Raw genomic sequence first — 57,671 nt, 5'->3', positions numbered from 1 at the left:
GGAATCCGCAGACCATGATCTGCCAGCGCCCGTTTGGCCTCTGCTTCGGTCAAGACATGGTCTGCCTCAGCCTGCGAGGGCAACAGTACCGGATCAGCCGGTGCCGCAACCGGCCGCGCGGCGGCCTCAACCGCAGCCAAGGCTTCATGCAGACCGGCAAAGGGCACCACACCGCCGTCCAGCAGGCGCTGCGCCACATCCTCGGGCATCAGTTCGGGCAATGTCGCGGCAACGGCAAAGGGTCGCCCGGTCCGGGCAGCGCAGTTCAACGCCGCTTGGGTGGCGCACTCCCAATCCGACGCGTCGGTATGAGGATAGTCGACAATCGCAATGGTTATGGCCTGTTCCGGCCCGGTCATCGCCGACCACGCGCGGGTCATCGCTTCGGTATCGCGCCATATATAGGTGTGGTAGTCCAGCGGGTTCGCCAACGCCACCATGGGCCCCAAAGCTGCGCGCAGGTCAGCTTGCTGCACCTTGGTCAATGGCGGGAAATGCAGATCGCGTCCCTCGGACATATCTGCGGCTAGGCTGGCTTCACCGCCCGAGCAGCTGATGGTACCCAACCCGCTGCCGCGCAATCGTCCCGTAACATGCAACAGCTTCAGACATTCCAAAAAGCTGGGAATGTCGTCCAACCGTGCGATTCCCAACCGGTCCAAAAAAGCCTGCGCGCCCGCATCACTACCTGCCAAAGACGCGGTATGCGAAATCGTCGCCGCCTGCGCATGGGACGAGCGGCCCATTTTCAAAGCAACGACCGATACGCCCCGTCTGCGTGCCTTGTCGGCCAAAGCCTCCCATTTTCGCAGATCGCCAAACCCCTCGATATGAACACCGATAGCGGTGATCCGGTCGTCGTCCAGAAGTGTTGAGGCAACGTCAGCCTGATGTGTCTGCGCCTGATTCCCGCAGGTCAGCATGAACGCCAGCGGCAGGGCCCGGCGTTGCATGGTCATGTTGATTGCAATATTCGAACTTTGCGTCAGGATCGCTACGCCTCGTTCCACCGGTTGCATCCCATGCTGATCCGGCCAGACTGCGACTTGATCCAGCCCGTTGACGAAACCATAGCAATTGGGACCCAGAACAGGCATTTCCCCGGCGGCTGCAATCAACTGGTCCTGCAGATCGGCGCCCAGATCATCCTCGGCTCGCGCCTCGGTGAACCCCGACGCGAAACAAACCGCACCCCCTGCCCCGATCGCTGCCAGCGCCTGAACCGCCTCGATTGTTGCATGACGATTGATGCCCACAAAGGCCACATCCGGGGCCGTGGGCAAATCCTCGAGCCGCGCAAAAACGCGCTCTCCGGCGACCTCGGCGGCTTTGGGGTGGACCGGCCAGATATCGCCTTGAAACCCGAACTTGCGCGCCTGTTGAATGACTGACGTGCACCAAGCCCCACCACCGATCACAGCAATGGAGCTGGGGTTCAACGCCCGTGCCAGCGCCGTTGTCATGCGCCAAGTGCCCGCAACAGCTCACGACTGATGATGTGACGCTGAATCTCGCTGGTACCGTCCCAGATGCGTTCGACACGCGCATCGCGCCAGAACCGTTCCAGCGGGTAATCGTCCATCAGCCCCATGCCGCCATGTACCTGAATCGCGGCGTCAGTCACCCGTGCCAGCATTTCGGACGCATAGAGCTTGGCCGAGGCAATCTCGCGGTTTGCAGGCAGCCCTTTGTCCAGCCGGTCGGCCGCTGCCAGCGTCAACAGGTCAGCGGCATCGATTTCGGTGATCATGTCAGCGATCTGGAATGACACGCCCTGGAACTTGCCGATTTTCTGACCGAATTGTTCACGCGTGGCTGCATAGTCCAGCGCATAGTCAAAGGCGCGACGTGCGCGTCCGACCGACATGGTCGCCACGGTGATGCGGGTGGCATATAGCCAGGTATTCATCACCTCGAACCCGCCATCGACCTCGCCCAACACCTGACTGTCGGGCAGGCGACAATCGTCAAAATCCAGGACCATGTTCTTATAGCCCCGGTGGCTGACCGATTTATACCCGTCCCGGATGGTGAATCCCGGCGTGCCGCGATCCACAAGAAAGGCTGTGATCCGTTTCTTTGGACCTTTTGGCGTCTGATCTTCACCCGTCGCGATGAAAACGATGATGAAATCGGCATGCTCCGCGCCCGAGATGAAATGTTTGGTCCCGTTGACGACCCAATCTCCGCCGTCTCGAACTGCGGCACATTTCATACCACGCACATCCGAACCTGCACCTGGTTCGGTCATCGCCAGTGCATCCATCCTTTCGCCCCGAACTGCGGGCATCAGATAGCGTTCGACTTGCTCGCCCTCGCAGGCCATCAGGATGTTTTGCGGACGGCCAAAGAAGTGGTTCAAGGCCATCGATCCCCGGCCCAGTTCGCGCTCGACCAGTGCAAATTCCCGATGGTTCAGCCCGGCACATCCGACGCTTTCGGGAAAATTGCAGGCATAGAAACCCAATTCAATTGTCTTGCGCTTGATCTCATCCGCTATTTCCTGCGGAACCTCGCCGGTACGTTCAACCAGCTCTTCATGTGGATAGATCTCTTTCTCGACGAAACTGCGAACAGTCGCGGCGATCATCTCTTGCTCGTCGGTCAGGCCATATTGCATCTGCGGTCTCCACATCTGGGGCTTGCGATATCGTGGCCCGGGTTGCAAAGTTCATCGTGCAGAAATAGACGTTAACCATGCGAAGATGGACAAAATCGCCTTCCGCGATGCAGCAATTCGGGGTCCTGCTTTTTGATGGGTTTTCAAACCATTGCCTTGCCAACACGGTCGAACCCCTGCGTGCGGCCAATTCGCTGGCTGGACGAAAACTGTATGACTGGGAATTCCTGTCGCTGACAGAAGGGCCGGTCACATCATCCTCGGGGTTGCAGGTTACGCCGCACGCAAGACTGCAATCTGCCCGCGGCGGTACATTGATGGTGATGCCATCATATGGGTTTCGCGCGCATGGCGGCTGGCCGACGCTGACCGGATTGCGATCCGCCGCAAATCGCTATGACGTTCTGGCTGGGCTGGACACCGGAAGCTGGCTGCTGGCGCTGGCCGGACTGCTGGACGGGTATCGCGCCACCATCCATTGGGAAGAGCTGACCAGCTTTACCGAGCGATTCCCCGAGGTCGACGCCCAGCGCGAGCGCTATGTCATCGACCGGAACCGCATCACCTGTTCCGGCGCCATGGCCGCGTTTGACCTTGTGCTGCATCTGATCGGTCAGGACCATGGGCAGGCGCTGGCCCTTGAGGTGGCGCAGCTGTTCATGACCCGCGATTCCGCGCGGTCGCATTCCGGCGGGGCCGGGGCGACCACCGGCTATGTAAACAAGGCCCTGGCGCTGATGCAGGAAAATCTTGAAACCCCGCTGCCCATTACGGATATCGCCAGACAGGTCGGACGCTCACACAAGGCATTGTCGACACGAATGCAGGCCGAACTGGGTGCTGGTCCGGCTCAGGTTTATCGCCGCTTGCGCCTGAATTTGGCGCGGAAGCTGGTGGCAGAAACCGACCTGACTGTCAGCGAGATCGCCCTGCGGGCCGGATACGACGATCCCAGCGCCTTGACCCGCGCCTTCCGGGCCGAATTCGGGATCACCCCCCGTGCCTTACGGGTCGGCTAGGTATACATCTGCTTTTTATAAGCCCGCGTGCGCGTCGTCGCCTCGGCCGAGCCGTCATGATAGGTGCCAAACCACTTGTCGAACGGGATCTCTGAGGTGCCATAGTTGCACTCGAAATACCGGTGATGCAGCTGGTGGAAAAAATCGCCTGCGCGGGCGGCCTCGGTCTCCCCGGCTTTCAGCTTTTCGAACCCGGAATGGGACAGAACCGGGCTGACCTGCTGGAAATAGGCGTGGAATAACAGATGCATCGGGTGCGACGGCACGATCAGGTGGATGAAATAGGTGGTGAAGTACAACAGGTTCTCAAACCAATGGTTTGAAATCCCCGACCACGGCCCGATATTGACGTTGCGGTGATGCACGGCGTGGACATATTTATAGAGCTTCGGGTGATGCTCCAGCCGATGCACCCAATAGAAATGCAGCCCCGACCACATGGGGATGAGCAACATCCAGACCATAAACCAGACCGGCGCGGTGGACCATGTGACCGTGGGCACATAGCCATTGGCCATCGCCCAGTAGATACCCCATTGGTAAATCGTGGCGACACTCATGGCGCTGCCCAGGGTCCACCAGATATTGTCCCAAACCTGATTGCGAAAGGTAAAGGTCCCATTGTCCCGGGTCAGGTCCCGGCGGTCGAATTTCTTGTACATGCCCTGCCCTTTGCGCATGTACAGCCACCAATGCAGCCCGCCCGCGACCAGAGTTTGTGGAATCATGTTCAGCAACCAGATACGGAACATCCAGCCGGGCTGAAAGGCTTTCATAGTCTCTAATACAGGGAAAAACAGCACATAGACCGTTACAGCAAGCCCCATGCACAGCGTCAGAGAAGTAATTTGCAGCCACGCGCCACCATACCACCTCAACACCGCTGATGGGCGGAGTGGCCAGTTGAACAACGGGTTCAAGGCCACCGGCCCCTGAGGGTGATAGTGCCAGCGGGCTGCTTCGGGATTTTGATCAGAATCCGTCATCCGGGTATCTCGTCAGCTTGCGTAATCCGAGCCTTCAGCATCCAACAGCGCTTTGATCTCACGCAGATGTGCCTCGGCCTGATCGGGATAATCTTCCAACTCCTGCGCGGTCTTTTCCGCAATCTCGTCTGACAAAACGCGCAGTGGTTGGCCCGTCTGTAAGGCACGGATATACGTTTCAGCAGCGCGTTCGAAATAATAGAGTCTATTAAAGGCATCTGCCGGGTTACTACCCAAAATCAAAACCCCATGATTACCCATGATCATGACTTTCTTTTTTGGGTCTGCCAGCATGGTTGCGCAACGTTCCCCCTCGCTTTCGAAAGCAAGTCCACCAAATTCGTGATCGACCACATAACGGTTGTAAAACGTAGTGGTGTTCTGATCGATCGGCGGCAATGTGCTGTCGGCCAGCGAGGCCAGAACCGTGGCAAAGATGGAATGCACATGCATTACACAGCGGGCATGAGGACAGTGCCGGTGAATCGAACCATGCAGGCCCCATGCAGTTGGGTCCGGTGCGCCGGGTTGGGTCATGACATCAGCGTCTTTGGCATCCAGAAAAAGCAGGTTCGATGCTTTTACTCGTGCAAAATGCATCTGATTGGCGTTCATCAAGAATTGTGTGCCGTCCTGATTCACCGCCAAGCTAAAATGGTTTGCGACCCCTTCGTGCATATTCAGACGTTCAGCCCATCGAAATGTAGCCGCCAGATCCACACGTTCAGGCCAATGGTCAATATTGGGGCGCAAGCTGGCAACGCTCATTTCCGTCTCCTGTCAGCGGATTGCTTGATTGGAAAATCGTGCCCGCAGTAGAAAAAATTGACCAACGAAAAAATCGCGCCTATTTCATAAGCTGAACTAATGGCCAGGTTATGCCCATGCAAAAACAGCTGCCCCCGTTGGGTTGGCTTCGGACTTTCGAGGCCGCGGCCCGCCACTTGTCCTTTACCGCGGCAGCGCGCGATCTAAACATGACACAAAGTGCAGTCAGCCAGCAAATCAAGTCGCTTGAGGCCTATCTTGGCCAACCGCTTTTCCTGCGCCGTCCCCGCGCACTTGAATTGACCGGGGCCGGGATCAGCTATCTCCCTGTCGTGCGTGAGGCATTTCGCACATTACTGCGCGGAACGCGGGCCGTGACCGGGGCCCAGCAGAACGCGGTGCAGGTACAATGCAACATCACTTTTGCGGTCAACTGGCTGGCCCCTCGCCTTCCAATGTTTCAGGCCGAACACCCGTCTGTACAGCTGAACATATTCACCGAGTTGTGGGAGCCCCGGGAAATGGCGGAGGGGGCTGCGGTAGAAATTCGATTTTCGCTCAGACCTTCGGACACGGTGCGAACCGAACTGCTGCGATCCGATCATTATTATCCGGTTTGCGCGCCGGGCTATGAGGTGTCGCTGGATACACTACAGCGAACCCCCTTGTATGACTGCTCAAACCTGCTGTCGAATTGGCAGAATTGGATCGAAGATCAGGGTCTAATTTGGGAAAATCCTCCGATCACATATTCCACCACCTATCTGGTCAGCCTGTCGGTTGCGATGGCCGGGGGTGGCTTGTGCCTGACGCATGACACAATCGCGCGCGACTTGATTGATGAAGGTCGATTGGTTGCACCATTCGAATATCGCGCAGTTGTACCAGAGGCTTATTACCTGTTGCTGTCGCCTCAGGCAGAAGAGTCACCAGGAGCGATTGCCTTTGCCGAATGGGTCCGGCGCGAGATTGCGAAAACGTTCCCTGGCTAGGCCGTGGCTCTCCTGCCTAGCATAGCGGCTCTTACGGGACCTTCACGGGGCTAGGCACAACACCGCTGACGCGCTGCATGACGGAATCATGATAACTGCCGAGCAGGGGTTGCACCTTTCCGTGCGTTCGGGAAAGTTGGGCCATGGAATTCACACCTTTCCCAAGCTGGCCCGATACCGCCCCCCGTTTGATCGCTGTCGCCGCAGGGCGTCAAGCCGCTGACCTTGTTGTCCGCAGCGGGATCTGGGTTAACGTGCACAGCCGCGAAGCCCTGCCCGATCATGACATCGCGATTGTCGATGGACGTATCGCCTATGTTGGCCCCGATGCTTCGCACTGCGTCGGCCCGAACACCCGGATCATCGAGGCAGAGGGGCGGTATATGCTGCCCGGCCTGTGCGACGGGCATATGCATATCGAATCAGGAATGCTGACCCCGGCCGAATTTGCGGGGGCCGTTATCCCTCATGGCACGACAAGCATGTTCACTGACCCGCACGAAATAGCCAACGTGCTGGGCCTGGACGGCGTTCGAATGATGCATGACGAGGCGCTGATGCAGCCCGTTAACATTTTCACCCAGATGCCTTCTTGCGCGCCGTCGGCGCCAGGGCTTGAGACCACCGGTTATGAGATCACCCCCGAAGACGTGGCCGAGGCGATGAACTGGCCGGGCATCATCGGACTGGGCGAGATGATGAATTTCCCAGGCGTCATTCATGGCGATCCCAAGATGCTGGCCGAGATTGCCGCGACCCAACGGGCAGGGAAAACCGTTGGCGGGCACTATGCTTCGCCTGATTTAGGGCCTGATTTCGCAGCTTATGTCGCAGGCGGCCCTGCCGACGACCACGAAGGCACCTGCGAGGCCGATGCCATCGCGCGGGTGCGTCAAGGGATGCGGTCGATGATGCGATTGGGATCGGCCTGGTATGACGTGGAAACTCAGATTACCGCCATCACCGAGAAAGGGTTGGATTCTCGAAACTTCATCCTGTGCACGGATGATTGCCATTCTGGTACCCTGGTCAATGAAGGGCATATGAACCGCGTGGTGCGCCATGCGATTGCCTGTGGCTGTGACCCTTTGGTGGCGCTGCAGATGGCAACGATCAATACAGCTACGCATTTCGGGTTGGAGCGCGATATCGGCTCGATCACGCCCGGGCGCCGGGCGGATATCATCCTCAGCTCGGACCTGAAGGACCTGCCCATCGAGCTTGTCATAGCGCGCGGCCAAATCGTGGCAGAGGACGGCAAGATCACTGTGGACTGCCCGCATCTGAATTGGCCTGCAGCCGCTCGAAACACCGTGCATCTGGGCCATGCCCTGACCAGCGCGGATTTTCAGATCGAGGCCCCTAAGGGGGCGAACCGCGTTCAGGCCAATGTGATTGGTGTGGTCGAAAACCAGGCCCCGACCAAAGCGCTAAAGGCCGAACTGCCCATCATTGGCGGCCTGGTTGAAGCCGAGGGTGAGGTCTGCCAGATTGCGCTTGTCGAACGCCACCGCGCAACGGGCGGGGTCACAAATGCCTTTGTCTCGGGGTTTGGATATCAGGGGCGCATGGCAATGGCTTCGACCGTTGCCCATGACAGTCACCATATGATTGTTGTTGGGACCGACCGCGAACAGATGGCCCTTGCCGCAAATCGGCTGGCCGAGATCGGCGGTGGCATCACGATTTTCCGAGACGGTGAGGAACTGGCGCTGGTGGAACTGCCCATCGCTGGACTGATGTCTGATAGCCCGGCAGCCGAAGTGGCCGCCAAGGCCGAACAAATGGTTCGGGCCATGCAGGCCTGTGGCTGTAAACTGAACAACGCCTATATGCAGCACTCATTGCTGGCCCTGGTGGTGATCCCGGAATTGCGGATCTCGGATGTCGGGCTGGTGGATGTGCGCAAATTTGAAAAGATCGATCTTTTGGAACCCCTTGCATGACAATAATACGAGCACCTAAGGCCCCCGCGCCCGAGAACTTCACCGATCCCGCAGCCGCGGTCGCAAGGTTGGAAGAATTGTACGAGCAAGCCACCAGCTTCCTGTGCGAGAACTTTGCTAATGTGATCGAGCACGGAGCACCAACTGAACGCTTCAGAGCCTATTACCCGGAAATTCGCATCAAAACCTCCTCCTATGCGCGGGTCGACAGCCGGCTAAGTTTTGGTCACGTCTCGGAACCGGGCATCCACTCGACCACTGTAACGCGGCCAGATCTGTTCCGGTCCTATTTGACCCAACAGATTGCCCTTTTGATCAGAAACCATGACCAGCCGGTCACGATCGGGGCTTCGGACACACCCATTCCGGTTCATTTCGCCGTGGCCAACAATCCTGATCTGATCGTTCCGCATCAGGGCGCCGCCGGATTTACCCTGCGCGATGTATTCGACGTACCGGACCTGACAACCACCCATGACGACATCGTCAATGGCGTCCATGACCACGAGGAAGAAGACGGCCCGCTGTCTTTGTTTACTGCGCAAAGGGTCGACTATTCACTGGCCCGTCTGGCGCATTACACTGCGACTGATCCCAGTCATTTCCAGAACCATGTGCTGTTCACCAACTATCAGTTCTACGTCTCGGAATTCGAAAACTATGCACGCGCGCAGCTGGCCGAACCAGACAGTGGCTATACCAGCTTTGTCTCGACCGGAAATGTCGAGATCACCACCGAAGGCGGAGCGCTGGAACAACCCCTGAAGCTGCCGCAGATGCCGACCTATCACCTAAAGCGGGCGGATGGATCGGGTATCACGCTGGTCAACATCGGCGTCGGCCCGTCGAACGCCAAAACCGCGACCGATCATATCGCCGTGCTACGCCCACATGCCTGGCTGATGGTTGGCCACTGTGCCGGGCTGCGCAACACACAGGCATTGGGCGATTTTGTTCTGGCCCATGCCTATCTGCGCGAAGACAAGGTTCTGGATGATGACCTGCCCGTCTGGGTGCCGATTCCGCCTTTGGCCGAGGTTCAGGTTGCGCTGGAACAGGCTGTAGCCGAGGTCACCGAGTTGGAAGGTTATGAGCTGAAACGGGTCATGCGCACAGGCACCGTCGCTTCGGTCGATAACCGCAACTGGGAACTGCGCGACCAGTCCGGCCCGGTACAGCGGCTCAGCCAATCACGGGCAATCGCGCTGGATATGGAAAGCGCGACCATTGCCGCCAACGGCTATCGGTTCCGTGTTCCCTATGGCACGTTGCTCTGTGTTTCAGACAAGCCGCTGCACGGCGAATTAAAGCTTCCTGGCATGGCCTCTGCCTTCTATACCACGCAGGTCAGCCGCCATCTCGCGATCGGAATTCGTGCAATGGAGCACCTGAGGGGCATGCCGCTGGAGCGCCTGCACAGCCGGAAATTGCGTTCCTTTGATGAAACGGCCTTTCTCTGAAGCAAAAAAGCAACGAATTCCCCCTATTTTTAGGGTTTTCGACGCTACTATTCGTTGTGTTCACCTACAATATCCCGTTACAGTTACGCGGTGAGGCCCTATTTATCGGGCACGTTAAGGAGACCAAGAAATGGCAAAGCCTATGACAAAGACTCAGCTGGTTGCTGCTCTCGCTGAGGAAATGGGAACCGACAAGAAAGCTGCGAACACTGCGCTGGAGGCCATGACCGGCCTGATCACCCGCGAAGTGTCGGCGGGCGGCGCGGTGACCCTGCCTGGTGTCGGCAAAATCTACTGTCGCGAGCGCCCCGAGCGCATGGTGCGTAACCCTGCCACCGGCGAGCAGTTCAAGAAAGAAGCCGACAAAGTGGTCAAAATGACCATTGCGAAGGCGCTGAAGGACAGCGTGAACGGCTGATCCCAGCTTTCACCGCAAAACGATCAAGGGCCGCCGCTTGGGGGCCCTTTTTCTTTTACCCCCCTATTGAAGCCAGTTTTTTATAAGGATTTGGGAGGCCGGCCGTGGTCAGACTGGTGTTATGCAATCTGAGATCAGCGAAGAATAAACGTAGCGCCGCGCTCATTGGCTGGGTGCGCAACAGGACCGGTGGCCTAAGCTGGCGAATGCCACAAATTCGCGAGGCTGGCCCCGTCACAGAGCAAGAACGGACAATATCCGGTCGACTTTCGGACCAGTAATTTGTTTTGCCGCACTCGCCCCAAAAGAAATTCATTCTCGGCGATGGATGTTTTGATTGGCTCATCCGAACCAATTTTTAGTCATGTGTCACCTTTCTAAGCGAGTGAATTGTCTAAAGTTCGGAAAATAAATGATTTCATTAGATATCTTGGCGACCCCGGCAGGATTCGAACCTGCAACCTGCCCCTTAGGAGGGAACCGTTCATAGCGTTATTCCTTCTTTGATTTCTGCTGCTTGGGTGTTTGTACAGGGTCTTCCTGTACATGGTTTGTACGAAAACGGGCCCTAACGTCGGCCTCATCCGTCTCTGCATGGGCATAGATGCGCATGGGCAAATTAGGGTCAGCCCAGCGACCAGCTTTTGCCGCAGTTACGGGATCAACACCCTGCCGGACAATTAATTCAGTGAAGAACCCATGACGCCCTGCTTGGTGCGCGGAAAGATATTGGATGCCTGCACGCTTACAGATTGTCTTCCAGCGTGTGTTGTACCCGGTCGAGCTGCCATAGCCAAAAACGCGCGGCTTCATGAATTTACCGGTCTTGCGGTTCTTGGGTCGCTTTGGTGGCAAGGCCAGCAGTTCGTCCATCATCTCTGGCGATACCGTGATCCAGCTCTCGGGGTGTCCCTTCTGGGCCTTCACTCTGACCTTGTTCTCGGCGGGCCGCAAATCATGAGGCTCTAACGAAACAGCCTGATCGATCCGCGCCGCCGTCTCGAACATGAACCGCACCAAAGCAGCGTTGTACGGATCAGCAGCGCTACAAAACGCCTCGATCCACTCCTTATCCGCTGGGGTGCGCTCCACACGGCTCGGTTTACTACGTCGCTTGTCTTGAGCGATCCGCTCAAAATTGTCGTAAGACTTTATGCGGATCATTGGCGTGTTCTTCAGGTCATGGGCATTGTTGATGACTGCACTGGCAGGCGTGACAATTTCCCGCCACCATGTGTCTGTACAGGCATCTGGTTTTAGGCTTGGTCCCAGTTCCTTGAGCATCCTGCCCGAGATCGCGGACAAAGGCAGATCGCCAATCTCTTCAACGATTGGAATAAGCTGCTTTGCTGCTTTCGGGGATGCTTTGTAGATCAAAATCGCGTCAGAGAAAGTCATGCGCGGTTCATCCCCGAAAACGTATCGGTGAATCTGTGCCTCTGTTTCGCGGGCTACCCAGTCCCGTGCGCCTGCTTCTGTAGATGCCTTAGTGCTTCGCCGGTATGGGCCTGCGATACGCCTGCCGTTGTACTCGACCCAGCCCTTCGCCCAGTAAATCCGACCCCTCTTGTAGATTTCGAGCGGCATGACTGACCTCCTTCAAAAATTGTATCGATCTGCGCGGGTGTGATCAGCATCGTCCGGCCAAGCCGATAGAACGCGCCCGTCTCATTTGCCCGCTCTCGCAGTGTGCGTTCGGAAATTTCAATCCCTCGCTCTGCCATGATCTCAACCCATTGTGCTGGCGTCTTGCCAAGCCCTAGGATTTGCGAGCTGTCTGTTTTGTCGATTTCTGCCATTTCAGTCATCCTTATCCGTTTGGGTTGAATTTTCTGTACGCATGGAATCGCTTGTTCTGCACCTTCTGACGTGGTCAGATGGGTTGAAACGTAAATGTACGTCATTTTGTGCTATGTTTATACAAAAGTGCGCAATGGTCAATTAGGAAACTTGCATGCCGCGAGAAGATGCCGAATTGTTTGCTGAGATAGGCGCACGCCTAGCGATCTGTCGCAGTGAAATAGGCGTATCTCAGGCCGCGATGGCCGAAGCCATTGGCGTCTCGCATAGGGCTTACCACAGCTACGAAAAAGGAAAGCGCGGCGTCCCTGTCGAAGCCCTGATCAAGATGCAGGACAAGTACGAGGTTGACGTCGCTTGGTTGCTGCTCGGCACGGAATCAATCCGCGCAGGTCACGATTTCGATGCTCTGAAAAGAATTGAGACATCTCTCGATCAGCACCTGGAGAGCGCCAACATCAAGATCAAAAGTGAGAAGCGCGGGGCAATCGTTGCGCGCTGGTATGAATCACTCGTCAAGGGTCGGGAAGTATCAAATGATGAAGTCCACACCTGGATTGAATTCGCAAGGGAGTAACCAAATGCAACCACCAAGCGACAACTGGAAGCGTATCCGCCGGGCGGCTTTGGAACGGGCGCAACGAAATGCAATTGAGCCCTTCGCTCCGCTTTACACCGTCTACATGTGTGTCTGTGCTGTGTATCTTGCAGGCTTTGTCCACTTTAAGTTCTTGGCTCATGGCGCGGAGCTCAACTTGCTCACGGCATCATTACTTATCACTGCGGCAATTGCTGGCATGCTTGTGCCGCTCCTGACCGGATCGGTGATTACCCTTCACTTCGCCAGCCGAAGACTCGAACGGCTCGTAGCCGAATAACGCACATTTCAAAATAACGATTACAATCGAAGGACGACCCGCCACATGGCTGAAGGCATTGAAAAGACCCTATTTGCAGCCGCTGACAAAATGCGCGGTGCCATGGACCCCGGCGAATACAAACACGTGGCGCTCGGCCTGTTGTTCCTCCGCTATGTCTCGGCAGCGTTTGAAACCAAACGTTCCGAATTTTCCAAGGATGAATACATCAACCTTGAAGATCCCGAGGAGTACGAAGCCGAAAACATCTTTTGGGTGCCGGAGAAAGGCCGTTGGGACAGGCTCGCCGCCAATGCCAAGGCAAACGACATCGGCGTGCAGGTCGACGACGCAATGCGCGAGATCGAGAAGTCCAACCCATCGCTACAAGACGCGCTGCCCAAGGTCTTTGGCCGCGCCAATCTGGACCGCGCTATCGTCACCGGCCTGATCGAGATGTTCACAAACCTTGAACTGCATGGCACCAAATCTGACTTCGACCTGATCGGGCGTATCTACGAATATTTCATCGGCGAATTCGCCAGCTCCGAAGGCAAACGAGGCGGGGAATTCTACACGCCCAAAACCATCGTCTCGATCATGGTTGAAATGATGGAGCCGACGTCGGGCCGCGTCTATGACCCCTGCTGTGGCACGGGCGGCTTCTTTGTGCAGTCCGAGAAATTTATTGCCGCGCATCAGGGGCGCGTTGACGACATCGCGGTTTATGGGCAGGAACGCAATCACACCACTTTCCGCCTTGCCCGGATGAACCTTGCCATTCGCGGCATCTTTGGTGATCTGCGCTGGAACCAAGAGGGCACGCTTACGCGCAACGCTTTTCCGGATGAGCGGTTCGATTTCATCCTCGCCAACCCTCCTTTCAACATCTCTGACTGGAACGGCGAAGCCCTACGCGAGGATCAGCGCTGGCGCTTTGGCGCGCCGCCTATTGGAAACGCCAACTTTGCTTGGTTGGCGCATATCCACCACCACCTAAGCGCCAATGGCATTGGCGGCGTTGTCTTGGCCAACGGATCCATGTCGTCAATGCAATCGGGCGAGGGTGAGATCCGCCAGGCTATGGTGCAGCAAGACGCAGTGGATTGTATGGTTGCACTACCCAGTCAGCTGTTCTTTGGCACGCAAATTCCAGCTTGTTTGTGGTTTCTGGCCAAGGACAAATCCAATGGAACAGCGGCGGGAGGCAAACTGCGCGATCGTCGCGGCGAGGTGTTGTTCATCGATGCTCGCAAGATGGGCAAGCTCATTGATGGGTCGCGGAAGCAAAAGGAGTTCTCCGAGGGCGAGATCGCCAAGATAGCCCGCACTTATCACGCATGGCGGGGCGAAGCAGCGGCGGGTGATTATTCGGACGAGGCTGGGTACTGTGCGGCGGTCAAGCTCGCGGAAATTGCAAAGCACAATTACGTGCTGACCCCAGGCCGTTATGTGGGATCTGGAGTAGTGGAAGAGGACGACGAGCCATTCGAGGAAAAATTTCTTCGTTTGCGTGGGGAGTTGCAGGAGCAGTTTGCCGAAGGTCGGCGACTGGAATCCGAGATTGGAACGCGATTAGAGGCACTACTTTGATGATCGAAGATAGTATCTCACTCAAAGAAGCTTTGTGTTTTGTCGTCGATAATCGAGGTAAAACTGTTCCGACCGAGGAGACAGGGATCAAGCTAATTGCAACAAATTGCATCAGCAATTCTAACCTTTATCCAAGCTATATTAATCCACGCTACGTTTCTGCAGAAATCTATGAAAACTGGTTTCGTGCACATCCTGAACCAGGGGATATTATCCTGACCAACAAGGGTAGTAAGAATGGTGCAATCTGCTTAGTTCCAGATGAAGTCGATTTTTGCATTGCGCAAGATATGATGGCCCTGCGAGCTGATCCAAGTAAAATTGATCCTCTGTATTTGTTTGCGGCGTTACGGTCGAAGCAGGTTCAAGCTGAAATCAAGAATTTAAATGTCGACGGCGTCATACCCCACTTCAAAAAGACAGATTTCAACAATCTGTTCCTTCCTTTGCCGGGGATGTCAGAACAGGTCCAAATCGGCTTATTGCATTTCGCGTTGTGCAAGAAGATCGAGGTAAACCGCAAGATGGCTGCCAAGCTAGAAGCAATGGCGCGGGCACTGTATCGATCTTGGTTCGTGGATTTCGATCCTGTCCATGCCCGCAGCCAAGGCCTCCCCACCGCCCACATGTCCCCCACCACCGCCACCCTCTTCCCCGACCGCTTCAGCGAAGATGATTTACCGGAGGGGTGGAAGGAAAAGCCGCTGAGTAGCATTGCAGATTTCTTGAATGGTGCCGCACTCCAGAAGTTCCCGCCTATCGAGGGAGAGAAGGGGCTGCCGGTTATTAAAATTGCGCAACTCCGGAATGGTCTGACTGCAAACGGTCCAAAAGCGTCATGGGATCTGCCCGAAAAGTACAAAATCCAGGACGGCGACGTGCTGTTCTCGTGGTCGGGTTCCTTACTTCAGAAAGTATGGGCTGGAGGCGACGGTGCGCTTAACCAACACTTGTTCAAAGTGACTTCTTCCGTGGTACCCAAGTGGTTTCACTATTTTGCCGTCGATCATCATATGACTGACTTCCAGTCAATTGCGGCTTCCAAGGCGACCACAATGGGACACATTCAGCGACATCATCTAGACGAGGCTTTGGTTGTTCTTCCCTCGCCGGATGTGTTGGCCCACGCCGATCAGTTGATCGAGCCATTGTTTGAGAAATCGTTTCAGTGCGAACTGGAGAACCATGCGCTCGCAACTCTGCGCGACACGCTCCTCCCCAAACTCATGTCTGGCGAATTGCGCGTCGGTGCCGCCCGCGAACAGGTGGAGGAGGTGGTTTGATCAGTATCGCAGCCGGTGATTTTCGCGCATATTTACGGATTGTTGCTGACTGGGTGTGGCAACGGCAGGAAGCAGCCTTCTCTAAGGGGCTGAAGCTTCAGGAAGAGACAATCACCGAGATGCTCTTGTTGCGGATTGCTGAGCAAACCGAAGGGCTTGGTATTCACGTCAACATGTTCAACAAGATTGAAGAAGGTGGGCAAGCAGCTAAAGGCACGGCCCCTGCTAAGATTGGGAACGGGGCGGATTGGGAATGGTTTGTCGAAACACCAGACTGCATGGTTGGTTTCAGGGTACAGGCCAAGGTTCTATTTCGTGGAACAAACAAACGCGGCGGCTTCGTTCCAGGCCGCTATGACGGCCACAAGGTCGGGGGACCGCAGACGAGCGACCTCATCGCGATGGCAGGGGACATGAACCCCATCTACATTTTCTATAACCACGCTTCGATCAAAGACGTTCACCTGTTTCAGAAATCGGGGCCTCCGGATCATTTCGGTGAAACATGTTGGGGGTGTTCCGTCGCGACCGCTGACTTCGTTTCATCAAAGAAGAGCAACACACTCGCTACTCTGATCGAAGGGATGGTGCCATGGCATATCTTCTTCGGGATCGGCAAAACCTGCCGAACGAAAGAGGCCATGGCAGCAATGCCCGGTAATCAGAGGTTCCAACTGGCCAAGGAACGCCCAGACTGGGTCGATATGCTTCCAGCTGCAGACGCCGCAATCGATCGTGACGAGAGGTTTGGTTTGGTTGAGTTGATGGCAGAGCGGCGGCTTGCTGGTGTGGCCCACATTAAGATTGATGAATAGTGAGAGACGTTGATGTTCCAGGTTAACCTATCCGAAAATCGCCTGAAGAAACTTGAGCAAAAGCGCTTTGCTGACTTGAACCTTCGCGAGCGGGACCATTTGCAGGAATGGCTGGCCAATCAGCCCGACGCCTTGGGTGAGGAGCTGCTGATCATCCAAAAGGAATTCGACGGGTTCGATGAGACGCGCGAACGGCTCGACCTACTGGCGCTCGACAAGGACGGCAACCTTGTAGTGATCGAGAACAAGCTCGATGACAGCGGGCGCGATGTGACATGGCAGGCGCTGAAATACACTGCCTATGTGTCGGGCCTAACCAAGACGCAGATTGTGGACATCTATCAGCAATACCTCGACCGGTACGAAGGCGGCGGCAATGCTGCCGTGCGAATTTGCGAGTTCATGGAAGTGGAGGAGTTGGAAGAGACGGTCCTCAACCCCGGCAACGACCAACGCATGATTTTCATCGCTGCAAATTTCCGGCGCGAGGTAACAGCGACGGTTCTGTGGCTGCTGAGCCGAGGCATCCGCACACAATGCTTCAAGGTTACACCGTACTCCTTTGGCGACGAGTTGATGATCGACATTCAACAGATCATCCCGACGCCTGAAGCTGCGGATTTCATGATTGGGATGTCGACTAAGGAGAACGAAGAAAAGGCGGTTCAGGACACCCAGAAGAAGCGGCACAAGCTACGATTGGATTTCTGGGAAGCCACTTTGGACCAATTGCGGGCTGATGGTGTGAACTTGTTTGGAAACATTAGCCCAACACGGAGCCATTGGTTGAGCGCAGGATCAGGGATGCGATCCTGCCCGTTCCAATTAGTATTCTTGAGGAATGAAGCGCGCGTTCAGTTGAGTCTAGAAAGAGCAAATGCATCTGAAAACAAGTGGGTGTTCGACCAACTCTTTGAGCAGAAAACGGAAATTGAGGCGGGCTTTGGCGCGCCGCTGATTTGGAGGCGCATGGACGAAAAGAAGCAAAGTCTGATCGTCTTCTCTACGCCGTTCGACGGATATAATCGTGATTCATGGCCAGATATGATTATTTGGCTCTCAACGCATATGCAAAAGTTAGAAGCCACATTGAGTGATCGTTTGGCTCAGTTAGTCATTCCATCGGGCATCCAGGAAGAGGAGGCGAACTGATGGCCTTTGCATCGGAAGACGATCTGGAGCAATGGACTCTGAAAGAGCTTCAGGGGATGGGCTTCGCCTATCTCCATGGCTCGGAGTTATCTCCAGAGGCTGACGATCCTGTGCGTGAGAGTTTCCGCGATGTATTGCTGCTTGGTCGTCTTGATGCGGCGTTGCGCAAGCTCAATCCGCATTTGCCGGAAGAGGCGATCCGTACAGCATTGAACAAAGTACGGGATACTGAATTCGCGGGTGATTTGATCTCAGAAAACCGTCGTATTCACGAAGTGATCACGGCGGGTGTGCCGGTGTCTTGGTTTGAGGGCGGTGAGGAGAAAAACGGCATTGCCCGGTTGGTGGACTGGGCGAACGCGGCCAATGATTGGCTGGTGGTGAACCAATTCGAAGTGGTTGGGCAAACTGCACGGCGGCCAGATTTGATCGTTTTCTTGAACGGCATGCCCTTGATCGTGATTGAGCTAAAAGGGACTGAGACTGGGAGCCTAAAGGGCGCATTCAATCAGATTGATACTTACAAGTCTCAGGTTCCGGACCTTTTCAGGACCAACTTGTTCAACGTGATTTCGGAAGGTGTTACCGCTCGGTTTGGTTCACTATCGGCCGACTACGACCGGTTCATGCGCTGGCGTACTGTCAATGGCGAAAAGCTCATCGAAGAAAGTTCAGCGCTCGCCTTACAGACACTGATCCATGGCCTTTTGAATCAGACGGTAGTCCTTGAAATGATGCGTTACTGTGCTGTCTTCGAGGATGAGGGCAAAGGCCCGATCAAAAAAATCGCAGGATATCACCAGTTTCACGCAGTACGAAAGGGCGTGAATGCGGTGCTTGCGGCACGTGGCAACGACGGACGTGGTGGAGTCATGTGGCACACCCAAGGTTCGGGGAAATCTCTGTTGATGACTTTCCTTGGTGGACGCCTGATGCGCCATGCGCGACTGGAGAACCCTACCTTGGTAGTGATCACGGATCGCAATGACCTAGACAACCAACTCTTCGCTACATTTTCGCGCTGTGCAGCGCTATTCGGCGAAATCCCAGTGCAAGCGGAAGATGTCCCTGACCTCCGCAAGAAGCTTGGTGACAGAAAAGTTGGCGGTGTGATCTTCGCCACTATCCAGAAGTTCCGGCCCGAGAAGGGACAAAGTGATTTCGGTCTGCTGACAGATCGTTCGAATGTGATCGTCTTTGCGGATGAGGCTCACCGGTCACAATATGGTTTTGACGCCAAACTAAACCGTGAAACTGGTGAGACAAAATATGGGTTTGCGCATCACTTGCGCACCGCGCTGCCCAATGCCGTCCACGTTGGGTTCACCGGCACGCCAATCTCGCTTGTGGGTGCCGATACACAAGCTGTCTTTGGTGACTACATCGACGTCTACGATATTGCCCAAGCGGTTGCCGACGGCGCAACCGTGCCAATCTACTACGAAGGCCGCGTGGCAAAAATCGAGATGGCCGAAGATGCGGGCGATCTTCTGGATACCGAGTTTCAAGAGATTATCGAAGACGCTGAAACGGATGGCGTGGAGTTCGATGATGATGCAAAGGGGGCCCTGACCTCAAAGTGGACCCAGATCGAGAAGCTGGTTGGTGCCGACAAGCGGCTGGATGCGGTGGTCTCCGATATTCTTGATCATTTCGACGCGCGACTTGAGGCTATGGATGGGGGCAAGGCAATGATTGTTTGCATGTCACGGCGCATCTGCGTCGAGGTATACAAGCTTATCGCGGCGGCCCATCCAGATTGGCATTCAGGCGAAGATGCAACAGGTACAATCAAGGTCGTCATGACGGGCGCAGCGCAAGACCCCCCTGATTTTCAGCCTCATATTCGATCCAAGGCGCGCTTAGAAACTTTGCGAACACGGTATCGAGATCCATCTGATCCCCTAAAAATCGTAATTGTAAGGGATATGTGGCTGACGGGTTTTGATGCGCCATGCATGCATACACTCTACGTCGACAAGCCCATGAAGGGGCATGGGTTGATGCAAGCCATCACACGGATCAATCGTGTGTTCGGTGCTAAACCGTCGGGTTTGGTCGTCGATTACATTGGGCTTGCTGCAGATCTAAAGAAAGCGCTGAAGCACTATTCTGGTGCTGACCAAAAGCAGACCGGGATTGACCAAAGCGAAGCAGTTCATGCCTTGCAAACTCAGCTCGACGTCATGCGCTCCATGTTCCACGGCGTGCATTACATGGATGCGCTGGAAGGCTCTCCATCAAGTCGCATTAGCATGCTTCCGGCTGCAATCGAGCATGCTCTCACTCTGAAGGTGGAAGGCAAAGAACCTAAGGACCGCCAAGAATCAAAAAAACGGTTCATGAACGCGGTGGCAGGCCTTGTTAAGGCCTTTCGAATTGCCTCCGGTACGGAAGAGGCTTCGGCGGTCAAGGATGAGGTCGGATTTTTCGTTGCAGTTCAGGCCGCAATCCGAAAAATGGATGCATCTTCGCGCACAGGGCGTACAGCAGAAGATGCCGAGCTGGCAATTTCGCAACTCTTGAACCGTGCTGTTGCGTCGACCGAGGTCATCGATATTTTGGAGGCCGCTGGCGTCGATAAACCCGACCTCAGTGTTCTGAGTGAAGATTTCTTGATGGGTCTTCAAAACACCGCACATAAGAACTTGGCTGTTGAGGCTTTGAAAAAGCTTCTAAACGGGGAGATCCGTTCGCGTACACGAACAAATCGGACTCAAAATGAGGCTTTCTCACTACGGCTTCGAGATGCTATGGCTCGTTATCACAATCGCAGCATAGACGCGATCCAGGTCATCAAAGAGATGATCGATATGGCAAGGGACCTTCAAAAACAGCCAGAAGACGGCCTTTCCCCGGAAGAAGTAGCGTTCTATGACGCGCTTGCCCAAAACGATAGTGCAGTGCAACTCTTGGGCAACGAAGAATTGCGGGTAATCGCCCAAGAGCTGGTAAATGCGATTCAAAAGACCTCATCCGTAGATTGGTGGCGGAAGCAAAACGTTCGCACCAAAATGCGCGTAGCCATAAAGCGTATTTTGCGCAGGCATGGCTTTCCACCAGACCTCCAATCTGAGGCTGTGAAGAAGGTCGTGAAGCAAGCTGAGGTTTTGGCAAGAGAAATGCTCCGTGCCGCTTAACCCAATTATCCTAGTGCCAACGTTTACCCTATTGAATAACAGTCACCTACAATTCGGAATATCCGGAAGTGAAGACGATTAGATGCAATTTCTTATATATCGAGCACGCACGACACCGTCCCTCAAGGGTCTAAAATATCCTTACGTAAGCCTCTATCAGGATGCGTGGGACGACTTCGGCTGGAGGTGTCGCTTCATCGCTACTTTGCACTCAAAAAAGGGCCAGAGCACTGATCTCGGCGCAGTCCGAATTGCATTGGCCGACGAAGGTTTCAGGGCGACTGATTTACCAAGCATCATAAAAACATTGCCCAATAAAGCTGCGTCACTCGGTGAATCGGTCGCCTATTACCGACGGATCGGCGAACTTCCAAGCCGATTGCGTAAGGCTTATCTGAATGGCCTGCGTGATATTGTAGCTAGGCCTTCCCGCAGAGATCGAATTTCCAACGAGAACCTTTGGGAGAAGTCGTTCATGCGTGAGGCCTCATCGCGGCACGCTTTGAAGCGAGGGGGTGTATACATCGACGCTCCTCACGCGCAAGTCGAACCGCCGGTTTTTACTTTTGAAATGAAACTCAAAGGCGCTACTGGCCCCCATATAGTTGACTGCGATTTTTCGAAGCACGGAGGGTTACCAAACCGCACTATTCTTCTGGTCGGTCGGAACGGCACAGGTAAGACGCAGGCCCTTTCAAGTTTGGCGGCTTCTGTTATGCCACCTCAGGTCTTCACAAAAGAGACTAGAAAAGGGATGCCAAAGGCTGAAATTACCCCTCCCCCAGATATCAGCAGGGTTATCACGATTTCCTACAACGCCTTCGACGAATTTCCGTTGCCGAGTGAACCAGCGCGACGGCCACGCTTGCTTGGCGTTTCGTATCGCTCTCGCGCCTCCTATAAGTACTGTGGACTAAGGAGTGCCGATGGGACGATTACTGCCGACGAGATTGGTCGCATGCTTGGTGAAGCGCTGGAACCCGTTGTAGAAAGTGAGCGGGAAGACATTCTCCAACGCGTGCTGTCTACCTTGCTCAACCCGGAACGCGCTGAAGCACTAAGCTCGAGTGACGAAGAAGTGAGGGACGAAGCGGTGCGTGCGTTGAGCGCAGGCCAGCGTTTAGTAGCTGCAATATTTAGCAATATCATTGGTTTCATCGAGGAGGGCTCATTGCTCCTAATTGATGAGCCAGAAACCAATCTCCACCCAGGATTGCTCACCACAGTTATCGCAGCACTAAACCAGACTCTGGTCGAGTTCGACTCGTACGCTGTCGTGGCCACGCATTCGCCTATTCTGCTTCAGCAGGTTCCAAGCAGGTACGTTAGGGTCTTCACTAGAGATGGAACTGATCGACCGACAATTAAGCCACCGAGCTTTGAGAGCTTTGGAGAAGACTTGGGAGAGCTGACTCGGCGTGTGCTAGGTTTGGCCGATCCCGAGACCGATTTCACTCACGTTCTAGACGAACTTTTCGAACAACATGGCACAGCTCAAGCAGTTGAGGCGCTCTTTTTTCATCAACTGGGCATTCCGGCGAAGATGCACCTTTACGATCTGGAGGAACAGAAAGAAGATCTCGAGGGCGAACGGTGAGGCGTGTTGGCCCTTACGACCCGCAGGCCGTCCCATCGTTCGCAACGTTGGTGGATGAATCAACGCCTGAACGTAAGAAGTTGTTACAGCCGCTAGTACCACAGGTAACAGCCAAAACCACAGCTTACGACGCGATAGCTCCTAACGTACACACGCTGGCCTCAATGAAACTGGGCAAAACCAAACGAAGTGCACTGATAGACGGCTACGACAGTCGCACTGTTGCCATCAAACGTCGGCTAAGCAAGATGATCGCCTCCTTGCCAGAAGCTGACGCTGATCTTTGCCCATTCTGTTCTCTAGACACGAACCCGGAACTTGATCATTTTTTGCCAAAGGCGGAGTTTCCAGAATTTTCACTCCACGCGCGCAATCTCGTTCCGATTTGCACGCCATGCAATCGCAAGAAGCTAAATGCAATTAAGACTAAAGGGACGGGCGCTAGGCTCTTTTTGCACCCAAGCGCCGAGCCTTCAGGGAATGCTCGCGTTTTGGAGGCGGATCTGCATTTTGATGCAGACCAAATGACTATCATTTACCGCATCGATGACACTGGGGTGCTGTCAGATGACGAGCTCGATCTAGTTAAACGGCATTATACACGCTTAGGCCTAGATAGCCGCTTTAGCCGACGTGCGCGTAGCCACATGGCTTCATTCAAAGTCTCGGTACAAGGTCACTCACTTGGAGCAATAGAGAAGACTTTGGCGTCAAAAATCAGTGACGGCGACGTCGGCGAACCAGTCAATGGCTGGAGGCCAGCATTGTATCGGGCTGTTTCCGCAAGAACACCGGAAACCTTATCCTGGCTAATCCAACCCTGAGGACTGCGGACGCAAAACTCTATTTCAATCAGGACAATAAGACGACTAATCGCTATCAATGCCGTGAAAGGTAAGTACGGCAAAGGCTTTGCCGGTGACTTGGTGCAGCGCACTCGGGCGATGCTTTCGGCGCTGGATGCTGCGGTTGTTGTGGAGGATTTACGCTTCCCGCCCGGCAACCAATTGGAAGAACTGAAAGGTGATCGGGCTGGGCAACACTCTGTGCGGATCAACGGGCAATGGCGCATCTGCTTTGTCTGGACGCCGAACGGCACCGCCGATGTTGAGATTTTCGATTACCATTGAGAGGGTACGCTTATGAATTTGGTAGAAGAACCAATCCACCCCGGCGTAGTCCTCAAAGAGCTGTATCTTGATCCCTTGGACATCCGGGCGATCGCCTTTGCGCGACGTCTGGATGTGCCTCGGACGCGCATCGAACGGCTGATCAGGGGCACGACTGGGATCACGCCTGACACCGCGCTGCGCCTCGCCCGCGTCTTCAACAACACTCCGGCTTACTGGATGAACTTGCAGACGAATTACGACATGGCGGTAGCTACCAAGGAGATCGACGTTTCTCACATTGAGCCTATAGCCCACAATTTTAAGACAGGGGCTGCCGTGACAACTAATACGGTGCTCAGTTAGCTGATTTTATTTTTAACTGTTTAAAATCAAATCACTAATTCAGCTAAGTGCCTGCATACGACGACTGAAAAATTCCTGATCTTTTAACACGCTCTAAAGCTTCACGTCTGGCTAAGCTTGACTTAGCGCTTACGAAAGGAACTATCCGAACTTGCGTACAGCTAACAGTGTGAGTCTGCTCAACCTGGTCTACAGTCAAATCGAGACAAAGCTGCTCACCTTTCGACGGTGTTTCTCTCATGCCAAACCCTCTTTTTTCAGGTACTTTGCTCTTTTTCGGCCAAATCTGCAAGGATCTTATCTTCATAATCGCGCTGCGCGTCCAGTGGGATTCTGAAAATTGGTAAAGCGGTAGCAGGGTTCTGAAGCTTCAATCGGCCATTAGCCTTTCGCTCATCTTTGGGGCGAAACAACTTGAGATAACTTGTCGGTGCCACACCGTCGTACTGCCTGAAAATAACCATGTTCTCAGCCTCTGGGTCTTCAGAGATCGCGTCTTCATGCAATGTAGTCGCTAGACTTTTCAGATAAGGTTCGATGTAGACGACTTTGGTGATACCAGCTGCTACAATGTGGCGTGCGCAGTTATGGCAGGGGTATGTGTTTGTATAAAGTGTCGCACCAACAAGAGAGTGCTTCCCTTCACGAGCGACAGATAGGATCGCCTCCATCTCGGCGTGAATTGATCGCGAAAACTCAGTAAGAGAATCGACCGCAGTTCCGACTAGAAGCTGCTCAATGTCATCTCGCGTCTTCCCTCTCTTCAAGACACCTGCACTTGAAATTTTGGAGACGATGTTTTGGATAATATCTACACGCCTTGTCTCATTGTGGCATATTGAGCCACCCCAATTGTAGCAACGCTTGTCACTATCAATGATCTTTCTTTGGGCCCCATCATAAACAGCACGATCATCTTCTGTGTAAAGACCACCACCAAAGCTCGGAACATCATTCCAGCCAACACTAATCAGCTCGCCCCTCGATGACACAATTGCTGCGCCTACTTGTCGGGACATACAAGCCGAGTTGGCGGCTGCTGAATTTGCCTCATACATCGCAGATTCTTCGCGCGTAGGCGTATGCACGGATATATCGAAAACGATATTCAGAAAGCGCTCGATCCTGTTTCGGAGGTCATCTTGCCTGCGGTCATTGCAAACGAAGAAGTCAGACTTAACAAAAAGCTTCCGAGTCTTCTGCCCAAAGGTCGGCAACTCACCCTGATCTCGTGAAATTATTTTATCGATTTCGCCGGGTTGGCCGCCGGCATCCTTCAATCTTTGCTTTCTTAAACTGTCTGGAGCAAAGACGCCAAATACACACAGAGTCTCCCCGTAGATCGCCCGAAGTAGATTCAGCTCTTCAATATTTTTCAAAGAGTCGATGATGTAAGCTCGTCGGCCCGGTAAAGGAACATCTTCAGCATAACCGCCACGATCTTTACGTTCGATCCGAATTTTTTCTACCAGTTTTTCAGTAAGATAGTTATTCCCAAAACGTTCGCGCAACTTGTTCCCAGCATCCTGCATACTAGTTATATAAGCATCAAAAGGTAATGATGGTGGCAATGAAATACCGACTCTGTAAGCTTCGGCCTTGATAATATCGGAAGCCTTCAGAATTGGAGCAACGTCATACTTGAAGGTACTGTCGAGAATGTCCGCAATATACCCTGCGGCACTTGACACCCCTGACCCCACAGGCCCGACTAAGGCGATGATCAACTCTTGCGACAGGCGGTCTGAAATATCAGTAGCAACAGAATTTACGTGGCTTGAAACATCTAGAAGATCAGAAACAGGATTTTGCAAAATGGCACCTTAGATTGAAAGAAATGAATGCTCGACGGTTTAAACACGACCTATCAATTCAACCTAGGGCTTCAATCAAAACTAGGAAAGACCATAACTGACTGAATGGGAACCAAACTTGCTCCATGTTACCTAGAAGCGTTACATTAGAGCCCATGCGACATCCCCCGGTCCATCTCGACCTCCCGCGTCTCTAGCTCTGTCTCAGCCTCTCCTCGGCGGCTTTCACTAATTTCAAGCTGGTCTCGAGTTGCGTGCGCAGCCTCCCGTAGTTCGAGCCCTCGCTCAACAAGCCGTGCAACGCAGCCACGGACGCCGTTTGCGATTGAATGAGCACCGACACGCAGGCGGCCAATCCATCCATCTGGCTCTTCATCCTGTTCGTCGAACGTTCCTCTAACCCGCTCAATTCCTTTGCTGAGACCTCGCAGGCCGTCACCAACCGCTCGACGCAGGCGAGCAAGTCGCGTTCCAAGGCTGTCAGGGGTGTCGTCATCTAATCCTCCTCGATCTTGATGCAGGTCACTGACCTGCCGCCCAGTGTGCAGGTCCTCAGCCGCGTCTTGGTCGGGTCCAGCACCAGCCATATCCCGTCCTCCCTGTCGATCCGCGTCAGGCCCAAATCCGTCAGTTCCGTGCTGGCTAGCATCAGCGTCCAAAGCAAGCTCGCGGCCATCATCGAGGCGATCCCCGCCAAGAACGTCCCCGTGATCAGCCAGGGCGAAATCGTCAGCCAGCTCTTGTTCTGTCGCAGAAAGGTGCGGGTATCGATCTCGATTGTACGCTGCGCGATGGTCGCAATGTTGCTCAAATCGGTCCTGAAGCTCTCCAATTGCGATGCCATCGAGGCGGCGTAGTCCTGCCGAATCGTGTCCAGTTCCGCGTTCAGCTTCTCGCTCAGCCGGGTCGGCTTGCCAGTCTTCATAGAAAATTTCTCCTTTCAATCGCCAGCGCTCGCCGGTGTCGGGGTCTTGGGCGGTTAGGTAGGCTTTGCTCGCGCGCGGGATGTCGAAGCCAGCGTCGGTAAGTGCGTCGAGCATGCTGGCGCGGTCGGTGATCAGGCCGACGCTGATCTGGTCTTGCAGCCACGCATGCAGCTCGTCGCGGCCTTGGGCGCGTGTCGGGGTCTCGATGGTGTCGCGCACCTCCTGGGTGCGCTCCAGCTCCATCGGATCGGCCCAGCCGTGGCGCTGATTCATCACGTCGCGCAGACTGTCGAAGGCGTTCTGATAGCCGGGCGGCGCGATGTTCAGGCTCCGCCCCGAGGTCAGCTCCAAGCGCGGTGTGCAGAAATGAAGCTCGACGCGGTCTTCGTGGGTATGTCGGACCCAAAGCACCTCATATTGCGTCGGGTCCAGCCCCGCGAAGGCCAGCCGCTCAAAACCGTCCATGACCTCGGCCTGCTGTTCCTCGGTTGGGGCGTCGGCGGTGGCAAAACTGATCACGCCCGCGCGGTAGGTCCACTGGTGGCGGCTGGCGTCGATCAGGGCCTCGGTGCGGTCGGAATTGCCGCGCAGGACCTCAGGCAAAGGCTCCCGCGTGACGGTCATCGGCTGGCCGTCTGCATCGCGGATCAAGTCGCGGTTGTCGTCGTAGGCCAGCACCTTGTCTGCGACGAGGTAGCCAACTGGCCCCGCGCCCGCGCCTTTGCCGTTGCGGAATAACTTGATCAGCATCGGCGGGACGCCGCGATGATCTGGGCAAGCTGGCGCTCGATGGTCAGCAAGCGGCGGGCAACGGTGAGCGCGTCGAGGTCGGTGCGCCGCGCCAGCATCGCACGGTTCAGCCAGCGGGCAATCTGGTTGAGGTTGCCGCCAATGCGCCCAACGGCCAACACCAGCGCCGGATCAACGCGGGGGATGGGCTTGCGGCGACGGGCCTCGGTCAGGCCAAGCGCCTCGCGCAGCAGGGTCGCGGAAGGCAAGCCAGCGGCCTCGGCCTTTGCGCGAAACTGGGCCTTCTCTGCCGCAGTGCACCGAAAGACGAAAGTCTCGGTCAGCGGGCCTTTGGTGCGGGCTTTTCCCGCACCGGTGGGGTTCGAAGGGGAGGCTTGCCGCCCCTCGCAAGGTCCCGTGTCAGCAGCGCCAGCGTATGACATGGGTCGCCTTGCTGTTTGCTCTTCGGTGGGATCGGTAGCGGTCATGATCTGAGGCCTGCGGCTTGGATTTGGGCTTCGGAAACCATCTTCGACGCAAGCAAAGCCGTCACTTGAGTGCCAGTGATATGCTTGCACATCGGGCTGCGATCACTGACCCAACAGGCCAGCCGCGCATGGTGATCGGCTTGCAATGCTGTCGTCTTTTCGCGGTCTTCTGCCTGCTTCTCAACATAGGTCCGCCAGCGCCGCGACTGGAACCAGTTATCGGAAAAGCAGACCTTGGAGCGGGTGAAACCTGCGCTCTCGGTGGCGTAGGCTTGGACCGCCTGCAACAAGTCCGCCGGTGCAATCCCTTCCTTCATGGCCTCTTCGATCTTGGCTAAGCAGGCCGCTCTGCCGCGTAGCCGGTCAGGCGGATAGGCATCCAAAATCTTCTCAACATCTTCATCCTCCGCCGCCTCGCGCTTGCGCGTAGGTGGTTTATGGATGGTTTCAGGATGGTTTGGGGGCCGTGGTGGCCCCGGTACCCCGGCCACAGTGGCCCCCGTACCGGGGCCAGACTGGACGGGGGCCACTGTGGACCCCGTCTCAATCTCGGGTTCTGCGGTCGGTTCCAGCGCATCAACCTTGGCTAGATCGATCCGGTAGACGACGGTGAAACCGTTCTTGCAGGTCCGCGCGCCGGTCTCGACGAGGATGCCTTCCTTCAAGAACGCGCGCACGGCTCGCTTGACTGTGGTCTCTCCCAGCTCGGTGTGCCGCTGAATCGTTCCCTTGGAACACCAGATGCCAGACCCATCATCGCTCGCCTTGTCCGCCAGAAACATGATGATCTGCTTGCGCGTTGCGCTGCCAAACTTCCGTTCCGCGCATGTGTTCGCAACCCGCCAGCTCATTGGATGGCCCCAAATGGCGCAAAGACGCGCGGATTTTGTACAGGTTTTGTACGAGATTTCCGCCGTTTCAGCAGAATTCGGCCCGAAAACTCACGGGACTTTCTGCAAGCTCCTGCACAAAGCCCTGTAAATAAGCCATATTTTAAAGGTGTTTTTGGTGACCCCGATTGGATTCGAACCAATAACCTGCCCCTTAGGAGGGGGCTGCTCTATCCAGTTGAGCCACGGGGCCGCGCAAAACTCTCTGTAGCGTGGTTTTTTCGGGTTGTCATCGGCTTTGAAGGGCAGTTGTAAAATGCGTCCTGTTCACGCTACCATCGGACAAAACAACAACGCAGGTGCACCCCGTGACCACAGAAAACAAACGCCCGCTCACCCTTCGTGATGTTTCTGAAGCGTCCGGAGTGTCTGAGATGACGGTCAGCCGGGTTCTGCGCAATCGGGGTGACGTGTCGGATGCGACCCGCACACGCGTTCTGGCCGCAGCAAAAGAGCTGGGATACGTGCCGAACAAAATCGCTGGTGCGCTTGCCTCAAGCCGGGTGAACCTTGTGGCGGTGATCATCCCGTCGCTGTCGAACATGGTGTTCCCCGAGGTGCTGACCGGGATCAATCAGATTCTTGAGGATACCGAGCTACAGCCAGTGGTCGGCGTCACCGATTATTTGCCCGAAAAAGAGGAAAAAGTCCTGTACGAGATGCTCTCGTGGCGGCCTTCGGGCGTGATCATCGCCGGATTGGAACATACCGATGCCGCACGCGCCATGCTGGATTCGGCGGGGATTCCGGTGGTCGAGATCATGGACACCGATGGTAAGCCGGTGGACGCGATGGTCGGGATTTCCCATCGCCGCGCTGGACGTGAGATGGCACAGGCGATCCTGAAAGCGGGCTATGAACATATCGGCTTTATGGGCACCAAAATGCCCCTGGATCACCGCGCTCGGAAACGGTTCGAAGGCTTTACCGAAGTGCTGGGCAAGCATGGGATCGAGATCGAAGACCGCGAGTTTTATTCCGGGGGCTCGGCCTTGGCCAAAGGCCGCGAGATGACTCAAGCCATGTTGGAACGCTCACCGGATCTGGATTTCCTGTATTATTCCAACGACATGATTGGTGCTGGTGGATTGCTGTATCTGTTGGACCAGGGGATAGACATTCCAGGCCAGATCGGTTTGGCAGGGTTCAACAATGTCGAACTGTTACAGGGCCTGCCGCGCAAGCTGGCCACAATGGATGCATGTCGACACGAGATTGGGCGCAAGGCAGCCGAGATAATCGCCGTTCAGCTTTCCGATCCCACTTCCGAGGTCGAAAACCGCATAACTCTGACCCCCAAGATCAGTTATGGTGATACGCTGAAACGCCGCTGACCCATGGCGATGCAAAGGCTGAACAATCGGGCGGCCCGCGCCCTGTTCATGGACCGGCACGCGCTGGCAGAACAGCCGTCCGGGGCTGCGAAAGGGCCTGACCTGCTTGAATTGATCAGGCGTCTGGGATTTGTTCAGCTGGACAGTATCAACACGGTCGCCCGCGCCCATGACATGATCCTGTTTTCGCGCAGGCCCGCCTATCGCGCCAAAAACCTCAAACATGTCTACGAACGTGACCGTGGGCTGTTCGAACACTGGACCCATGACGCAGCCGTTATTCCGATGGAGTTCTACCCCCATTGGCATCTACGGTTTCAGCGCGACGCTGACCTGCTGAAATCGCGCTGGAAAAACTGGCGTCGCGATGGGTTTGAGCAGCAATTTGAAACCGTATTGCAGCATATACGCGATCATGGGCCAGTTTCCTCGTCGGATGTGGGAAAAGACGAAAAGAAAGGCTCCGGCGGATGGTGGGATTGGCACCCGTCGAAAACCGCGCTGGAGTTCCTGTGGCGCTCAGGCGCGCTGACCGTGATCGGCAGGCAGGGGTTTCAGAAACGCTATGACCTGACCGAACGGGTGATTGAAACGCATCTTTGCCCCGGCAACATGCCCTGTGACGCCGAACAGACCGTGGATTGGCTGTGCAATGCAGCGCTTGACCGGCTGGGGTTTGCGACCTCGGGCGAATTGGCGGCATTCTGGGATACGGTCAGCGCGGCTGAGGCCCGAGATTGGTGCAAAACAGCCCTCGCCGAGGGCCATGTCGAAGAGATCGAGATCGAATGTGCCAATGGCCAGGCCAGAAAGCTGTTCGCACGTCCAGGAATCGCGGAACAGGCCGCGCAGATCGCCCCTGCGCCGGGTCGGATCAGAGTGCTCAGCCCGTTTGACCCGATGCTGCGGGACCGTGACCGCGCGCAACGGCTGTTTGGGTTTCACTACCGGATCGAGGTGTTTGTCCCCGCCCCGAAACGCACCTATGGCTATTATGTTTTCCCGCTTCTCGAAGGCGACCGGCTGATTGGCCGGATCGACATGAAGGCCCATCGCGATCAGTCGGTGCTGCGGGTCAGCGCCCTATGGCCAGAACGTGCAGTACGGTGGTCAGATGCCCGCACGCGCCGCCTACAGGCCGAACTGGACCGGGTTCGTCGCTTTGCCGGGTTGGATGACATAGAATTTGCCGAGATTTGGCAAAAAGACCCTATTTAGGATCTGATATACTCAATTTGACCGGCTGCAACCCGTCAATCTCACCCTCGAGTGAATCTCCGGGCTGAACCGGCCCTACACCAGCCGGCGTTCCGGTCAGGATCAAGTCCCCTGGTCGCAGATGATAATAGCCGGACAAGTGACTTATGATCTCGTCAATCGACCAGATCAGCTCATCCAAGGTTGCGTCCTGCCGGGTTTCGCCATTAACGCGCAAAATGATGCGTTTTTGCGGGTCGGGTTGCCAATCGCTCACGCGGGTCAGAGGGGCAAATACGGCTGCATTCTCGAAATCTTTTCCAAGATCCCAAGGGCGCTGTTTGTTGCGCTCTCGAATTTGCAGATCACGTCGGGTCATGTCCAGGGCGCAGCCAAAGCCAAACACCGCTTCCTGCACCTGAGAAGTATCAGCTTGAAAAACCGGCTTTCCGATTGCAACAGCCAGCTCCATCTCATGGTGGAAATTTTCGGTCCCCGGAGGGTAAGCCGTCGTCACCCCAGACAGGACCGCGTTTGCAGCGGCCTTGGTGAAATAGAAAGGGGCCTCACGGTCGACCTCATGTCCCATTTCAGCCGCATGTGCGGCATAGTTCCTGCCCACACAAAAGATTCGCCCAACCGGGTATGTGTCGTCCTCGCCGGTAACCGGCAAAGCGATCGGATCAGGAATAGAGAACAGGCTACCCATCATCATGCCGCCATAAAACAGGTTAGTTAAAGTGGATATTAAAGGGCATAAACCAGAGCAAGTCGCAATCCTTGGAAACCCGCACGCCGGTTTTTGCCGACAATTCGGGGATAATTCGGCACAGGCTTGCCCAAATCGAACCGGTAAGCCTGCGCGTGTTTCAAAATTCGCAGACATGGCTACTTATGGCGCTGGGCTTACTTTCAACATGCGGCTGAAAACACGGCGACAGCTCATTCAGTTTTTAGCCGTTAAACCTTGGAAAACCGCTGTATCGCGCTAGCTTGTTGCTAACAGAAAGCGTTCAGCACTGAGACGTCACCACTCACAAAGGCGGCGGACCACCAATCCTCCGCCTTCTTGCGAAGACACCCGCGTGGACGGCAGAAATCGCTGAAATCCGGGTGCGAGTATTCAGAGGACCACGGCCAAACACCCATCCCCCTGGGTAAGTTTGCGTCTGAGAAAACCCGATTTTCGGGGTCTGATGTTCTCTGAAACGTTGCCGGATCGTTTGAACACCCCTCGTATCCGGCTGTAGGCCAGGCACATGGTCCACTCGGGCCTGGCCACTCCGCCAGAGAGGTCACAAAGGCCATCTGGCGGGGCCCACACACTGTTAGTCCCGAGAATCTGATTGTAATTTCAACTGGTGCAGATCGTTGAGAAGATCCAGCAACGCCTCATGCCGCTCTGGTCCCAGCGTGTTGCGGATTTCTTCAGCCAAAAGCAACGTATAGTCGATGTTATCCCGGATAATTCCTGCCCCTTTGACCGTGATCTCAACAATCTGCCTGCGCTTGTCGACCGGATGGCTTTTCCGCACGACAAGGCCCTTGGCCTCAAGCTTTTGCAGAATGCGGGTCAGGCTGGGCAAAAGCAGACAGGCACGGTCAGCAATATGCGTGGGCTCTTGAGGGCCTTCCTCTTCCAGCACCCGCAGAACTCGCCATTGCTGTTCGGTTACGCCCGCTTCGACAAGCATTCTACGGATAGGCCCCATAACCCGTTCCCTCGCGCGCAGCAGCGCAATAGGCAAAGACCGGGACGTCAATGGAATTTCATGAGCCATGTTAAATTCTGGCCGAATTCGGTTCATTCTTCAACTGACCTTTCCGTGTTTGGAATTCCAGGCATTTATCGCTTATTAGAGCCTAAATTATTCCATTTCTCTCTGCGGAAACATGTTCAGAAAAATCTCAGACCACTGGATTCCTGCAAAGGGCGTTGACGTTTCAACCCGGATATTCATCACTGGCACAGGATCGAAAGCGGTGTTCAGAGAAGATTGGAAGATAAAATGAACTGGGATGAATTCTCGGATTGGGGCGCCAAGATTGCTGAGTGGGCACAGGATTACCATCTGACTGTCGGCGACAATCCGGTTCGGGCCAGAACGGAACCCGGTGATATTCTTAACGCCTTACCCGCGCGCCCTCCCGAGCGCTCCCAGGCGATGGAGGAAATCTTTCACGATTTCGAACAGATCGTGATGCCTGGGATTACCCATTGGCAACATCCTCGCTTTTTTGCCTATTTTAATGCAAACGCCTCGGCCCCGTCGGTTCTGGCCGAGTTTCTAACCAGCGCCATCGCTCCGCAATGCATGTTGTGGCAGACATCCCCCGCCGCGACCGAGATGGAGACGCGGATGATGGATTGGTTGCGGCAGGCCCTGGATCTGCCCACGGGCTTTGCAGGTGTCATTCAGGATTCCGCCTCGTCCGCGACCCTGGCCGCTGTGCTGACCATGCGGGAAAAGGCGCTGAATTGGCAGGGCAACCAACAAGGGTTGTTCGGACAGAAACCGCTGCGCGTATATTGCTCGGCCGAGGTCCATACCTCGGTTGATCGTGCCATATGGGTTGCGGGGATCGGGCAGGAAAATCTGGTGCGGGTGCCCATACAAGGCGACTGGCGCGGGATGGACCCACAGGCGCTGGAAACAGCAATCCAAGCCGATTTAGACTCTGGTTATCAACCAACCGGCGTGATCCTCTGCGTCGGCGGCACCGGAACCGGCGCGGCCGATCCAGTAGAGGAATGTCTGAAGATTGCGCAAAAATACGGGCTATATTCGCATGTCGATGCAGCTTGGGCTGGCTCGGCCATGATATGCCCCGAATACCGCCATTACTGGGAGGGAGTCGAGCAAGCCGACAGCATCGTGTTCAACCCGCATAAATGGCTGGGTGTTCAGTTCGATTGCTGCGCCCATTTTCTGAAGGACCCCGATGATCTGGTACGGACACTCGCGATCAGCCCGGAATTCCTGAAGACCCACGGCAAGGACGGGATCATAAATTATTCTGAATGGTCGGTACCGCTGGGCCGCAGGTTCCGAGCCCTGAAACTGTGGTTCGTCATCCGCGCCTATGGTCTGGAAGGGCTACGTGAAAGGTTGCGCAATCATATAACATGGTCAGTGGCTCTGCATGACCGGCTGAAGGCGGAATCCGATTTCGAAATCACCACCAACCCTATGTGGTCATTGTGGACATTCCGCTATGCCCCCCTTGGGTCAACCGATCTGGACGATCTGAACCTACGGCTGGTTAATGCGATCAATGATGATGGCCGCATTTACTTGACTCAAACCCGCGTTGATGGCGACTTGGTGATCCGCTTTCAGGCCGGTCAGTTTGAGACCACGCAGGCAGACGTCCAAATGGCATTTGACGTGATCACTGAAATCGCCCGCTCGCTAAACTAGAGGTTCCACATGTCCGCACCCGTCAACACGTTCAAACAAGCCCTGAAAAACGGCGACCATCTGATTGGGTGTTGGTCCAGCTTTGCTGAGGCGGTAACAGCCGAGATCATGGGCACTGCCGGATTCGACTGGCTGGTGATCGACGGTGAGCACGCGCCGAATGATATCCGGTCCATCCGGGATCAGCTGATCGCGCTGGCCGCCAGTCCGACACATCCCGTCGTGCGAATCCCGGTGGGCGACACCGCATTGATCAAGATGGTGTTGGACGCAGGTGCTCAGACAATCCTGGTACCGATGGTGGAAAGTGCCCAGCAGGCGCGCGATCTGGTAAGCGCCTGCCGCTATCCGCCCCAAGGTGTGCGAGGCGTCGGCGCGATGGCCTCACGCGCAACGCAATACGGAACGGTTCAGGATTACATTCAGACCGCAGACGATCAGATATGTCTGCTGTTACAGGTGGAAAACCGCGCCGGTATCGCCGCATTGGATGCCATTGCACAGGTAGAAGGCGTGGATGGCGTGTTTATCGGTCCGTCTGACCTGTCCACTGACATGGGTTTTCAGGGAAACAGCGCCGCGCCCGAAGTCCAGGCGGTGATCGCCGACGCGATGAAACGCATCGTTGCAGCAGGCAAAGCCCCGGGCATTCTTGGTGTCACGGATGAGGCATCGCAGGCCTATAAGGACATGGGCGCCCAGTTCCAGGCGGTGGGGATCGACGTGATGCTGCTGACACAGGCGGCGCGTGCCCTGGCCGCAAGGTGGAAGGCCTAAGCCCGCATCGCCGAGGCCGCCTGAGCATACCCGCCCGAGGCACCATCGACGAAATGGACGTGATCGTCACGGGTGGCCGAGGGGACAAAGCAGGTCATCATCGCCTCATCCTGCGCGTGCAGCCCGTATCGGATCCTGCCCTGTTTCCGGGCCTGTTCAAGAACGGTCTGAATCTGGTTCAGGGTGGCCGGGTCACAATCCAGCGTCATTTTCAGCCCGTCATCGAATTTGCGGAAATCCGCATTGCGACTGACCGTGCGCTTGTAGTGACCAGGCTCGAAATTACCCAGTCTCTTTCCAGATTTGAACAGCAGTGCGATCATCAAATTCTGCGCCAACAGCTTGATTTTCTGCAGCAAAAGATTGCGACCCGCACGGGACACATGGGCGTCCAGCGCCAAACCAGGCGGAGGCCAGCGGATCGGAGGGCCGCTTTCCGGCATCGGGTGGCCGGACCGGTCCAATCCTTCAGCGGCCACTAGAACAGCCCGTGATAGGTCGGCGAAATCGGTCTCGGTTGCGCGGGCAGTTGGCTGCACCACCACCGAGACTATCTGACCATTCTGCGCCTTGCTGTTGGACCAACGGCAAGACAGCCCGGTCAAATCCGGCAGCGCACCAGGGGCTGCGTACGGAACCTCAAACCGGCCTGCTTTCATCTCGGCCTCGGCCCAGGCCAGACCACCGCCCGAGAACATCGCATAATCCACCCCCTCGGATGGCGCATAACGCGCAACCCGAAGATCCTTGCCCGCCTGCCGGATTTCGGCGACGGGCACGACGGCCCCACGCAACGCGATCGAGAACTCTTCTTCTGCCCAGCGTCGCAAATCGGCCAGAACGCTACGTGCTGCCTCTGCCGCGCTTGCCGGTACGGCGAACCCGGCACCATCACCCCCAAAGACATAGGGAAATTCTTGCCCGCGAAGCGCATTGATCATGGCCGAGATCACCGCGGCCCCAACCATGTTCACGGCCTTGTATCGTCCCCGCTCTATCTGACCGGTGGAATCCACGACATCTGCGACACCAAGAACCCATTCCGTCGGCACCGCGGTAAAGCGTTCAGGATCGGTCAGATTGTTAAAGTCCCGCAACAGCGGAAGGCTGTCATAAAATGCGGCCTGTGCATCTTTCATTGGATCCTCGACAATATGAATAGACCTTCAGATAGCCCAAATTTGTTCGATGTCCGCTGAAAACATCATAGCACACGCGCTTGTACATATCACGGGGACATGCCAAGCATTTGCTGGCGGGTTGGGCGAAAGAGGCGTCTCATGAAAACCGGACTGGTGGTTCTGTGTCTGGGCTATGTGCTCAGCCAATTTTTTCGTGCCTTTCTTGCCGTGCTCAGCGTCGATCTGGGGCGTGACATCGGGGCAAGGCCCGAAGATCTGGCCTTTGCCTCTGGGCTTTGGTTTCTGGTCTTTGCCGCCATGCAACTGCCAGTGGGTTGGGCGCTGGACCGGATCGGGCCGCGTTTGACGGCTGCGGTTTTGTTGCTGGCAGGTGGCGCGGGCGGCGCTGCGTTGTTTGCAGTGGCCAGCACCCCGTTTCATATCGCAGTCGCGATGGGGCTGATCGGAGTCGGGTGCTCGCCCGTTCTGATGGCATCCTATTACATCTTTGCCCGCGAATACCCGCCCGCCCGCTTTGCCACGCTAGCAGCCATCATGCTGGGCGTTGGGTCGGTCGGCAATCTGGTAGCCTCCTACCCCACAGCACTTGCGGTCGAACTGATGGGCTGGCGCGCCACAATGGCTACACTGGCCGTCGTTTCGGCCATTATCGCAGCGGGCATCTGGATCAGCGTTCACGACCCCAAACCGGTTGAGACCGAGCATCGCGGGTCAGTGCTGGACCTGCTGAAAGAACCTGCCCTGTGGGCCATCCTGCCGCTGATGCTGGTGGCCTACGCCCCCGCGGCTGCGACACGAGGCTTGTGGGCAGGTCCATATCTGAACGACGTTTTCGCCCTCAGCACCACGCAGATCGGAACCGCGACGCTGGTCATGGGGGCGGCTATGATTGCCGGCACCTTTGCCTATGGGCCACTGGACCGGCTGCTGGGAACACGGAAATGGGTGATCTTTGGCGGCAATGCCTTGGGCGCGGCGGCGCTGGGGCTGTTGTGCCTGTGGATCGACATGGCGGTCTGGGTGTCAGTAAGTCTGATGGCGGTGATCGGTTTCATGGGCGCCAGCTTTCCGGTCATCATGGCCCATGGCCGCGCCTTCGTGCCGCCGCATCTGGTCGGGCGTGGCATGACCCTGTTGAATCTGTTCGGCATCGGCGGAGTGGGTCTGGCGCAATTTGTCACCGGCCGCGTCCATGCCGCGACAGTGGACATCAGTCCAACCGCGCCCTACACAGCGATATTCGGCTTTTTTGCAGTCACGCTTGCCATTGGATGCGTGATTTACCTATTCAGCCGCGACAGCGTTGACTGACGCTGGAACCATCGGGAGAGCCCATGTCCGACCCTGTTGTCATCGCACCGAACCTCAAGCGAAGGCTTTCCGGCGTGACCGCGACGATCGCGCGGCTGGTGCCGTTGCAAGTGCAATGGATCGACATCGCCGCAACCGGACCGGGCCTACCGGCCGATCTGCCCCATATCCCGCTGGGCCGTCTGCCATTTCTGTCGCGCAAGACCACGCGCGTCTGGCACGCGCGGCGCAATACCGAGATGCTGCTGGGCCTGATCCTGCGCAATGTCTTTCGTCTGCGCCTGAAACTACTGTTCACCAGCGCCTCGCAGCGGTCGCATACGGGCTATAGCAAATGGCTGATCGACAAAATGGACGCGGTAGTCGCCACATCGCGCAAAACCGCCGGATATCTTGAGCGGGACGCGCAGGTCATCATGCATGGCATCAACCTGCAGAATTTCACCCCGCCCGCGGACAAAGCCGCCCTGCGGGGCAAACTCGGCCTGCCCGGTGGTCTGCTGCTTGGGTGCTATGGCCGTATCCGGCACCAGAAAGGCACCGATGCTTTCGTCGATGCGATGATCGACCTTTGTGGCCGTTTCGAAGACGTCCATGGCATCGTCATGGGCCGCGCGACCGAAAAACACACCGGCTTTCTGGCCGAGCTGAAAGACAAGGTCGCCAAGGCGGGCCTGTCTGACCGCATCCTGTTCAAACCCGAGGTCACGGTGGATCAGATCGCCGAGTGGTACCAGGTGCTGGACTTGTTCATCGCGCCGCAACGCTGGGAAGGCTTTGGCCTGACCCCGCTCGAGGCGATGGCCTGCGGCGTGCCTGTGGTGGCAACCGATGTCGGTGCCTTTGCAGAGATCGTGACCGACCCCTCACTGGGCCATGTGGTCGAACCGGGGAACATTCCCGCCCTGGCTGATGCCGCCGCTGAAATGCTGTCGAACCCCGAGTCGCTGGCGCTATCCGGCAGCGCCGCCCGCGTCCATGTGGAACAGAATTTCGACATCTACGGCGAGGCAAAGACCTTGGTGGCGCTCTATGAACGGCTTCTGACCGACGCCTGAGGCGATGCACCGCGTCAAATCGGTGTCATTGGGGGAAATATCCCGCGAAACCTCTTTTTTCTTTGCTGCAACGCGGCTATGAACGCGCGTCCTTAACTTTGGAGACATGAAATGGGCTATCGCGTCGTAGTCGTCGGCGCCACAGGTAATGTGGGCCGCGAAATGCTGAACATTCTGGCAGAACGCCAGTTCCCCATCGATGAGCTTGCCGTGCTGGCAAGCCGTCGGTCGCTGGGAACCGAAGTAAGCTTTGGCGACAAGACACTCACGACCAAAGACCTGGACACGTTTGATTTCACCGGCTGGGACATGGCGCTGTTTGCCGTGGGATCCGAGGCGACCAAGGTCTACGCCCCCAAGGCGGCGGCGGCTGGCTGCGTGGTGATCGACAACTCGTCCCTGTATCGCTATGACCCTGCAATTCCGCTGATCGTGCCGGAATGTAACCCCGAGGCGATCCACGACTATAAGAACAAGAACATCATCGCCAACCCCAACTGCTCGACCGCGCAGATGGTTGTCGCGCTGAAACCGCTGCATGACCGCGCCAAGATCAAGCGCGTCGTCGTGTCGACCTATCAGTCGGTTTCCGGCGCGGGCAAAGAAGGGATGGATGAGCTGTGGGATCAGACCAAAGCCATCTATAACCCCACCACCGAAGTCCCGCCGAACAAGTTCCAGAAGCAGATCGCCTTCAACGTCATTCCGCAGATCGACGTCTTCATGGAAGACGGCTCGACTAAAGAAGAGTGGAAGATGGTTGTCGAGACCAAGAAGATCGTCGATCCGTCGATCAAGGTTACAGCCACTTGCGTCCGCGTTCCGGTCTTTGTCGGCCATTCAGAGGCCGTGAATATCGAGTTCGAGGAATTCTTGGACGAAGACGAAGCCCGTGACATCCTGCGCGAAGCACCAGGTATCATGGTGATCGATAAGCGCGAACCGGGCGGCTACGTCTCGCCGATCGAATGCGCAGGTGATTTCGCCACCTTCATCAGCCGCATCCGTCAGGATTCAACCATCGAGAACGGCCTGAACCTGTGGTGCGTCAGTGACAACCTGCGCAAGGGCGCAGCGCTGAACGCGGTACAAATCGCCGAATTGCTGGGCCGTGAGGTCCTGAAGAAGGGGTGAGCGATACGCACAACCCTTAGCATTGATTAAGTAAACCCCGCTGCATGGTCAGCGGGGTTTTTTATTTTATTGAACGTCGGCAAGGCGGACAAAACTGCCATTGGAGAAAAGCGAGGTAATGCTTGAAAATTCTTGCTTCCGCTGGGATGGTTTATCCGACAGTATTTTCTGAGGAATTTCGAATGCATTTTCCCAAACTTGCCGCAGTTTCGTCGATTGCTCTTGCAATAACCAGTTCGCAAGCGCTCTCCCAGGATGGGGGACCGATACTGTTCACAAACGTCAACGTGTTTGATGGTGTGAATGAGGAAATGATTGCAAATGCCAATGTCGTTGTAACCGACAATCTGATCACAGATGTGTCCTCAGAACCCCTCACCGTCGCCAATGGTATCGTCATCGACGGCGGCGGGCGCACGTTGATGCCTGGCCTGATCGACGTACACTGGCACACGCTTTATTGCTGCAATCCGCAGAGCATGGTTGTGACCGGCGATATTCTTGAAGTCGCGGTGCGGGGTGCCATCGGGTCCGAAGGCACGTTAATGCGCGGCTTTACAACGGTGCGCGACGTTGGCGGCAATTCATTTGCCATAAAACGGATGATTGACGCAGGCGAGATCGAAGGCCCTCGTATCCTGCCGTCCGGCCCGCCCGTGACACAAACCGGCGGCCACTTTGACTATCGCCCCTACCAAGCGGTTCCGACGAACGGCGCGGATTCGCAATGGTACTGGTACAGCGTTGGTTTGATGGCGCAGGCTGATGGTGTTCCGGAAGTGGTCAAACGCGCGCGTGAAATCATGCGCATGGGCGCGACCCAGCTTAAGATTTCCACCGGCGGCGGGGTGTCATCTACCTATGACCCTCTGGATGTACGCCAATACACCAAGGCCGAAATCGAGGCATTCGTAGAGGTGGCTGACACCTACAACACCTATGTTGCATCTCATGTCTTCACGGACGAGGCAGTGGAGATAGCCGTTGCCGCTGGCGTTAAGTCCATCGAGCATGGCTTCTTGATGAGCCGCGAAACGATGGAACTGATGCGCGACAACGACGTGTGGTTGTCAGTGCAGCCTCTTCTGGATGACGAGGATGGCTTTTCTTTCGACGACCCTGTTAGCCAGCAGAAATGGATCGACGTCACCAACGGTACAGATTTCACCTACAAAACGGCGAAAGAAGTTGGCGTGAAAGTCGCTTTCGGCACCGACATCCTGTTCGATCCCAAACTGGCCGAACGTCAAGGCGCGTTCCTTGCCAAGTTGCAGCGCTGGTACACGCCATACGAGGTGCTGAAAATGGCGACTTCAACCAATGCTGAACTGCTCAAACTCTCAGGCCCGCGCCACCCCTATCAACAAGGCGATTTGGGTGTAATCGCAAAGGGCGCTTATGCCGACTTAATCCTTGTGGACGGCAATCCGCTGCAAGATATCGACCTGATCGCAGACCCGCATGAGAATTTCGATTTGATCATGAAAGACGGCAAAGTCTACAAGAACACGCTGGACTGAGTTCCAGATGAAGTCCTTTGCTCAAAGCCAGCTTTGTAACGACTGCTCGGGGCTCAAAGCCGCCATCCGAATACACCTCGGGGTCCTCTAAATCACCCCTGCCCCTCGACCAGCGTTTTCAGATTATCCAACCCGCGCTGGTAATCTCCGCCAACCCATTTATCCATCATCAGCCCCATCCAGCGGGACATGGGATTCATACCCAATTCGGATTCAAACCCCCAGGTCACTTTGGTGCCGCTGCCCTCCGGCTGCAGTTCAAACATGGCAATGGCAGTTCCCATTGGACCAAAATCCAAGGCGGTTCTGACCATCTGGTTTTCAACGCTTTCGGTAATCTCTTGCGAACCGGTGCCGACCTGCCGGTGATCCGACGACCAGTTCAGCACATTCCCGACCCCAGAATCAGGCCCGCCATAGGTCAGCTTCGTCTCGGGATCACGAGATAACCATGGCGACCATTTCTCGGTCTCCTGCATGGAGTTGACATAAGGAAAGATGACCTCGGGCGGCGCATTAATAGTGATGCTGCGCGAAACCTCTGCTTTGCCTGGCAATATAAAGGACACCCCTACCAGAACCAGAATCAAGACTAGCAAAGTGACAAGAACACGTTTGATCAATCGCATGGAATGCTCCGAATCCCTAAAATGACATCCCAAACTTATCAAAAAAACAGCGCGGAATCAGTAGTCTGATCCGCGCTGCCTGAAATTGTCGAAAATCCGCCGGGTCAGACGACCACGAATTTCTTTTCGCCGGGATCATAACACTGAAGGCCACCTTCACCGATATCTGTCCACAAACCGTGCAGGCTGAGCGAGCCGCTCTCTACCGCCGCGGAGATGAAGGGGAAGGTCATCAGGTTTTCGAGCGAAGCAACAACCGCCTGCCGTTCGAACTGGCGCGCTTGGTCGGTGCTGTCTTCGATATCGGCAACCAGATCATATTTTGGTTTGAGGATATCCATCCAGCGACCAACAAAGCTTTCTTTGGCTTCCAGCAGTGGTGCCTGGCCCTTGCACATGTCGATACAGCCCTGCACACCACCGCATTGGGAATGGCCCAGCACGATCAGATGCGCCACTTTCAGCGCGGTCACCGCGTATTCGATGGCAGCACTGGTGCCGTGATGATCACCGTCGGGCGCATAAGGCGGCACCAGATTGGCAATGTTGCGGTGAATAAAGAACTCACCCTGATCCGCCCCAAAAATCGAGGTGACATGAACCCGGCTGTCGCAACAGGAAATCACCATGGCCCGCGGACGCTGCCCTTCGGTGGCCAGACGGCGATACCAGACCTGGTTTTCCGAATATGTGGTGGCTTTCCAGCCATGATACCGATTGACCAGATAGTTTGGCAAAGGTTTGGCGAATTCCATTCTTGTGTCCCTGTTCATGTCTCGGTGGACTGCTGTAACCTGAATTCGAAGAAAATTCGAGCCATTATCCTGCCCCATAGCAAGGTTTTGCAAAGGAATTGCGCACCACATTCGGGCTATGCCGTGGGGGCGTATAGAATTGGGGTGAATGTGGTGGAAAAGATCGTCACGCTTGAACACAAAGAAACAGTGCGGCTGGATTCGGATCGTCTGAATGGGCTGTATCGACAACTGGGTGAGAAAAACGCGTTGGACGTGCTGTGTCGCACGGTCGAGGAATTGGCGGTGCGCCTGTCGAATTGCGAGCGGTTCTGGAGACAGCGTGACTGGGCCGGGCTGCGCAAATGTGCGCGATCCATTGTGGCCATTGCCGAACAGATCGGAATGATGGCGCTGGCCTGTGTGGCGAATGATGTGGCGCAAAATGTGGATGCGGGCGACTCGGTCGCCGCCGGGGCCACCCTGTCGCGGTTGATCAGAGTGGGTGAGAAATCGCTGACTGTGATCTGGGATCAGCAAGATCTTTCGGTCTGACAGGGCTTGCGGACGGTCCATGGACGGCTAGGTTGGGCATAAGCCGCAACAGCCGAGATTTTCATGACCCTGTCTTTCGCATCACCATCGGATCCATCTGTTCCTCTTCACGTCATTGCGCAGCCAGGTCTGGACGACTGGCTGGCGGGCCAGCCCGAAGCCGTGACGACCTGGGCCAAAATCAGCGGATTTACCGGTGCACTGGGACAGGTTTTGCTGATTCCGGGCGCTGACGGTGCGGTACAGTCTGCTTTGGCGGGGTATGGCACAGCCACAGGTCGGGCCCGCAATCGTTTTCCTCTGGCCGCCGCCGCCGAAGCCCTGCCCGAAGGCACATATCACATCGCATCGGGCATAGACCAAGGTGATCTGGAAACAGAGTGCCTGGGGTGGTTGCTGACCGGTTATGCCTTTGACCGCTATGCCAGCCAATCCCCGGCCAAGGCCCGTTTGGTTGCCCCCGATGGGATCGACGCCGCCCGGCTTGAGGTTCTGGCCGGGGCCGAGGCCTTGACCCGCGATCTGGTCAATACACCGGCCTCTGATATGGGGCCGGAACAGCTTCATAGCGCAGCCGAAGCCCTGGCACAGGAATTCGGCGCCTCTTTCGAGGTTGTTCTGGGCGACGCCCTGCTAGAGCAGAACTTCCCCATGATCCACACGGTTGGCCGCGCCGCCGCACAAGCGCCCCGTCTGATTGAGATGAACTGGGGCGTGACAGGCCCAAAGCTGACCCTTGTCGGCAAGGGCGTCTGCTTTGACACTGGAGGGCTAAACCTGAAACCCGGCGCCTCGATGGGGCTGATGAAGAAAGATATGGGCGGGGCCGCAAATGTACTGGGGCTGGCCCGGATGATCATGGCCCTAGAGCTGCCCGTGCAGCTGCGCGTGCTGATCCCGGCGGTAGAGAATTCCGTTGCGGGCAACGCCTTCCGGCCCGGCGACATCCTGACCTCGCGCAAGGGGCTGACCGTTGAGATCAACAATACCGATGCCGAAGGGCGCTTGGTTCTGGCCGATGCATTGGCGCTGGCGGATGAGGGCGAACCGGATTTGGTGATCTCGATGGCGACACTGACCGGGGCGGCACGTGTGGCGGTGGGCGCCGATCTTGCACCATTCTATACCGACAACGATGCCGCGGCTGATGCCTTGAACCGCGCCGCAGGCAGAGCAGCCGATCCTGTCTGGCGCATGCCATTCCATAACCCCTATGAGGGTCTGATTGAACCCGGTATTGCGGACCTGGATAACGCACCGGCGGGTGGTTTTGCAGGCTCGATTACTGCCGCCTTGTTCTTGCGCAGATTTGTTGGTGACAGTCCCTATATGCATTTCGACATCTTCTCGTGGCAACGCAGCAAAGAACCCGGACGCAGCAAGGGCGGATTCGGTCAGGGGCCCCGCGCCCTGCTGACTGCCCTGCCTGAAATTTTGGGCCTTTGACCCGGCACCGCATCATACAACCGGTCATCGACCTGTTGCGCGCCCCGGACGGGCCGCGAGATCGCCAGCTTTTGTATGGAGATGGTGTTTGCACGCATGAAGAGAACAACGGCTGGAGCCGGATCACCTCGGACAAGGACGGCTATGCGGGCTGGGTCCGGTCAGACTGTCTGGCCCCAGATGTGCCTGCCACGCACTGGATCACGGCACCGTCAACACATGCCTATGAGCAACCGAACATGAAATCCCGGGACCGAACCTCGTTAAGCTTTGGCAGCAAGGTTCAGACAATGTCCGAACAGAATGGATTTATTGAGACGGAGCTAGGCTTTATCCCGGCCATACACGCCAAACAGATCAACGTAACCCTGACCGATCCGATCGCCGTGGCCGAATTGTTTCTGGGAACGCCCTATCTTTGGGGCGGCAACAGCCGGTTCGGGCTTGATTGTTCAGGTCTGGTTCAGGCCGGAATGCTGGCTTGTGGGCTGCCCTGCCCCGGTGATAGTGGCGATCAGGAGCGTGATCTGGGTCAGGCGCTGACCCCTGGCACACCTGCTCAGCGCGGTGATCTGCTGTTCTGGAAAGGGCATGTTGCCTGGGTCTACGGTGACAATATGCTGCTGCATGCAAACGCGTTCCACATGGATGTAACCTTTGAGCCGATGGATGCTGCAATCACGCGCATTCTGGAACAGGGCGATGGGCCTGTGACGGCCCAAAAAAGGCTCTAATCCAGGTCAACCGACCGTATCAGCTTGCGCTCCAACACCCGCAGCACCGTGCGCAGATCATGGCCGCGCTTCAGGATGCGGCCATCCATACCGACCACCGAATACATCCCTTGCCGGGAGCGCAGACGCGGATCTTTTTCGACCCGATAAATCGGATGCTCTGCCGTGCGGCGGAAGATGGAAAACACCGCCATATCACGCAGGTTCGAGATCCCGTAATCGCGCCATTCTCCGGCGGCGACCATCCGGCCATAGACAGAAAGGATATGAGACATCTCGTGGCGGTCAAACGCGACAGGCATCTGGGTCGAGTTTGCAGAAAACCGGCTGGGAGGCTGCATGTTCATGCCCCAAGCCTTGCCGGAAAACGTGTTCGAATCAAGCCTATCCGCAATCGGGTGTGACTTTTTCGTCGGTGCTAGCGCTGTCGCCCAACCTGTCGGCAGATCAGGATCACCGGCAACAACCCCACTGCAAGTATCACCAACGAGGGCACGGCGGCGCCCTCAAGCCGTTCGTCTGATGCCAGCCGATAGGCCTGCACCGCCAGCGTATCAAAGTTGAAAGGTCGCATGATCAGGGTCGCGGGCAGTTCTTTCATCACGTCCACAAAGACGATCAGCAGCGCGGTCAGCAGCGACGGCGTCAGAAGCGGCAAATGCACCCGGCGCAACGTCCCCAGCGGCGTCTGCCCCAAAGACCGCGAGGCCGCATCCATATTGGCATGCACCGTGCTCTGCCCTCCCTCATATGCGCTGAGCGCGGCGGCCAGAAACCGCACCATATAAGCGGCTACCAACAGCCAGATCGAACCGGTAACAAGCAACCCGGTCGACAGGTCGAAATTCTGCCGCATCCATGCATCCAGTGCGTTATCGAAACTGGCAAAAGGCACCATCAGCCCGACGGCGATCACACCGCCTGGAACCGCATAGCCCAGCCGCGCCATGTACCCGGCACCAGAGGACACCCTCCCCGGCCGCAATCGCTGAAAGAACCCAACGCTGATGGCCGCAAAGACCGTGACAAACGCCGCCACACCGGCCAGCGTCAGCGAATTCTGAATGAACCCGAGATAGCGCCGTGACAGAAGGTTCTGTTCGGACTCCATCCCCATCTGAACCAGAATGAACACCGGCAACAGAAATCCGAACAGCACCGGTATGGCACACAGGGCAAAAGCCGCGCCCGCTTGCCAGCCCTTCAGCCGGGCGGATGGCAGCGAGGCGTGGCTTTTGCCTGCCTGATAGTATTTGGCCTTCCCGCGCTGCATCCGTTCTGCCACGGCCATGACCAGCGCAAAGCCCAGAAGGCAGAGAGCCAGCTGCGCCGCACCCACCCGATCACCGATCGAAAACCAACTGGTATAGATACCCGTGGCAAATGTCTGCACCCCGAAATAGGCCACGGTGCCGAAATCGGCGATGGTTTCCATGATGGCAAGTAGCACGCCACCCGCAATCGCGGGACGCGCCATCGGCAGCGAAACGTGCCAAAAGGCCAGCCACGGACTTTTGCCCAACGCGCGCGCTGCCAGAAAGGCCGTTGCACTCTGCTGCAGAAAAGCGGCCCGGGCCAGCAGGTAGACGTAAGGATACAAGACTAAGATCAACATCACTGCCGCACCCTCGGTCGACCGAATCTCGGGGAACCAATAGTCGCGCGGGCCCCAGCCCGTTACCTGACGCAGGGTGGTCTGGACGATGCCCGGGTGATCAAGAATGAATGTATAGGCATAGGCCAGCACATAGGCCGGAAAGGCCAGCGGCAGCACCAACGCAATTTCCAGAATGCGCACGCCGGGGAACCGCGTCATCGTCACGAGCCAAGCTGCGCCCACGCCGATGGAAAACGTGCCCGTGGCCACCAGCACGACCAGTATCAGTGTCGTCATCGCATAGCCGGGCAGAACAGTTTCCAGGAGATGCGAAACCGTATCCGTGCCACCCGTCGTTGCGGCCAGAACAACCGCAAGCATCGGCAACAGGCAGGCTGCCGCCACAAGGCAGGCCACCACGCCGACGAGGCGTGTACCTACAGCGCCGCGGTTGCGCCTTCCGTGCTCAGAGATTTCAATATCGGCCATGATCCCGGCTTTAACTGGCTAAGGCGCAGAGTCCGTCTTTAATCGACCAAAACGCTCGGAAACACCAGTGGGCAGCGAAACAAATCTGCGACACATACTGCCGCAGAGTTGCACAGCCTTCATTCGTAGACGCGCTGATCCTCGATCACCAAACCATCTTTCGGCAGCGATCCCGGCGCCACGACTTCGATCGCGCCTTTCAGCTTCAGCACCTCGACGACGGATTTCGCATAAGCCAAGTCATTTCCGCCGGTGCTTTCGATCTGAACCGTCATCGTGTCCATCTCACCCTGGCGGGCGGCAATGACGCGCGCCTTGACGATTTCATCATGCTTGTCGACCAGCGCCGCGACCTGTTCAGGGCGCACGAACATACCCTTGATCTTGGTTGTCTGATCCGCGCGTCCCATCCAGCCCTTGATGCGCATGTTGGTACGACCGCAAGGTGACTGACCAGGTTGAACCGCCGACAGATCACCGGTGGCAAACCGGATCAGCGGATAATCGGGGTTCAGTGAGGTCACGACAACCTCACCCACTTCACCCGGCGCGACCGGGTTTCCGGTTCCGGGGGTGACGATCTCGACGATGACATGCTCATCAATGATCATCCCGTCCATCGCCGGGCTTTCATAAGCGATGCTGCCCAGATCGGCGGTGGCATAGCATTGCAGACAGGCGATACCGCGATTGGCGTATTCCTGACGCAAAGACGGGAACAAAGCACCGCCGCCAACAACGGCAGTCACGAAATCCAGTGCCACGCCCATCTCATCGGCCTTGTCCAAAATGACCTTGAGGTAATCCGGTGTGCCCGCATAAGCGGTGCAGCCGATATCGCGCGCGGCGGTTACCTGCAGTTCGGTTTGGCCGGTGCCGGCAGGCAGCACAGCAGCCCCCACCGCCCGCGCGCCGCTTTCGAAGATCATGCCCGCCGGGGTCAGGTGATAGCCAAAGCAATTCTGAACGATGTCTCCGGGCCCGACACCTGCTGCGTGCAGGAACCGCCCCATCCGCCACCAGTCGTGATCGGTGCTGCCGGGCTCATAGATCGGGCCGGGCGACTGGAAAACATGATGGAAATGCCGGGCCGGTTTGACGGTAAACCCGCCAAAGGGCGGGCGCGACGCCTGCGCCTTAGCCATATCGGACTTGCGCAGAACTGGCAGCTTCACAAGGTCGTCCAGCGACTTTACAGCTGCCTTATCAACATCCGCCATATGCGCCGCAAACCCCGGAGCCGAGTTCGCGCGCGTGATCTGTACCTGCAACGCCTCAGACTGTTCAGAGGCGCGCTGGTCGGCCGAGCGGGTTTCTAGCGCATCGTAGAATTTCGTCATCGCCAAATCCTCCATCCGCCTACAGCCACCTCTTGCGGCGGCGGTATGAGCGCACATCGCGGAAGCTTTTGCGGCCGTCATCCGACATGCCCAGATAGAATTCCTTAACATCGGGGTTTTCGCGCAGCTCGGCAGCTGGGCCATCCATCACAACGCGGCCGGATTCAAGAATATAGCCATAATGTGCGAACCTGAGCGCCACATTGGTGTTCTGCTCGGCCAGCAGAAACGAGACGCCCTCTTTTTCGTTCAGATCTTGGACGATGCCGAAAATCTCTTCGACAAGCTGCGGGGCCAGTCCCATGGACGGCTCATCCAGCAGGATCGTCTCGGGCCGCGACATCAGCGCCCGACCCATCGCAACCATCTGTTGCTCTCCGCCCGACGTGTAACCCGCCTGGCTGCGGCGGCGTTCCTTCAGACGTGGGAAATAGGTGTAAACAAGGTCCAGATCCTGTTGGATCGCGGCCTTACCATCTTTGCGGGTATAGGCGCCGGTCAGCAGGTTTTCCTCGACCGTCAAATGTTCGAAACAATGGCGGCCCTCCATCACCTGGATGACGCCTTTTTCCACCAGATCTGCAGGATCGCTTTCATGCACGCTGGTCCCGCGATACTTGATTGATCCCTTGGTGACTTCGCCCCGTTCCGAATGCAGCAGGTTCGACACAGCCTTGAGTGTGGTGGTCTTGCCTGCCCCGTTGCCGCCCAGCAGGGCCGTAATGCCCCCTTTGGGCACCGTTAGGCTGACGCCTTTCAGCACAAGGATCACATGATTGTAGATCACCTCGATATTGTTGACCTCAAGCAGGGTTTCCGCCTGCACGTCAGTGGTTTGTGCCGCATCCAGCATCAGCGCGTGTCCTCATGACTGTCCCGCGAGGGACCGTTGGGATAGAGCGGCGGCTACCCGCCGCTCTGGTCAGTTTCGCGGCCCCGGATCAAGACCGGGGCCAGCCATTTATTCACACCCAGGTGTGATGTTGTTTTCCGCTGCATAGGCTGCAGAATCTTCTTCGATCAACGTGTTGATCACATCTGCATCGGTCGGCTGGAAGTCCTGAACCGGGTTCCAGGTTCCGGCCGCAGCATCCCACTGCACAACGCCGACAAGGCCGGGTCCGCCGTGATTTTCGCACGAGACCGAGAATTCAGGCCCGAAACCGGTCATGCCCAGCGCTTCCATCTTGGCGTTGGTCATTTCCAGCGCCTCCATACCATCGCGCATCATGGATGCGTCGATATCAGCGGTATTATGGATTCCCTGTGCAGTCTTCACAGCTTCAGCGGCCAGCATGGCGGCATAGAGACCGCGGTTATACTGAACCGAGCCAAGCTGATCGCCCGCACCCGCCGCTTTGCCTGCATCCACCACGTATTTCTGCAGATCATCATAGACCGGATAGTCCATGCCCAGCCCGGTAAAGGTCAGTGCCTTATAGCCGTTTGCCTTGTCGCCCGCGGGCTGCACGTCAAATTCAGCGCCAGACCACCAGACACCGATGAAGTTTTCCATCGGGAAGCGGATGTTCGCAGCTTCCTGCACCGCGACCTGGTTCATCACGCCCCAGCCCCACATGATTACATAATCAGGCTTTTCGCGGCGAATTTGCAGCCACTGCGATTTCTGTTCCTGACCGGGGTGGTCAACAGGCAGCAGCGTCAGGTCGTACCCGTGCTTTACAGCCAGGGTCTCCAGCGTGCGGATCGGTTCCTTGCCATAGGCCGAGTTGTGATAGACCAGTGCGATTTTCTTACCGTTCAGGTCACCATCGTTTTCGCTCAGCAGATAGTTGATCGCGCCCGACGCTCCGTTCCAGTAGTTGGCCGGATAGTTGAACACGTGGCTGAATACCTTGCCGTTCGCAGCAGAGGTCCGGCCATAGCCCATCGTGTGCAGCGGAATGCCATCTGCGGTCACTTTTGGGATCAGCTGGTATGTAATGCCGGTCGACAATGGCTGATATACCAAGGCGCCTTCGCCCTTTGTGGATTCATAGCATTCCACGCCTTTTTCGGTGTTATAGCCGGTTTCGCATTCGATCACATTGGCCGAAACACCTCCGATGCCGCCATCACGCTCGTTGAGCAGTGTGAAATAATCGGCATAGCCGTCAGCAAACGGGATACCGCCTGCCGCATATGGTCCCGTCCGATAGCTGAGCGACGGGAACACAAGGTCGGCCATGGCCGGACCTGCGGCCATCATGGCGCCCAGCGCCAGGGTTGCCAGTTTCGTCTTCATCGGGTGTCTCCTCCCTTGATTGGTCCGATGTTGAATTCGGGCTTTGCACCCGTCTTGTCTTTGGGCCTGCCCGTCAGTGCGGAAACGGCCAGAGTCTGAGTTTCTCTTTCGCCACACGCCAAAGCTGCGCCAGCCCATGCGGTTCCAGAATCAAGAACATGATGATGAGTGCGCCGACGATCACCAGATTGAGATGCGCAACGATATCAGTGGGCCAGCCCAGTAGATCGACACCGACCACCTTCAAAACAACCGGCAGCAATACCAAGAATGCTGCCCCGGCAAAGGAGCCGAAGATAGACCCTAATCCGCCGATAATGACCATGAATAGGACCAGGAACGATTTCTGGATGCCAAAGACTTCGCCAACCTCAACCGCGCCCAGATAGACCGCAAAGAATAGCGCCCCCGCGATACCCACAAAAAATGAGCTGACAGCAAAGGCGGTCAGTTTTGCCTTGAGCGGGTTTACCCCGATGATCTCGGCCGCGATATCCATGTCGCGGATCGCCATCCATGTCCTGCCGGTCGTTCCCCGAGTCAGGTTCCGTGCAATGATGGCGCAGAAGGTCAGGAAGATCAGGCAGAACAGATAGGTTGCCCAGGCCGGAGCATTCGGGCCTGTGATGATGATGCCGAACACATCCCGCTCGGGCGCGTTGATCTGCCCAGAAGCCGAGTAGTTGTAGAACCACGGCACACGGTTGAACAGCCACACCAGAAAAAACTGCGCCGCAAGCGTGGCCACGGCCAAATAGAACCCTTTGATCCTAAGCGAAGGCAATCCGAACAGAACACCGACAATGGCGGTGATCCCGCCCGCAAGGATGACATGGATGAACATGCTGGTTTCGGGAAAGGCCGTCATCAGCTTGTAGCAGGCGTAGGCCCCCACAGCCATGAACCCACCGGTACCCAGCGACACCTGCCCGCAATAGCCAACCAATACATTCAAACCGATGGCGGCGATCGCATAGATCAGAAACGGAAGCAACAGCGCGTTCGCCCAGTAGTCATTGATGATGAATGGAATGATCCCAAATGCCACTGCCAGCACCACATAGTACCGATACCGGTCAAATTTGATCGGAAAGGTCTGGCTGTCTTCCACGTAAGAGGTTTTGAAATCTCCGGCCTCGCGATAAAACATGTCTTACTTTCCCCATTCTTCCTGCGCCCGGTCGCGGGCGACAGTGTTCAGTTGGCTGGAGCCTTTGGCATATCCGCTCGCCTCTGAGGCGCGCACAAGTTTCATGTAGGCCATGACACCCGTGACCAACCCGGCAAAAGCCAGGATCGCGGCAATCGTCAGCTGGCTGTCGGTCAGATCGTCCGAGGTCAGGGCGATATACCCAAACGCCCAGAACCCGGCCCATGCGATCACGTTGAGAATGGCGATGAGCTTGGTCATGACTACACCCTTTCGATGATCTTCTCGCCGAACAGGCCCTGCGGCCGGAACACAAGGAAGATCAGCGCAAGCACGTAGGCAAACCAGTTCTCGGTCGCACCGCCAACCATCGGGCCAATGGCGAACTCGAACAGTTTCTCACCCACACCGATGATCAACCCTCCGACGATGGCTCCGGGGATCGAGGTAAACCCGCCCAGCATCAGCACCGGCAAGGCTTTGAGCGCGATCAGCGACAGTGAGAACTGCACGCCAGACTTGGTGCCCCACATGATGCCCGCGACCAGCGCTACAAACCCGGCCACAGACCAGACCATGATCCAGATGAAGTTCAACGAAATCCCCACCGACAGCGCCGCCTGATGGTCATCCGCCACAGCGCGCATCGCCCGGCCCTGCTTGGTATATTGGCTGAACACAACCAGCGCCGCCACCAGCAGCGCCGCAATTACCGTTGCCACAATGTCCAGATTGTCGATGAAGAACCCATAGCCGAAGACGTTAAAGGTCGCCTCATCGAGCCAGAGGTTGATGCCCTGCGGCAGGCCTACATCCAGCGTCTTGATCTCGGACCCCCACATCAGGTCGGCCACGCCCTCAAGGAAATAGGCCAGCCCGATGGTGGCCATGAACAGGATGATCGGCTCTTGGCCAACCAGGTGACGCATCACGAACCGCTGCACGGCCCAAGCCAACAGAACCATCACCGCCATAGTCAGAATAATCGCCAGCAGCGCAGGGACACTCCAGCCAAAGTAATGGATATGCGTCCCGAAAGTCGCATTGATCAGATGTGCAAACGGCACCTGCCCGTTCATGATCCCGACCAGAGTCATCGCGGCAAACAGGGCCATAACCCCTTGCGCATAATTGAAAATCCCTGACGCCTTGTAGATCAGCACAAAGCCCAGCGCGACCAGCGCATAGAGCACCCCGGCCATAAGACCGTTGAGGATGACTTCCATCGCAAATACGAGTTGTTCAGGCATCCTATGTCCTCCGAACAGATTTCATCTGGCGCGTCATCCCGGAAAATTCGTCGAATTTTCTCAGCCCGTTCCGTAGATCAGTCATGGCTCACCCCCAGATAGGCATCGATGACTTCCTGATTGTTGCGCACCTCATCAGGCGTGCCGTCGCCGATCTTCTTGCCGTAATCCATCACGACCACCCGATCGCTCAGATCCATCACCACGCCCATGTCATGTTCGATCAGGGCGATGGTGGTGCCGAATTCATCATTCACGTCGAGGATAAAGCGGCTCATGTCCTCTTTCTCTTCAACATTCATCCCGGCCATCGGCTCATCCAGCAGCAACAGCTTGGGTTCAGCGGCCAGCGCCCGGGCCAGTTCGACCCGCTTTTTCAAGCCGTAGGGCAGGCGTGAAACGGGCGTCTTGCGGATATGCTGGATTTCGAGAAAGTCGATGATCCGCTCGACCGCCTCGCGGTTTTCGGTCTCTTCGGCCTCGGCCTTACCCTTCCACCAAGCCTGCTGCAGGATATTGGTCTTCATATAGTTCAAGCGCCCGGTCATGACGTTGTCTAAAACGCTCATCCCTTCGAACAGGGCGATGTTCTGGAATGTTCGTGCAATCCCCTGCCGCGCGACCTCATAGGGCCGCATTGGAGGGCGCTTGGCTCCGTGAAACCAGACCTCGCCCTCTTGTGGGACATAGAACCCCGAGATCACGTTCAGCATCGAGGACTTACCCGCCCCGTTCGGACCGATAATGGCGCGGATCTCACCCTCACGGATGTCGAACGAGATATCCTTGATCGCCACCACACCGCCAAAGCGCAGAGTGATGTTCTTCATCTCCATCACGACGCCGCCGATCTTGCGGCCGTCTTCGGTGACATATCCTTCGGAACTATCCAGCATCAGCCCCTCCTTGACTTACGCAATACACGGAATGGCGGGCGGGCGATGACCATAGGTCGAGCGGCGCAGGACCGGACTTCATTCCGCCGCTACCTTGTGTTGCGCGACCGTTACAACCGGCGCATCCACGATCTCAAGTGTGGCACTGATCGAACCCTTGCGGCCGTCCTCATAGGTCACCTCGGTCGTGGTCGAAACGCTTGAAGACCCGTCGTAAAGGGCGGTGATGATGTCGTGGAATTTCTCTTCGACAAAGCCCCGGCGCACTTTGCGGGTTCGGGTCATCTCGCCGTCATCCGCATCCAGTTCCTTGTGCAGCACCACAAAGCGATGCACCTGACAGCCCGACAGCATTTCATCGGCGGCGACCGATTTGTTGACCGCTTCTACATGGGACTTGATTGTCTCTAACACTTGCGGATGTGCCGTCAGTTCCTGATAGGACCCATAGGCGACGTTGTTGCGCTCGGCCCAATTCCCCACGGCGGTAAGGTCGATATTGATGAACGCCACGCAGCGATCCTTGCCATTGCCGAACAGCACGACCTCAAGAATATCGGGATAGAACTTCAGCTTGTTCTCAACATATTTCGGCGCAAACATCGAGCCATCGACCATTTTTCCGACGTCCTTGGCCCGATCAATGATCCGCAGATGACCGCTGCTTTCCTCAATGAACCCGGCATCACCCGTGGCCACCCAACCCTCGGCATCCTTGGTCGAGGCGGTCGAGTCCGGGTTGTTGTAATATTCGACAAACACACCTGGCGAGCGATAGTAGATCTCGCCCGTTTCGGCGATCTTCAGCTCGACATCTGGCGCGGGCACACCAACCGTATCGGCGCGCACCTCGCCATCGGGTTGCACGGTGATGAAGACCGTCGCCTCGGTCTGCCCATAAAGCTGCTTCAGGTTAATCCCCAGCGAGCGGTAGAAATCGAAAATCTCAGGCCCGATCGCCTCGCCTGCCGTATAACCGACCCGGAACCGGCCATACCCCAGCGTATCCTTCAGCGGCCCATAGACCAGCAGATTGCCCAGCGCGTATTTAATCCGATCACCAAACCCAACCGCTTTGCCATCCAGCAGTAACCCACCCACCTTTTTGGCATGGGCCATAAAATGGTGGAACATACGCTGCTTCAGCTTGCCCGCATCTTCCATCCGGATCATGACGTTGGTCAGCTGCGTTTCAAATACCCGCGGCGGGGCAAAGAAATAGGTCGGACCGATCTCGCGCAGGTCGGTTATCATCGTGTCAGCGCTTTCGGGGCAGTTTACACAGAACCCGCACCAATAGGCCTGACCGATGGAAAAGATGAAATCACCTACCCAAGCCATTGGCAGATAGGACAGGATGTCCTCATTCCGGGTCAGGTGGTCAAACTCTGCAGAATTCTTGGCGCTTTCGATTACATTGCGGTTCGACAGCACCACGCCTTTCGGCTTGCCTGTGGTGCCCGAGGTATACAGCATCACACAAGTGTCGTCATAGGTGATCGCAGCGATACGCGCATCCAGCTCGGCATCAAAGCGCGCATGACCTGCGCTGCCTTCGGCCTTGATGTCGTCCATCGCGTTCATCTGGGAATGATCATATTTCCGCATCCCACGCTTGTCAGTGTAGAGGATGTGTTTGATCTGGTGAACTTTTTCCTGAATCTCGATGACCTTATCGACCTGTTCCTGGTCACCGCAGACGACATATTTCGCACCGCAATGTTCCATCACATATGTCATCTCTTCGGCGACCGCGTCCTGATAGAGCGGCACCGGAATCGCACCCACCATTTGGGCCGCAACCATCGACCAATAATGCGCCGGGCGGTTCCGGCCTATGACGGCGATATGGTCGCCCTTCTCAACGCCAATCTCAAGAAACCCCAGCGCAATGGCGCGGATTTCCTTGGCCGCCTCGGCCCAGGTCCAGCATTGCCAGATCCCGAATTCCTTTTCGCGATAGGCCGGGGCATCCCCGAACTGAATCACATTGCGGTGTAGCAGCGCCGGAAGAGACTGCATCCCTTCAGCGCCTGACTGCGTCTGAGTCAATCTTTTTCTCCTCCCCACCCGGCCCCTCCCCGGGCCGGAAATGGCGGGTCCGGGTCTGGCCCGGACGCCAACGCCCCGATTAAGGGACGTCGACACGATCAGCGTCAAGTTTTGCCTGATGTTTTCTCAATTCTTACGAAATGTAACAAGTTGGGCCGTGCCGCCCGGGCCATACACCTCGTCAGAGACCCGACCCGAGATGACCACAAGCTGTTCCGCGAACCGCAAATTTGCAGCAGGTAAGCGCGTTCATCCAGGTATACCGGTATTGGCTTGGGGTTTTGTATGTTTACCGCGCCTGGAATTCACCGTATGCATCCCGCAACTGAGTAGGATATTCAGAGCGGTTTTTCATGCCGATTTGCTATGCATGTGTATCGACCGAAGGCATCGGTTATGCGGAATGATCCAGATCGCATGACCAAAACCGCTCGAATTATGCGATCAGAGGCGTGCGTCTTTGAAATCAACCGTTTTCTTGGACGGTCGGGCAGCACGAATTCCGACCCCTTTCCCACCCCAATACGCAAGGCAGGACTGCCGAGATGAATGTCACTCACCAGAGCATCACCAATGTGCTTTCTCAGCATTATGACCTGACACCTTCGACCGAATTGGTTGAGGAAATGCAGGAGACCTATGCCCGGATGGACCGGGTGGTGACGCCGCCGGATTTCGCGATCTATGCGCCCTATATCAAGGCGATCAATGCGCTTAAAAAAGAGCGGAACGCGGTCATTCTGGGCCATAACTACATGACGCCTGAAATCTTTCATGGCGTGTCGGATTTCGTGGGTGACAGCTTGCAGCTGGCAATGAAGGCCAGCGACGTCGAAGCCGATGTGATCGTGCAGGCGGGCGTGCATTTCATGGCCGAAACCTCGAAAATCC

The 57,671-nt window shown here is 56.4% G+C and carries 53 protein-coding genes and 1 tRNA gene (2 of these 54 running past the window's edge); 28 read left to right on the top strand and 26 right to left on the bottom strand.

Annotated features, from left to right (window positions below; genetic code table 11):
• Window positions 1-1,463 carry the 5' portion of an acetate--CoA ligase family protein gene (locus AC2FH9_RS17640; protein WP_496872413.1) on the bottom strand. The gene continues 556 nt to the left of window position 1, outside the view, so the window shows 1,463 of its 2,019 coding nt (coding positions 1-1,463); it begins with the start codon at window positions 1,461-1,463; its stop codon lies beyond the left edge, outside the window.
• A complete protein-coding gene (locus tag AC2FH9_RS17635; protein WP_496690501.1) occupies window positions 1,460-2,620 on the bottom strand; it encodes an acyl-CoA dehydrogenase family protein in 1,161 nt (386 codons plus the stop codon). Before AC2FH9_RS17635 ends, AC2FH9_RS17640 begins: the two co-directional genes overlap by 4 nt.
• A gap of 77 nt (window positions 2,621-2,697) precedes the next feature.
• On the opposite strand from AC2FH9_RS17635, the gene AC2FH9_RS17630 reads away from it, so the two are divergent.
• On the top strand, window positions 2,698-3,639 hold the full coding sequence (locus AC2FH9_RS17630) for a GlxA family transcriptional regulator (RefSeq protein ID WP_496872410.1): 942 nt from the start codon (window positions 2,698-2,700) through the stop codon (window positions 3,637-3,639).
• On the opposite strand, the gene AC2FH9_RS17625 is transcribed toward AC2FH9_RS17630, so the two are convergent.
• Together AC2FH9_RS17625 and AC2FH9_RS17620 are read right to left on the bottom strand one after the other, a co-directional pair.
• Window positions 3,636-4,625 (bottom strand): sterol desaturase family protein, encoded by a 990-nt coding sequence (locus tag AC2FH9_RS17625; protein ID WP_496872408.1) that lies wholly within the window; start codon window positions 4,623-4,625, stop codon window positions 3,636-3,638. The genes AC2FH9_RS17630 and AC2FH9_RS17625 overlap by 4 nt on opposite strands.
• A 12-nt stretch (window positions 4,626-4,637) precedes the next feature.
• Complete coding sequence (locus tag AC2FH9_RS17620; protein WP_142637575.1) at window positions 4,638-5,393, bottom strand: class II aldolase and adducin N-terminal domain-containing protein; 756 nt, start codon at window positions 5,391-5,393, stop codon at window positions 4,638-4,640.
• Window positions 5,394-5,509: 116 nt separating this feature from the next.
• Here AC2FH9_RS17620 and AC2FH9_RS17615 point away from each other — a divergent pair, with 116 nt between their 5' ends.
• From AC2FH9_RS17615 to AC2FH9_RS17600, 4 genes are all read left to right on the top strand, one after another.
• A complete protein-coding gene (locus tag AC2FH9_RS17615; protein WP_496693079.1) occupies window positions 5,510-6,385 on the top strand; it encodes a LysR family transcriptional regulator in 876 nt (291 codons plus the stop codon).
• 143 nt (window positions 6,386-6,528) lie between these two features.
• A complete protein-coding gene (gene ade, locus AC2FH9_RS17610; protein ID WP_496703618.1) occupies window positions 6,529-8,331 on the top strand; it encodes an adenine deaminase in 1,803 nt (600 codons plus the stop codon).
• Window positions 8,328-9,791 carry an AMP nucleosidase gene (locus AC2FH9_RS17605; RefSeq protein WP_496709953.1) on the top strand — a complete coding sequence of 488 codons (1,464 nt, stop codon included), beginning with the start codon at window positions 8,328-8,330 and terminating at the stop codon, window positions 9,789-9,791. Before ade ends, AC2FH9_RS17605 begins: the two co-directional genes overlap by 4 nt.
• 130 nt (window positions 9,792-9,921) lie before the next feature.
• Window positions 9,922-10,209, top strand: coding sequence for an HU family DNA-binding protein (locus tag AC2FH9_RS17600; protein ID WP_142637567.1), 288 nt, complete (start codon window positions 9,922-9,924; stop codon window positions 10,207-10,209).
• A gap of 492 nt (window positions 10,210-10,701) precedes the next feature.
• Here the strand turns inward: AC2FH9_RS17600 and AC2FH9_RS17595 are convergent, their stop codons facing one another.
• Both AC2FH9_RS17595 and AC2FH9_RS17590 read right to left on the bottom strand, forming a co-directional pair.
• Window positions 10,702-11,607 carry a tyrosine-type recombinase/integrase gene (locus AC2FH9_RS17595; protein ID WP_496872407.1) on the bottom strand — a complete coding sequence of 302 codons (906 nt, stop codon included), beginning with the start codon at window positions 11,605-11,607 and terminating at the stop codon, window positions 10,702-10,704.
• A gap of 53 nt (window positions 11,608-11,660) precedes the next feature.
• Window positions 11,661-12,008 (bottom strand): DNA-binding domain-containing protein, encoded by a 348-nt coding sequence (locus tag AC2FH9_RS17590; RefSeq protein ID WP_496872404.1) that lies wholly within the window; start codon window positions 12,006-12,008, stop codon window positions 11,661-11,663.
• A gap of 155 nt (window positions 12,009-12,163) precedes the next feature.
• Here AC2FH9_RS17590 and AC2FH9_RS17585 point away from each other — a divergent pair, with 155 nt between their 5' ends.
• The 11 genes from AC2FH9_RS17585 to AC2FH9_RS17535 all read left to right on the top strand — a co-directional run bounded on the left by AC2FH9_RS17585 (window position 12,164) and on the right by AC2FH9_RS17535 (window position 23,921).
• Window positions 12,164-12,586, top strand: a complete 423-nt coding sequence (locus AC2FH9_RS17585; protein WP_496872402.1) for a helix-turn-helix domain-containing protein — start codon at window positions 12,164-12,166, stop codon at window positions 12,584-12,586.
• A complete protein-coding gene (locus AC2FH9_RS17580; protein ID WP_496872434.1) occupies window positions 12,546-12,887 on the top strand; it encodes a hypothetical protein in 342 nt (113 codons plus the stop codon). The genes AC2FH9_RS17585 and AC2FH9_RS17580 overlap by 41 nt, the downstream gene beginning before the upstream one ends.
• A gap of 45 nt (window positions 12,888-12,932) precedes the next feature.
• A complete protein-coding gene (locus AC2FH9_RS17575; RefSeq protein ID WP_496872400.1) occupies window positions 12,933-14,459 on the top strand; it encodes a type I restriction-modification system subunit M in 1,527 nt (508 codons plus the stop codon).
• Window positions 14,459-15,742: a restriction endonuclease subunit S gene (locus AC2FH9_RS17570; RefSeq protein WP_496872398.1), complete on the top strand. Its 1,284-nt coding sequence runs from the start codon at window positions 14,459-14,461 to the stop codon at window positions 15,740-15,742. The genes AC2FH9_RS17575 and AC2FH9_RS17570 overlap by 1 nt, the downstream gene beginning before the upstream one ends.
• On the top strand, window positions 15,739-16,557 hold the full coding sequence (locus AC2FH9_RS17565) for a DUF6615 family protein (RefSeq protein WP_496872396.1): 819 nt from the start codon (window positions 15,739-15,741) through the stop codon (window positions 16,555-16,557). Before AC2FH9_RS17570 ends, AC2FH9_RS17565 begins: the two co-directional genes overlap by 4 nt.
• Window positions 16,558-16,569: 12 nt before the next feature.
• Window positions 16,570-17,709 (top strand): DUF4268 domain-containing protein, encoded by a 1,140-nt coding sequence (locus AC2FH9_RS17560; RefSeq protein ID WP_496872395.1) that lies wholly within the window; start codon window positions 16,570-16,572, stop codon window positions 17,707-17,709.
• Window positions 17,709-20,849 carry a type I restriction endonuclease subunit R gene (locus tag AC2FH9_RS17555; RefSeq protein ID WP_496872393.1) on the top strand — a complete coding sequence of 1,047 codons (3,141 nt, stop codon included), beginning with the start codon at window positions 17,709-17,711 and terminating at the stop codon, window positions 20,847-20,849. Before AC2FH9_RS17560 ends, AC2FH9_RS17555 begins: the two co-directional genes overlap by 1 nt.
• Window positions 20,850-20,931: 82 nt before the next feature.
• Window positions 20,932-22,446, top strand: a complete 1,515-nt coding sequence (locus AC2FH9_RS17550) for an AAA family ATPase (RefSeq protein WP_496872391.1) — start codon at window positions 20,932-20,934, stop codon at window positions 22,444-22,446.
• Between the two features lie 50 nt (window positions 22,447-22,496).
• Complete coding sequence (locus AC2FH9_RS17545; protein WP_496872389.1) at window positions 22,497-23,270, top strand: HNH endonuclease; 774 nt, start codon at window positions 22,497-22,499, stop codon at window positions 23,268-23,270.
• A gap of 63 nt (window positions 23,271-23,333) precedes the next feature.
• Window positions 23,334-23,576 carry a type II toxin-antitoxin system RelE/ParE family toxin gene (locus AC2FH9_RS17540; protein WP_496872388.1) on the top strand — a complete coding sequence of 81 codons (243 nt, stop codon included), beginning with the start codon at window positions 23,334-23,336 and terminating at the stop codon, window positions 23,574-23,576.
• Between the two features lie 12 nt (window positions 23,577-23,588).
• Window positions 23,589-23,921, top strand: a complete 333-nt coding sequence (locus AC2FH9_RS17535; RefSeq protein ID WP_496872386.1) for a HigA family addiction module antitoxin — start codon at window positions 23,589-23,591, stop codon at window positions 23,919-23,921.
• Window positions 23,922-24,178: 257 nt separating this feature from the next.
• Here AC2FH9_RS17535 and AC2FH9_RS17530 read toward each other — a convergent pair whose 3' ends face one another.
• From AC2FH9_RS17530 to AC2FH9_RS17510, 5 genes are all read right to left on the bottom strand, one after another.
• Window positions 24,179-25,735 carry an anti-phage dCTP deaminase gene (locus AC2FH9_RS17530; RefSeq protein WP_496872385.1) on the bottom strand — a complete coding sequence of 519 codons (1,557 nt, stop codon included), beginning with the start codon at window positions 25,733-25,735 and terminating at the stop codon, window positions 24,179-24,181.
• 146 nt (window positions 25,736-25,881) lie between these two features.
• On the bottom strand, window positions 25,882-27,411 hold the full coding sequence (locus AC2FH9_RS17525) for a relaxase family protein (RefSeq protein WP_496872383.1): 1,530 nt from the start codon (window positions 27,409-27,411) through the stop codon (window positions 25,882-25,884).
• The gene (locus tag AC2FH9_RS17520) at window positions 27,405-27,878 is read right to left on the bottom strand and encodes a plasmid mobilization protein (protein ID WP_496872381.1); all 474 of its coding nucleotides are present in this window, start codon (window positions 27,876-27,878) and stop codon (window positions 27,405-27,407) included. The genes AC2FH9_RS17525 and AC2FH9_RS17520 overlap by 7 nt, the downstream gene beginning before the upstream one ends.
• The gene (locus tag AC2FH9_RS17515; protein ID WP_496872380.1) at window positions 27,875-28,729 is read right to left on the bottom strand and encodes a hypothetical protein; all 855 of its coding nucleotides are present in this window, start codon (window positions 28,727-28,729) and stop codon (window positions 27,875-27,877) included. Before AC2FH9_RS17515 ends, AC2FH9_RS17520 begins: the two co-directional genes overlap by 4 nt.
• A gap of 155 nt (window positions 28,730-28,884) precedes the next feature.
• Window positions 28,885-28,961, bottom strand: a tRNA-Arg gene (locus AC2FH9_RS17510).
• Window positions 28,962-29,076: 115 nt separating this feature from the next.
• Between AC2FH9_RS17510 and AC2FH9_RS17505 the strand changes: the two genes are divergently transcribed.
• Together AC2FH9_RS17505 and AC2FH9_RS17500 are read left to right on the top strand one after the other, a co-directional pair.
• Entirely contained in the window at window positions 29,077-30,102 is a 1,026-nt protein-coding gene (locus tag AC2FH9_RS17505; RefSeq protein ID WP_142637565.1) for a LacI family DNA-binding transcriptional regulator, read from the top strand.
• 3 nt (window positions 30,103-30,105) lie between these two features.
• A complete protein-coding gene (locus AC2FH9_RS17500) occupies window positions 30,106-31,320 on the top strand; it encodes a winged helix-turn-helix domain-containing protein (RefSeq protein WP_496872378.1) in 1,215 nt (404 codons plus the stop codon).
• On the opposite strand, the gene AC2FH9_RS17495 is transcribed toward AC2FH9_RS17500, so the two are convergent.
• Together AC2FH9_RS17495 and hpaR are read right to left on the bottom strand one after the other, a co-directional pair.
• Window positions 31,313-32,011: a fumarylacetoacetate hydrolase family protein gene (locus AC2FH9_RS17495; RefSeq protein WP_496693083.1), complete on the bottom strand. Its 699-nt coding sequence runs from the start codon at window positions 32,009-32,011 to the stop codon at window positions 31,313-31,315. The genes AC2FH9_RS17500 and AC2FH9_RS17495 overlap by 8 nt on opposite strands.
• A gap of 616 nt (window positions 32,012-32,627) precedes the next feature.
• A complete protein-coding gene (hpaR, locus tag AC2FH9_RS17490) occupies window positions 32,628-33,080 on the bottom strand; it encodes a homoprotocatechuate degradation operon regulator HpaR (RefSeq protein WP_142637561.1) in 453 nt (150 codons plus the stop codon).
• A gap of 228 nt (window positions 33,081-33,308) precedes the next feature.
• On the opposite strand from hpaR, the gene AC2FH9_RS17485 reads away from it, so the two are divergent.
• Together AC2FH9_RS17485 and AC2FH9_RS17480 are read left to right on the top strand one after the other, a co-directional pair.
• A complete protein-coding gene (locus AC2FH9_RS17485; RefSeq protein WP_496693084.1) occupies window positions 33,309-34,721 on the top strand; it encodes a pyridoxal phosphate-dependent decarboxylase family protein in 1,413 nt (470 codons plus the stop codon).
• 9 nt (window positions 34,722-34,730) lie between these two features.
• Window positions 34,731-35,498 carry an HpcH/HpaI aldolase family protein gene (locus tag AC2FH9_RS17480; RefSeq protein WP_496699028.1) on the top strand — a complete coding sequence of 256 codons (768 nt, stop codon included), beginning with the start codon at window positions 34,731-34,733 and terminating at the stop codon, window positions 35,496-35,498.
• Here AC2FH9_RS17480 and AC2FH9_RS17475 read toward each other — a convergent pair.
• On the bottom strand, window positions 35,495-36,637 hold the full coding sequence (locus tag AC2FH9_RS17475) for a DUF3095 domain-containing protein (protein WP_496872377.1): 1,143 nt from the start codon (window positions 36,635-36,637) through the stop codon (window positions 35,495-35,497). The genes AC2FH9_RS17480 and AC2FH9_RS17475 overlap by 4 nt on opposite strands.
• 141 nt (window positions 36,638-36,778) lie before the next feature.
• Here AC2FH9_RS17475 and AC2FH9_RS17470 point away from each other — a divergent pair, with 141 nt between their 5' ends.
• The 4 genes from AC2FH9_RS17470 (at window position 36,779) to AC2FH9_RS17455 (ending at window position 41,663) form a co-directional block, all read left to right on the top strand.
• Entirely contained in the window at window positions 36,779-37,951 is a 1,173-nt protein-coding gene (locus tag AC2FH9_RS17470; RefSeq protein WP_496679284.1) for an MFS transporter, read from the top strand.
• Window positions 37,952-37,974: 23 nt separating this feature from the next.
• Window positions 37,975-39,009, top strand: a complete 1,035-nt coding sequence (locus AC2FH9_RS17465) for a glycosyltransferase family 4 protein (RefSeq protein ID WP_496699034.1) — start codon at window positions 37,975-37,977, stop codon at window positions 39,007-39,009.
• Window positions 39,010-39,120: 111 nt separating this feature from the next.
• Window positions 39,121-40,143: an aspartate-semialdehyde dehydrogenase gene (locus AC2FH9_RS17460; protein ID WP_142637551.1), complete on the top strand. Its 1,023-nt coding sequence runs from the start codon at window positions 39,121-39,123 to the stop codon at window positions 40,141-40,143.
• Between the two features lie 182 nt (window positions 40,144-40,325).
• The gene (locus AC2FH9_RS17455; protein ID WP_496872375.1) at window positions 40,326-41,663 is read left to right on the top strand and encodes a metal-dependent hydrolase family protein; all 1,338 of its coding nucleotides are present in this window, start codon (window positions 40,326-40,328) and stop codon (window positions 41,661-41,663) included.
• Between the two features lie 92 nt (window positions 41,664-41,755).
• On the opposite strand, the gene AC2FH9_RS17450 is transcribed toward AC2FH9_RS17455, so the two are convergent.
• Both AC2FH9_RS17450 and AC2FH9_RS17445 read right to left on the bottom strand, forming a co-directional pair.
• Window positions 41,756-42,292: an SRPBCC family protein gene (locus AC2FH9_RS17450; RefSeq protein WP_496872373.1), complete on the bottom strand. Its 537-nt coding sequence runs from the start codon at window positions 42,290-42,292 to the stop codon at window positions 41,756-41,758.
• Between the two features lie 104 nt (window positions 42,293-42,396).
• A complete protein-coding gene (locus AC2FH9_RS17445) occupies window positions 42,397-43,047 on the bottom strand; it encodes a carbonic anhydrase (RefSeq protein WP_142637545.1) in 651 nt (216 codons plus the stop codon).
• A gap of 144 nt (window positions 43,048-43,191) precedes the next feature.
• On the opposite strand from AC2FH9_RS17445, the gene AC2FH9_RS17440 reads away from it, so the two are divergent.
• The 3 genes from AC2FH9_RS17440 to AC2FH9_RS17430 all read left to right on the top strand — a co-directional run bounded on the left by AC2FH9_RS17440 (window position 43,192) and on the right by AC2FH9_RS17430 (window position 45,761).
• Window positions 43,192-43,581: a hypothetical protein gene (locus tag AC2FH9_RS17440; RefSeq protein ID WP_496690522.1), complete on the top strand. Its 390-nt coding sequence runs from the start codon at window positions 43,192-43,194 to the stop codon at window positions 43,579-43,581.
• Between the two features lie 63 nt (window positions 43,582-43,644).
• A complete protein-coding gene (locus AC2FH9_RS17435; RefSeq protein WP_496699040.1) occupies window positions 43,645-45,027 on the top strand; it encodes a leucyl aminopeptidase family protein in 1,383 nt (460 codons plus the stop codon).
• The gene (locus tag AC2FH9_RS17430; RefSeq protein ID WP_496751044.1) at window positions 45,024-45,761 is read left to right on the top strand and encodes a C40 family peptidase; all 738 of its coding nucleotides are present in this window, start codon (window positions 45,024-45,026) and stop codon (window positions 45,759-45,761) included. The genes AC2FH9_RS17435 and AC2FH9_RS17430 overlap by 4 nt, the downstream gene beginning before the upstream one ends.
• On the opposite strand, the gene AC2FH9_RS17425 is transcribed toward AC2FH9_RS17430, so the two are convergent.
• From AC2FH9_RS17425 to AC2FH9_RS17380, 10 genes are all read right to left on the bottom strand, one after another.
• Complete coding sequence (locus AC2FH9_RS17425) at window positions 45,758-46,108, bottom strand: DUF2794 domain-containing protein (protein WP_496751043.1); 351 nt, start codon at window positions 46,106-46,108, stop codon at window positions 45,758-45,760. The two genes, AC2FH9_RS17430 and AC2FH9_RS17425, sit on opposite strands and share 4 nt — an antisense overlap.
• Before the next feature lie 71 nt (window positions 46,109-46,179).
• The gene (locus AC2FH9_RS17420) at window positions 46,180-47,847 is read right to left on the bottom strand and encodes an ABC transporter permease (RefSeq protein ID WP_496751042.1); all 1,668 of its coding nucleotides are present in this window, start codon (window positions 47,845-47,847) and stop codon (window positions 46,180-46,182) included.
• Between the two features lie 119 nt (window positions 47,848-47,966).
• A complete protein-coding gene (locus AC2FH9_RS17415; protein WP_496790206.1) occupies window positions 47,967-49,187 on the bottom strand; it encodes a phenylacetate--CoA ligase family protein in 1,221 nt (406 codons plus the stop codon).
• 19 nt (window positions 49,188-49,206) lie between these two features.
• Window positions 49,207-50,040, bottom strand: a complete 834-nt coding sequence (locus AC2FH9_RS17410; protein WP_271950688.1) for an ABC transporter ATP-binding protein — start codon at window positions 50,038-50,040, stop codon at window positions 49,207-49,209.
• Between the two features lie 108 nt (window positions 50,041-50,148).
• Window positions 50,149-51,432 carry an ABC transporter substrate-binding protein gene (locus tag AC2FH9_RS17405; protein WP_496872367.1) on the bottom strand — a complete coding sequence of 428 codons (1,284 nt, stop codon included), beginning with the start codon at window positions 51,430-51,432 and terminating at the stop codon, window positions 50,149-50,151.
• Between the two features lie 73 nt (window positions 51,433-51,505).
• Window positions 51,506-52,582: a branched-chain amino acid ABC transporter permease gene (locus AC2FH9_RS17400; protein WP_496702962.1), complete on the bottom strand. Its 1,077-nt coding sequence runs from the start codon at window positions 52,580-52,582 to the stop codon at window positions 51,506-51,508.
• Between the two features lie 3 nt (window positions 52,583-52,585).
• Window positions 52,586-52,843 carry a hypothetical protein gene (locus AC2FH9_RS17395; RefSeq protein WP_496693118.1) on the bottom strand — a complete coding sequence of 86 codons (258 nt, stop codon included), beginning with the start codon at window positions 52,841-52,843 and terminating at the stop codon, window positions 52,586-52,588.
• A gap of 2 nt (window positions 52,844-52,845) precedes the next feature.
• Window positions 52,846-53,832 (bottom strand): branched-chain amino acid ABC transporter permease, encoded by a 987-nt coding sequence (locus AC2FH9_RS17390; RefSeq protein WP_142637525.1) that lies wholly within the window; start codon window positions 53,830-53,832, stop codon window positions 52,846-52,848.
• A gap of 77 nt (window positions 53,833-53,909) precedes the next feature.
• Window positions 53,910-54,728 (bottom strand): ABC transporter ATP-binding protein, encoded by an 819-nt coding sequence (locus tag AC2FH9_RS17385; RefSeq protein ID WP_142637523.1) that lies wholly within the window; start codon window positions 54,726-54,728, stop codon window positions 53,910-53,912.
• Between the two features lie 78 nt (window positions 54,729-54,806).
• On the bottom strand, window positions 54,807-56,750 hold the full coding sequence (locus tag AC2FH9_RS17380) for an AMP-binding protein (RefSeq protein ID WP_496751074.1): 1,944 nt from the start codon (window positions 56,748-56,750) through the stop codon (window positions 54,807-54,809).
• A 575-nt stretch (window positions 56,751-57,325) separates the two neighbouring features.
• Between AC2FH9_RS17380 and nadA the strand changes: the two genes are divergently transcribed.
• On the top strand, window positions 57,326-57,671 hold the beginning of the coding sequence (nadA, locus tag AC2FH9_RS17375) for a quinolinate synthase NadA (RefSeq protein WP_496751040.1). It continues 707 nt past the right edge of the window; the window shows 346 of its 1,053 coding nt (coding positions 1-346); the start codon lies at window positions 57,326-57,328; its stop codon lies off the right edge, out of view.

Source organism: Ruegeria sp. CDSC081 (assembly GCF_059610485.1).
The sequence above is the reverse complement of the archived record's forward strand: the minus strand, read 5'-3'. Positions and strand labels throughout refer to the sequence as shown.

Coding starts and splice junctions, on each gene's coding strand:
- AC2FH9_RS17465 (WP_496699034.1), top strand. CDS start 37,975: ATGTCCGACCCTGTTGTCATCGCACCGAACCTCAAGCGAAGGCTTTCC.
- AC2FH9_RS17445 (WP_142637545.1), bottom strand. CDS start 43,047: ATGGAATTCGCCAAACCTTTGCCAAACTATCTGGTCAATCGGTATCAT.
- AC2FH9_RS17525 (WP_496872383.1), bottom strand. CDS start 27,411: ATGCTGATCAAGTTATTCCGCAACGGCAAAGGCGCGGGCGCGGGGCCA.
- AC2FH9_RS17415 (WP_496790206.1), bottom strand. CDS start 49,187: ATGACGAAATTCTACGATGCGCTAGAAACCCGCTCGGCCGACCAGCGC.
- AC2FH9_RS17390 (WP_142637525.1), bottom strand. CDS start 53,832: ATGCCTGAACAACTCGTATTTGCGATGGAAGTCATCCTCAACGGTCTT.
- AC2FH9_RS17570 (WP_496872398.1), top strand. CDS start 14,459: ATGATCGAAGATAGTATCTCACTCAAAGAAGCTTTGTGTTTTGTCGTC.
- AC2FH9_RS17395 (WP_496693118.1), bottom strand. CDS start 52,843: ATGACCAAGCTCATCGCCATTCTCAACGTGATCGCATGGGCCGGGTTC.
- AC2FH9_RS17495 (WP_496693083.1), bottom strand. CDS start 32,011: ATGATGGGTAGCCTGTTCTCTATTCCTGATCCGATCGCTTTGCCGGTT.
- AC2FH9_RS17520 (WP_496872381.1), bottom strand. CDS start 27,878: ATGACCGCTACCGATCCCACCGAAGAGCAAACAGCAAGGCGACCCATG.
- ade (WP_496703618.1), top strand. CDS start 6,529: ATGGAATTCACACCTTTCCCAAGCTGGCCCGATACCGCCCCCCGTTTG.
- AC2FH9_RS17460 (WP_142637551.1), top strand. CDS start 39,121: ATGGGCTATCGCGTCGTAGTCGTCGGCGCCACAGGTAATGTGGGCCGC.
- AC2FH9_RS17435 (WP_496699040.1), top strand. CDS start 43,645: ATGACCCTGTCTTTCGCATCACCATCGGATCCATCTGTTCCTCTTCAC.
- AC2FH9_RS17475 (WP_496872377.1), bottom strand. CDS start 36,637: ATGAAAGATGCACAGGCCGCATTTTATGACAGCCTTCCGCTGTTGCGG.
- AC2FH9_RS17515 (WP_496872380.1), bottom strand. CDS start 28,729: ATGAGCTGGCGGGTTGCGAACACATGCGCGGAACGGAAGTTTGGCAGC.
- AC2FH9_RS17535 (WP_496872386.1), top strand. CDS start 23,589: ATGAATTTGGTAGAAGAACCAATCCACCCCGGCGTAGTCCTCAAAGAG.
- AC2FH9_RS17410 (WP_271950688.1), bottom strand. CDS start 50,040: ATGCTGGATGCGGCACAAACCACTGACGTGCAGGCGGAAACCCTGCTT.
- AC2FH9_RS17630 (WP_496872410.1), top strand. CDS start 2,698: ATGCGAAGATGGACAAAATCGCCTTCCGCGATGCAGCAATTCGGGGTC.
- AC2FH9_RS17550 (WP_496872391.1), top strand. CDS start 20,932: ATGCAATTTCTTATATATCGAGCACGCACGACACCGTCCCTCAAGGGT.
- AC2FH9_RS17555 (WP_496872393.1), top strand. CDS start 17,709: ATGGCCTTTGCATCGGAAGACGATCTGGAGCAATGGACTCTGAAAGAG.
- AC2FH9_RS17615 (WP_496693079.1), top strand. CDS start 5,510: ATGCAAAAACAGCTGCCCCCGTTGGGTTGGCTTCGGACTTTCGAGGCC.
- AC2FH9_RS17420 (WP_496751042.1), bottom strand. CDS start 47,847: ATGGCCGATATTGAAATCTCTGAGCACGGAAGGCGCAACCGCGGCGCT.
- AC2FH9_RS17400 (WP_496702962.1), bottom strand. CDS start 52,582: ATGTTTTATCGCGAGGCCGGAGATTTCAAAACCTCTTACGTGGAAGAC.
- AC2FH9_RS17405 (WP_496872367.1), bottom strand. CDS start 51,432: ATGAAGACGAAACTGGCAACCCTGGCGCTGGGCGCCATGATGGCCGCA.
- AC2FH9_RS17380 (WP_496751074.1), bottom strand. CDS start 56,750: ATGCAGTCTCTTCCGGCGCTGCTACACCGCAATGTGATTCAGTTCGGG.
- AC2FH9_RS17620 (WP_142637575.1), bottom strand. CDS start 5,393: ATGAGCGTTGCCAGCTTGCGCCCCAATATTGACCATTGGCCTGAACGT.
- AC2FH9_RS17485 (WP_496693084.1), top strand. CDS start 33,309: ATGAACTGGGATGAATTCTCGGATTGGGGCGCCAAGATTGCTGAGTGG.
- hpaR (WP_142637561.1), bottom strand. CDS start 33,080: ATGGCTCATGAAATTCCATTGACGTCCCGGTCTTTGCCTATTGCGCTG.
- AC2FH9_RS17450 (WP_496872373.1), bottom strand. CDS start 42,292: ATGCGATTGATCAAACGTGTTCTTGTCACTTTGCTAGTCTTGATTCTG.
- AC2FH9_RS17385 (WP_142637523.1), bottom strand. CDS start 54,728: ATGCTGGATAGTTCCGAAGGATATGTCACCGAAGACGGCCGCAAGATC.
- AC2FH9_RS17580 (WP_496872434.1), top strand. CDS start 12,546: ATGATGAAGTCCACACCTGGATTGAATTCGCAAGGGAGTAACCAAATG.
- AC2FH9_RS17590 (WP_496872404.1), bottom strand. CDS start 12,008: ATGGCAGAAATCGACAAAACAGACAGCTCGCAAATCCTAGGGCTTGGC.
- AC2FH9_RS17480 (WP_496699028.1), top strand. CDS start 34,731: ATGTCCGCACCCGTCAACACGTTCAAACAAGCCCTGAAAAACGGCGAC.
- AC2FH9_RS17575 (WP_496872400.1), top strand. CDS start 12,933: ATGGCTGAAGGCATTGAAAAGACCCTATTTGCAGCCGCTGACAAAATG.
- AC2FH9_RS17425 (WP_496751043.1), bottom strand. CDS start 46,108: ATGAACATGCAGCCTCCCAGCCGGTTTTCTGCAAACTCGACCCAGATG.
- AC2FH9_RS17600 (WP_142637567.1), top strand. CDS start 9,922: ATGGCAAAGCCTATGACAAAGACTCAGCTGGTTGCTGCTCTCGCTGAG.
- AC2FH9_RS17595 (WP_496872407.1), bottom strand. CDS start 11,607: ATGACTTTCTCTGACGCGATTTTGATCTACAAAGCATCCCCGAAAGCA.
- AC2FH9_RS17585 (WP_496872402.1), top strand. CDS start 12,164: ATGCCGCGAGAAGATGCCGAATTGTTTGCTGAGATAGGCGCACGCCTA.
- AC2FH9_RS17455 (WP_496872375.1), top strand. CDS start 40,326: ATGCATTTTCCCAAACTTGCCGCAGTTTCGTCGATTGCTCTTGCAATA.
- AC2FH9_RS17605 (WP_496709953.1), top strand. CDS start 8,328: ATGACAATAATACGAGCACCTAAGGCCCCCGCGCCCGAGAACTTCACC.
- AC2FH9_RS17560 (WP_496872395.1), top strand. CDS start 16,570: ATGTTCCAGGTTAACCTATCCGAAAATCGCCTGAAGAAACTTGAGCAA.
- AC2FH9_RS17625 (WP_496872408.1), bottom strand. CDS start 4,625: ATGACGGATTCTGATCAAAATCCCGAAGCAGCCCGCTGGCACTATCAC.
- AC2FH9_RS17635 (WP_496690501.1), bottom strand. CDS start 2,620: ATGCAATATGGCCTGACCGACGAGCAAGAGATGATCGCCGCGACTGTT.
- AC2FH9_RS17470 (WP_496679284.1), top strand. CDS start 36,779: ATGAAAACCGGACTGGTGGTTCTGTGTCTGGGCTATGTGCTCAGCCAA.
- AC2FH9_RS17500 (WP_496872378.1), top strand. CDS start 30,106: ATGGCGATGCAAAGGCTGAACAATCGGGCGGCCCGCGCCCTGTTCATG.